The organism is Pseudomonas fluorescens (genome assembly GCF_902497745.1).
In the GTDB taxonomy this organism is placed as follows: Bacteria; Pseudomonadota; Gammaproteobacteria; order Pseudomonadales; family Pseudomonadaceae; genus Aquipseudomonas; species Aquipseudomonas fluorescens_BM.
On record NZ_CABVHJ010000015.1, the window covers coordinates 1 to 57398 of the forward strand.

The 57398-nt window shown below is 58.9% G+C and carries 53 protein-coding genes (1 of these 53 running past the window's edge); 29 read left to right on the forward strand and 24 right to left on the reverse strand.

Going from position 1 to position 57398, the window contains the following annotated elements:
• Positions 1-79 precede the first annotated feature (79 nt).
• The 10 genes from urtB (at position 80) to ureC (ending at position 9173) form a co-directional block, all read left to right on the forward strand.
• Positions 80-1582: an urea ABC transporter permease subunit UrtB gene (gene urtB, locus F8N44_RS21565; protein ID WP_150651725.1), complete on the forward strand. Its 1503-nt coding sequence runs from the start codon at positions 80-82 to the stop codon at positions 1580-1582.
• Positions 1582-2661, forward strand: a complete 1080-nt coding sequence (urtC, locus tag F8N44_RS21570) for an urea ABC transporter permease subunit UrtC (RefSeq protein WP_150651726.1) — start codon at positions 1582-1584, stop codon at positions 2659-2661. The genes urtB and urtC overlap by 1 nt, the downstream gene beginning before the upstream one ends.
• The gene (gene urtD / locus F8N44_RS21575; protein ID WP_007918913.1) at positions 2658-3527 is read left to right on the forward strand and encodes an urea ABC transporter ATP-binding protein UrtD; all 870 of its coding nucleotides are present in this window, start codon (positions 2658-2660) and stop codon (positions 3525-3527) included. Before urtC ends, urtD begins: the two co-directional genes overlap by 4 nt.
• A 140-nt stretch (positions 3528-3667) precedes the next feature.
• Positions 3668-4366, forward strand: coding sequence for an urea ABC transporter ATP-binding subunit UrtE (gene urtE, locus F8N44_RS21580; RefSeq protein ID WP_150651727.1), 699 nt, complete (start codon positions 3668-3670; stop codon positions 4364-4366).
• A 43-nt stretch (positions 4367-4409) separates the two neighbouring features.
• Positions 4410-5249, forward strand: coding sequence for an urease accessory protein UreD (locus tag F8N44_RS21585; protein ID WP_150651728.1), 840 nt, complete (start codon positions 4410-4412; stop codon positions 5247-5249).
• A gap of 331 nt (positions 5250-5580) precedes the next feature.
• Complete coding sequence (gene ureA / locus F8N44_RS21590; RefSeq protein ID WP_016984788.1) at positions 5581-5883, forward strand: urease subunit gamma; 303 nt, start codon at positions 5581-5583, stop codon at positions 5881-5883.
• Between the two features lie 9 nt (positions 5884-5892).
• Entirely contained in the window at positions 5893-6426 is a 534-nt protein-coding gene (locus F8N44_RS21595; RefSeq protein ID WP_150651729.1) for a GNAT family N-acetyltransferase, read from the forward strand.
• 5 nt (positions 6427-6431) lie between these two features.
• Positions 6432-6965, forward strand: coding sequence for a GNAT family N-acetyltransferase (locus F8N44_RS21600; RefSeq protein ID WP_150651730.1), 534 nt, complete (start codon positions 6432-6434; stop codon positions 6963-6965).
• The gene (locus tag F8N44_RS21605; protein WP_127925651.1) at positions 6965-7270 is read left to right on the forward strand and encodes an urease subunit beta; all 306 of its coding nucleotides are present in this window, start codon (positions 6965-6967) and stop codon (positions 7268-7270) included. The genes F8N44_RS21600 and F8N44_RS21605 overlap by 1 nt, the downstream gene beginning before the upstream one ends.
• 202 nt (positions 7271-7472) lie before the next feature.
• Positions 7473-9173, forward strand: coding sequence for an urease subunit alpha (gene ureC, locus F8N44_RS21610; RefSeq protein WP_150651731.1), 1701 nt, complete (start codon positions 7473-7475; stop codon positions 9171-9173).
• Positions 9174-9233: 60 nt separating this feature from the next.
• Here the strand turns inward: ureC and F8N44_RS21615 are convergent, their stop codons facing one another.
• The 3 genes from F8N44_RS21615 to F8N44_RS21625 all read right to left on the reverse strand — a co-directional run bounded on the left by F8N44_RS21615 (position 9234) and on the right by F8N44_RS21625 (position 12122).
• Positions 9234-10640 (reverse strand): hypothetical protein, encoded by a 1407-nt coding sequence (locus tag F8N44_RS21615; protein ID WP_150651732.1) that lies wholly within the window; start codon positions 10638-10640, stop codon positions 9234-9236.
• A gap of 203 nt (positions 10641-10843) precedes the next feature.
• Positions 10844-11149: a chaperone modulator CbpM gene (locus tag F8N44_RS21620; RefSeq protein ID WP_016984795.1), complete on the reverse strand. Its 306-nt coding sequence runs from the start codon at positions 11147-11149 to the stop codon at positions 10844-10846.
• A gap of 22 nt (positions 11150-11171) precedes the next feature.
• Positions 11172-12122 carry a DnaJ C-terminal domain-containing protein gene (locus F8N44_RS21625; protein WP_150651733.1) on the reverse strand — a complete coding sequence of 317 codons (951 nt, stop codon included), beginning with the start codon at positions 12120-12122 and terminating at the stop codon, positions 11172-11174.
• A 292-nt stretch (positions 12123-12414) separates the two neighbouring features.
• On the opposite strand from F8N44_RS21625, the gene F8N44_RS21630 reads away from it, so the two are divergent.
• Positions 12415-13689 carry an Hsp70 family protein gene (locus F8N44_RS21630; RefSeq protein WP_150651734.1) on the forward strand — a complete coding sequence of 425 codons (1275 nt, stop codon included), beginning with the start codon at positions 12415-12417 and terminating at the stop codon, positions 13687-13689.
• A gap of 136 nt (positions 13690-13825) precedes the next feature.
• Here F8N44_RS21630 and F8N44_RS21635 read toward each other — a convergent pair whose 3' ends face one another.
• From F8N44_RS21635 to F8N44_RS21645, 3 genes are all read right to left on the reverse strand, one after another.
• Positions 13826-14839: an AI-2E family transporter gene (locus F8N44_RS21635; protein ID WP_007915933.1), complete on the reverse strand. Its 1014-nt coding sequence runs from the start codon at positions 14837-14839 to the stop codon at positions 13826-13828.
• A 330-nt stretch (positions 14840-15169) separates the two neighbouring features.
• On the reverse strand, positions 15170-15475 hold the full coding sequence (locus F8N44_RS21640; protein WP_064388692.1) for a PsiF family protein: 306 nt from the start codon (positions 15473-15475) through the stop codon (positions 15170-15172).
• Between the two features lie 63 nt (positions 15476-15538).
• Positions 15539-16333, reverse strand: a complete 795-nt coding sequence (locus F8N44_RS21645; RefSeq protein WP_150651735.1) for an AraC family transcriptional regulator — start codon at positions 16331-16333, stop codon at positions 15539-15541.
• Positions 16334-16429: 96 nt separating this feature from the next.
• On the opposite strand from F8N44_RS21645, the gene F8N44_RS21650 reads away from it, so the two are divergent.
• Positions 16430-17317: a DMT family transporter gene (locus tag F8N44_RS21650; protein ID WP_150651736.1), complete on the forward strand. Its 888-nt coding sequence runs from the start codon at positions 16430-16432 to the stop codon at positions 17315-17317.
• Between the two features lie 114 nt (positions 17318-17431).
• On the opposite strand, the gene F8N44_RS21655 is transcribed toward F8N44_RS21650, so the two are convergent.
• From F8N44_RS21655 to F8N44_RS21665, 3 genes are all read right to left on the reverse strand, one after another.
• Positions 17432-18310, reverse strand: coding sequence for an esterase/lipase family protein (locus F8N44_RS21655; protein ID WP_150651737.1), 879 nt, complete (start codon positions 18308-18310; stop codon positions 17432-17434).
• A gap of 91 nt (positions 18311-18401) precedes the next feature.
• On the reverse strand, positions 18402-18707 hold the full coding sequence (locus F8N44_RS21660; RefSeq protein WP_150651738.1) for a DMT family transporter: 306 nt from the start codon (positions 18705-18707) through the stop codon (positions 18402-18404).
• Positions 18708-19346: an FMN-dependent NADH-azoreductase gene (locus F8N44_RS21665; RefSeq protein ID WP_150651739.1), complete on the reverse strand. Its 639-nt coding sequence runs from the start codon at positions 19344-19346 to the stop codon at positions 18708-18710.
• Between the two features lie 108 nt (positions 19347-19454).
• On the opposite strand from F8N44_RS21665, the gene F8N44_RS21670 reads away from it, so the two are divergent.
• Complete coding sequence (locus F8N44_RS21670) at positions 19455-20402, forward strand: LysR substrate-binding domain-containing protein (protein ID WP_191630932.1); 948 nt, start codon at positions 19455-19457, stop codon at positions 20400-20402.
• A 98-nt stretch (positions 20403-20500) separates the two neighbouring features.
• Positions 20501-21034 (forward strand): ferritin-like domain-containing protein, encoded by a 534-nt coding sequence (locus F8N44_RS21675; RefSeq protein ID WP_150651741.1) that lies wholly within the window; start codon positions 20501-20503, stop codon positions 21032-21034.
• 114 nt (positions 21035-21148) lie between these two features.
• Here the strand turns inward: F8N44_RS21675 and F8N44_RS21680 are convergent, their stop codons facing one another.
• Positions 21149-23224, reverse strand: a complete 2076-nt coding sequence (locus F8N44_RS21680; protein ID WP_150651742.1) for an AsmA family protein — start codon at positions 23222-23224, stop codon at positions 21149-21151.
• 385 nt (positions 23225-23609) lie between these two features.
• Here F8N44_RS21680 and F8N44_RS21685 point away from each other — a divergent pair, with 385 nt between their 5' ends.
• From F8N44_RS21685 to F8N44_RS21715, 7 genes are all read left to right on the forward strand, one after another.
• On the forward strand, positions 23610-24077 hold the full coding sequence (locus F8N44_RS21685; protein ID WP_150651743.1) for a hypothetical protein: 468 nt from the start codon (positions 23610-23612) through the stop codon (positions 24075-24077).
• Between the two features lie 154 nt (positions 24078-24231).
• A complete protein-coding gene (locus F8N44_RS21690; protein WP_150651744.1) occupies positions 24232-24864 on the forward strand; it encodes a TetR family transcriptional regulator in 633 nt (210 codons plus the stop codon).
• A 301-nt stretch (positions 24865-25165) separates the two neighbouring features.
• Positions 25166-25666, forward strand: coding sequence for an urease accessory protein UreE (gene ureE / locus F8N44_RS21695; protein WP_150651745.1), 501 nt, complete (start codon positions 25166-25168; stop codon positions 25664-25666).
• Positions 25663-26337 (forward strand): urease accessory protein UreF, encoded by a 675-nt coding sequence (locus tag F8N44_RS21700; protein WP_150651746.1) that lies wholly within the window; start codon positions 25663-25665, stop codon positions 26335-26337. Before ureE ends, F8N44_RS21700 begins: the two co-directional genes overlap by 4 nt.
• Before the next feature lie 11 nt (positions 26338-26348).
• Complete coding sequence (gene ureG, locus F8N44_RS21705) at positions 26349-26963, forward strand: urease accessory protein UreG (RefSeq protein WP_007915910.1); 615 nt, start codon at positions 26349-26351, stop codon at positions 26961-26963.
• Between the two features lie 27 nt (positions 26964-26990).
• Positions 26991-27563, forward strand: a complete 573-nt coding sequence (locus F8N44_RS21710) for a HupE/UreJ family protein (protein WP_150651747.1) — start codon at positions 26991-26993, stop codon at positions 27561-27563.
• A gap of 181 nt (positions 27564-27744) precedes the next feature.
• Positions 27745-28878, forward strand: a complete 1134-nt coding sequence (locus tag F8N44_RS21715) for an AGE family epimerase/isomerase (protein ID WP_150651748.1) — start codon at positions 27745-27747, stop codon at positions 28876-28878.
• 137 nt (positions 28879-29015) lie between these two features.
• Here F8N44_RS21715 and F8N44_RS21720 read toward each other — a convergent pair whose 3' ends face one another.
• Together F8N44_RS21720 and F8N44_RS21725 are read right to left on the reverse strand one after the other, a co-directional pair.
• Positions 29016-29921, reverse strand: coding sequence for a cation diffusion facilitator family transporter (locus F8N44_RS21720; protein WP_150651749.1), 906 nt, complete (start codon positions 29919-29921; stop codon positions 29016-29018).
• Between the two features lie 175 nt (positions 29922-30096).
• On the reverse strand, positions 30097-30861 hold the full coding sequence (locus F8N44_RS21725; RefSeq protein ID WP_007915905.1) for an SDR family oxidoreductase: 765 nt from the start codon (positions 30859-30861) through the stop codon (positions 30097-30099).
• 860 nt (positions 30862-31721) lie between these two features.
• Between F8N44_RS21725 and F8N44_RS21735 the strand changes: the two genes are divergently transcribed.
• Genes F8N44_RS21735 through F8N44_RS21745 form a run of 3 tightly spaced genes read left to right on the forward strand, consistent with a single transcriptional unit; the run spans position 31722 to position 34009 of the window.
• Positions 31722-32324: a hypothetical protein gene (locus F8N44_RS21735; protein ID WP_150651750.1), complete on the forward strand. Its 603-nt coding sequence runs from the start codon at positions 31722-31724 to the stop codon at positions 32322-32324.
• A gap of 1 nt (position 32325) precedes the next feature.
• Complete coding sequence (locus tag F8N44_RS21740) at positions 32326-33027, forward strand: dCTP deaminase domain-containing protein (RefSeq protein ID WP_150651751.1); 702 nt, start codon at positions 32326-32328, stop codon at positions 33025-33027.
• Between the two features lie 25 nt (positions 33028-33052).
• Entirely contained in the window at positions 33053-34009 is a 957-nt protein-coding gene (locus F8N44_RS21745) for a nucleotide kinase domain-containing protein (protein ID WP_150651752.1), read from the forward strand.
• Positions 34010-34410: 401 nt separating this feature from the next.
• On the opposite strand, the gene F8N44_RS21750 is transcribed toward F8N44_RS21745, so the two are convergent.
• The 7 genes from F8N44_RS21750 to F8N44_RS21790 all read right to left on the reverse strand — a co-directional run bounded on the left by F8N44_RS21750 (position 34411) and on the right by F8N44_RS21790 (position 42886).
• Entirely contained in the window at positions 34411-35127 is a 717-nt protein-coding gene (locus F8N44_RS21750) for an ABC transporter ATP-binding protein (RefSeq protein ID WP_077570681.1), read from the reverse strand.
• Entirely contained in the window at positions 35124-35996 is an 873-nt protein-coding gene (locus F8N44_RS21755) for an ABC transporter ATP-binding protein (RefSeq protein ID WP_016985385.1), read from the reverse strand. Before F8N44_RS21755 ends, F8N44_RS21750 begins: the two co-directional genes overlap by 4 nt.
• Positions 35993-37294, reverse strand: a complete 1302-nt coding sequence (livM, locus tag F8N44_RS21760) for a high-affinity branched-chain amino acid ABC transporter permease LivM (protein ID WP_099757854.1) — start codon at positions 37292-37294, stop codon at positions 35993-35995. Before livM ends, F8N44_RS21755 begins: the two co-directional genes overlap by 4 nt.
• 3 nt (positions 37295-37297) lie before the next feature.
• On the reverse strand, positions 37298-38212 hold the full coding sequence (locus tag F8N44_RS21765; RefSeq protein WP_150651753.1) for an ABC transporter permease subunit: 915 nt from the start codon (positions 38210-38212) through the stop codon (positions 37298-37300).
• 240 nt (positions 38213-38452) lie between these two features.
• Positions 38453-39586 carry an ABC transporter substrate-binding protein gene (locus tag F8N44_RS21775; protein ID WP_007915892.1) on the reverse strand — a complete coding sequence of 378 codons (1134 nt, stop codon included), beginning with the start codon at positions 39584-39586 and terminating at the stop codon, positions 38453-38455.
• 368 nt (positions 39587-39954) lie between these two features.
• Positions 39955-41238 (reverse strand): NAD(P)/FAD-dependent oxidoreductase, encoded by a 1284-nt coding sequence (locus tag F8N44_RS21780; protein WP_150651755.1) that lies wholly within the window; start codon positions 41236-41238, stop codon positions 39955-39957.
• Positions 41239-41395: 157 nt separating this feature from the next.
• Entirely contained in the window at positions 41396-42886 is a 1491-nt protein-coding gene (locus F8N44_RS21790) for an aldehyde dehydrogenase family protein (RefSeq protein ID WP_150651757.1), read from the reverse strand.
• Between the two features lie 163 nt (positions 42887-43049).
• On the opposite strand from F8N44_RS21790, the gene F8N44_RS21795 reads away from it, so the two are divergent.
• From F8N44_RS21795 to nadE, 3 genes are all read left to right on the forward strand, one after another.
• Positions 43050-43949 (forward strand): LysR family transcriptional regulator, encoded by a 900-nt coding sequence (locus tag F8N44_RS21795; protein ID WP_150651758.1) that lies wholly within the window; start codon positions 43050-43052, stop codon positions 43947-43949.
• A 215-nt stretch (positions 43950-44164) separates the two neighbouring features.
• Positions 44165-45388, forward strand: a complete 1224-nt coding sequence (gene pncB, locus F8N44_RS21805; RefSeq protein WP_150651760.1) for a nicotinate phosphoribosyltransferase — start codon at positions 44165-44167, stop codon at positions 45386-45388.
• Between the two features lie 4 nt (positions 45389-45392).
• Entirely contained in the window at positions 45393-46220 is an 828-nt protein-coding gene (nadE, locus tag F8N44_RS21810; RefSeq protein WP_122599297.1) for an ammonia-dependent NAD(+) synthetase, read from the forward strand.
• 198 nt (positions 46221-46418) lie between these two features.
• Here the strand turns inward: nadE and azu are convergent, their stop codons facing one another.
• The gene (azu, locus tag F8N44_RS21815; RefSeq protein ID WP_150651761.1) at positions 46419-46862 is read right to left on the reverse strand and encodes an azurin; all 444 of its coding nucleotides are present in this window, start codon (positions 46860-46862) and stop codon (positions 46419-46421) included.
• Between the two features lie 340 nt (positions 46863-47202).
• On the opposite strand from azu, the gene F8N44_RS21820 reads away from it, so the two are divergent.
• Positions 47203-47790, forward strand: a complete 588-nt coding sequence (locus tag F8N44_RS21820; RefSeq protein ID WP_150651762.1) for a TIGR00730 family Rossman fold protein — start codon at positions 47203-47205, stop codon at positions 47788-47790.
• Between the two features lie 68 nt (positions 47791-47858).
• Positions 47859-48056: a hypothetical protein gene (locus F8N44_RS21825; protein ID WP_016985374.1), complete on the forward strand. Its 198-nt coding sequence runs from the start codon at positions 47859-47861 to the stop codon at positions 48054-48056.
• 214 nt (positions 48057-48270) lie between these two features.
• Here F8N44_RS21825 and F8N44_RS21830 read toward each other — a convergent pair whose 3' ends face one another.
• The 4 genes from F8N44_RS21830 to F8N44_RS21845 all read right to left on the reverse strand — a co-directional run.
• Positions 48271-49161 carry a transglutaminase family protein gene (locus F8N44_RS21830; protein ID WP_150651763.1) on the reverse strand — a complete coding sequence of 297 codons (891 nt, stop codon included), beginning with the start codon at positions 49159-49161 and terminating at the stop codon, positions 48271-48273.
• A complete protein-coding gene (locus F8N44_RS21835; RefSeq protein ID WP_150651764.1) occupies positions 49161-51647 on the reverse strand; it encodes a circularly permuted type 2 ATP-grasp protein in 2487 nt (828 codons plus the stop codon). Before F8N44_RS21835 ends, F8N44_RS21830 begins: the two co-directional genes overlap by 1 nt.
• Before the next feature lie 88 nt (positions 51648-51735).
• Positions 51736-55011, reverse strand: coding sequence for a DUF2126 domain-containing protein (locus F8N44_RS21840; RefSeq protein WP_150651765.1), 3276 nt, complete (start codon positions 55009-55011; stop codon positions 51736-51738).
• Between the two features lie 424 nt (positions 55012-55435).
• On the reverse strand, positions 55436-57398 hold the 3' portion of the coding sequence (locus F8N44_RS21845) for a YgiQ family radical SAM protein (protein WP_150651766.1). It continues 350 nt past the right edge of the window; only the last 1963 of its 2313 coding nucleotides appear in the window; its start codon lies off the right edge, out of view; it ends in the stop codon at positions 55436-55438.

The window sequence follows — 57398 nt, forward strand, 5'->3', positions numbered from 1 at the left end:
TGGGAGAGGGTTAGGGTGAGGGGCGGATTCACAGCCGGACATCGCTCCTTCGGCCACCGCAAGAAAGGACACACCACTAATGCCCACTGCCATACACCGCTTTATCATAGCCATCGCACTCTTGTTGCCGATGCTGGCCCACGCCGGCGATGCCGAAGACTTCGTCGCGGCCAATCCCGTGCAGCAAGCCAAAATGCTGGAAACCTGGGCCGCGCAGCCCGACCCGGCCCGTATCGAATTGATCAACGCCCTGCAACAAGGCGAACTGACCGTCGACGGCCAAGCGAAAACCCTGCGCCTGAACAACCGCCTGCGGGGTCTGATCGACACCGCTCTGGCCAGCCACCAATTGCTCGCCGCCGACGCCAAAATCCGTCTGAGCGCCGCGCAGCAATTGCAGAAAAGCGCGAAACCCGCGCAGCTGAAATTCCTCGACCAGCAACTCGCGGGTGAAAAAGACGAAAGCGTCCATGCCGCCCTGAGTCTGGCGCTGGCCAACCTGCAACTGGTCGACACGGATCCGGCCGTGCGCCTCGCCGCAGTTCGCCTGCTCGGCGAAACCGGCGACCCACTGGCGCGCACGCGCCTCGAAGGTTTGCTCGAACCTGGCGTTGAAGCCGACGCCAATGTACGTACTGCAGCCGAAACCAGCCTCGCTCAGGTCAAACGCAAACTGCTGATCGGCGAAGTGCTCGGCCAGGCGTTCAGCGGCATGTCGCTCGGTTCGATTCTGCTGCTCGCCGCACTCGGTCTGGCGATCACGTTCGGCCTGCTCGGCGTGATCAACATGGCTCACGGCGAGATGCTGATGCTCGGTGCCTACTCGACGTACGTGGTGCAGTTGATGTTCCAGCGCTACGCCCCCCAAGCGATCGAGTTTTATCCCTTGATCGCGCTGCCGGTGGCGTTCTTCGTCACAGCGGCAATCGGCATGGCGCTGGAGCGCACGGTGATTCGCCACCTCTACGGCCGCCCGCTGGAAACCCTGCTCGCCACGTGGGGCATCAGCCTGATGCTGATTCAACTGGTGCGCCTGCTGTTCGGCGCGCAGAACGTTGAAGTCGCCAACCCGGCGTGGCTGTCCGGCGGTATTCAAGTGCTGCCGAATCTGGTGCTGCCATACAACCGCATCGTCATCATTGCGTTCGCGCTGTTCGTGGTCGTGCTGACCTGGCTGCTGCTGAACAAAACCCGCCTCGGCCTCAACGTCCGCGCCGTCACCCAAAACCGCAACATGGCTGCCTGCTGCGGTGTGCCGACCGGTCGCGTCGACATGCTCGCCTTCGGCCTCGGTTCCGGTATCGCCGGACTCGGCGGCGTGGCGCTGAGCCAGATCGGTAACGTCGGCCCGGACCTCGGCCAGAGCTACATCATCGACTCGTTCCTGGTGGTGGTGCTCGGCGGCGTCGGCCAGTTGGCCGGTAGCGTGCTCGCGGCCTTCGGCCTGGGCATCGCCAACAAGATTCTCGAACCGCAGATCGGTGCGGTGCTCGGCAAAATCCTGATCCTCGCGCTGATCATTCTGTTTATCCAGAAACGTCCGCAAGGCCTCTTCGCACTGAAAGGACGGGTGATCGACTGATGAACCAGCCTCTGCTTGTTACCGCTACACAAAAGGCCGGCCCGAAAGTCACGATCGCTGTTGGCGCGGTGATTCTCGCCCTGCTGATCGCCCTGCCGTTGCTGTCGTTGTTGCCGGCGGAAAATGCCCTGTCGGTCTCGGCGTACACGCTGACGCTGGTTGGTAAAATCCTCTGCTACGCCATCGTCGCCCTGGCGCTGGATCTGGTCTGGGGTTATGCCGGTTTGCTGTCGCTGGGTCACGGTCTGTTCTTCGCCCTCGGCGGTTATGCGATGGGCATGTACCTGATGCGTCAGGCTGCCGGTGATGGCTTGCCGGCGTTCATGACTTTCCTGTCGTGGAGCGAATTGCCGTGGTACTGGACCGGCACCAGCAGCTTCGTCTGGGCGATGTGTCTGGTGGTATTGGCGCCGGGCTTACTGGCGCTGGTGTTCGGTTTCTTCGCCTTCCGCTCGCGGATCAAAGGCGTGTATTTCTCGATCATGACCCAAGCCCTGAGCTTTGCCGGCATGCTCCTGTTTTTCCGCAACGAAACCGGGTTTGGCGGCAACAACGGCTTCACCAATTTCCGCACGATTCTCGGTTTCGGCATCACTGAACCGGGCACCCGCGCGGTGTTGTTTCTGGCCACGGTGTTGCTGTTGGTGGCGAGCCTGTTCATCGGCTGGCGCCTGGCGCAGAGCAAGTTCGGTCGCGTGCTGACGGCATTGCGTGATGCGGAAAACCGCTTGATGTTCTGCGGCTACGACCCACGCGGGTTCAAGTTGTTCGTGTGGGTGTTGAGTGCGGTGTTGTGTGGTCTGGCCGGTGCCTTGTACGTGCCGCAAGTGGGCATCATCAACCCCAGCGAAATGTCGCCGACCAACTCGATTGAAGCGGCGGTGTGGGTAGCCCTCGGCGGTCGCGGCACCTTGATCGGGCCGTTGCTCGGCGCCGGCGTGGTCAATGGCATGAAGAGCTGGTTCACCGTGGCCTTTCCCGAATACTGGCTGTTCTTCCTCGGCGCGCTGTTCATCGTCGTGACGCTGTACTTGCCCAAAGGCGTGATCGGTCTGCTGAAGAAACGAGGTGAACAATGAGAGTCACGGCGAGCGCGGAATTCATGTTGGAACCGGCCTTCTTTCCCGTCGAACCGAACAAGGACGCCGGCACCAGTCGCGACTCGATTGGTCTTGGGCAACGCGTCGGCCCGGGCCTCGATACCCGCCACGGCACGATCCTCACTCTGGAAGACATCAGCGTCAGCTTCGACGGCTTCCGCGCGCTGAACAATCTCAACCTGTACATCGGCGTCGGTGAATTGCGCTGCATCATCGGCCCCAACGGCGCGGGCAAAACCACACTGATGGACGTGATCACTGGCAAGACTCGCCCGAGTCACGGCAAAGCCTGGTTCGGCGAAACACTGGATCTGACACAGATGAGCGAAGTGCAGATCGCCCAGGCCGGCATCGGTCGCAAGTTTCAGAAGCCGACGGTGTTCGAAGCGCTGAGCGTGTTTGAAAACCTGGAGCTGGCACAGAAAACCGATAAGTCGGTGTGGGCCAGTTTGCGTGCGCGCCTCAGTGGCGAACAGAAAGACCGGATCAGCGAAGTGCTGGAGACGATTCGCCTGACCACCTCGGTGAATCGTCAGGCGGGCTTGCTCTCTCATGGACAGAAGCAGTTTCTTGAGATCGGCATGTTGCTGATGCAGGACCCGCAATTGTTGCTGCTCGATGAGCCGGTGGCGGGGATGACCGATGCCGAAACCGAGTTTACTGCTGAGTTGTTCAAGAGCCTCGCCGGCAAGCACTCGCTGATGGTGGTGGAGCATGACATGGGGTTTGTCGGCTCGATTGCCGACCACGTCACCGTATTGCATCAGGGCAGCGTTCTGGCGGAAGGCTCACTTGAGCAGGTGCAGGAAAACGAGCGCGTGATCGAGGTCTACCTCGGCCGCTAAGGTATGCGAATACAAAACCTGTGGGAGCGAGCCTGCTCGCGAAAGCGATGCATCAGGCGATGAAGATGTTGAATGTCAGTCCGCATTCGCGAGCAGGCTCGCTCCCACAGGGTTCTGTGTGTAACAGAAGGAATTTGAACATGCTGCAAGTCGACAAGCTGCACCAGTACTACGGCGGAAGCCACATCCTTCGGGGCCTGTCTTTTGACGTGAAAGTCGGCGAAGTCACCTGCCTGCTCGGCCGTAATGGCGTCGGCAAAACCACCCTGCTCAAATGCCTGATGGGCCTGCTGCCGGCCAAAGAAGGCGCGGTGAGCTGGGAAGGCAAACCGATCACCACCTTCAAGCCACACCAACGCGTACATGCCGGGATCGCTTACGTGCCACAGGGCCGAGAGATCTTCGGACGCCTGACCGTGGAAGAGAATCTGTTGATGGGTCTGTCGCGGTTTCCCGGCAGTGAAGCCAAAGAAGTCCCAGGTTTCATCTACGAATTGTTCCCGGTGCTGCTACAAATGAAGCAGCGTCGCGGCGGTGACCTCTCCGGCGGTCAGCAACAGCAGTTGGCGATTGGCCGCGCTTTGGCCAGCCGCCCGCGTTTATTGATCCTCGATGAGCCTACCGAAGGCATTCAACCTTCGGTGATCAAGGAGATCGCTGCAGTGATCAAGAAACTCGCGGAACGCGGTGACATGGCGATTTTGCTGGTCGAGCAGTTTTACGATTTCGCCGCAGAACTGGCCGATCAATACCTGGTGATGTCCCGGGGCGAGATCGTTCAGCAGGGTCGCGGCGAAAATATGGAGGCCGAAGGTGTACGCGGGCTGGTAACGATCTAGTACAACGAACTAATCTGTAGCTTCCTAACGATAATTACACACCATGAATTCGACTGTTGCACCTGCCCTGTTTACCCCGAGCTGGCACGCCGAGCTGGAACTCGCCTACGCCCGTTTCGGCGACTGCACGCGCCCGGTCATGCGCCGGCACCTCGGGCCGCTGCGGGTGCAAAAGCATCTGTACGCCGAAGGCCCCGAGGTCTGCCAGCACATCATCGTCCACCCGCCCGGCGGGATTGCCGGGGGTGATCGACTGGACATCAGCGCCCGCGTCGAGCAACACGCCTGGGCGCAGATCACCAGCCCCGGCGCGGCCAAGTGGTATCGCGCCGGTGGGCCGGCTTATCAGCAGCTCGACTTGAAAGTGGCGGCCGGGGCGACGCTGGAATGGCTGCCGCAGGAAACCATCGTCTACAGCGCCGCACAGGCTGAACTGACAACTTCGATTGATCTTGAGGGTGATGCGCAGTTGTTCTACTGGGATGTGGTGGCGCTGGGTCGCCCGGCCAGTGGCGAGCGTTTTGACCGTGGGCATTTTCAGGCGCACCTGGATATTCGCCGCGACGGTCGATTGCTCTGGCATGAGCGCCAGCGCATTGTCGGGAACGATGGTTTGCTTGATTCGCCGATCGGGCTGGATGGCAACCCGGTGTTTGCGACGTTGTTGGTCACCGGTGAGATTGAGGCTGAATTGCTTGAGCGCTGCCGCTCGTTGGGCCAAGAAGTGCGTGGGGATCTGACGCAGTTGCCGGGGCTTTTGGTGGCTCGTTGTCTGGCCAGTGAGGCGTTGCTCGCTCGCGCCTGGCTCATCGATTTATGGCGCCTGCTCAGACCCGCCCTGCTGGGTCGCGACGCGGTATCCCCCAGAATATGGAGCACCTGAAAAGCGACCCTCACCCCCCGCCCTCTCCCGGAGGGAGAGGGAGCCTGACCGAGTCGTTTGAAATGAATGTAACTGCCTGAACGAATACTGCTGACTGAACCGGCCACTGAAAACAACCGATTTCAGTCCCCTCTCCCTCGAAGGAGAGAGCCTGACCGAGTCGTTTGAAATGAATTCAACTGCCTGAACGAATACTGCTGACTGAACCGGCCACTGAAAACAACCGAGATCAGTCCCCTCTCCCTCGGGAGAGGGCTAGGGTGAGGGGCTGCTCCAACTGGCACCCCTCGCCCGCAAGAACCTCACAAAACTGCCCTGACGGAACCCCACAATGGACCTGACCCCACGCGAAAAAGACAAGCTGCTGATCTTCACCGCCGGCCTCGTTGCCGAGCGGCGACTGGCGCGCGGCGTGAAACTCAATTACCCGGAAGCCATGGCCTACATTTCTGCCGCGCTGCTCGAAGGTGCGCGTGACGGTCAGACCGTCGCTGAGCTGATGCACTTCGGCACCACCCTGCTCAGCCGCGAGCAAGTGATGGAAGGCATCGCGGAAATGATTCCGGAAATCCAGGTCGAAGCGACGTTCCCCGACGGCACCAAACTGGTCACCGTCCACCAACCGATCGTCTGAGGCTACGCCATGACTTACACCATTCGCGATGCCGTCCACGCCGACCTGCCAGCGATCCGTGACATCTACAACGACGCCGTACTCAACACCACGGCGATCTGGAATGAACAGGCCGTCGACCTCGGCAATCGTCAAGCGTGGTTCAGCGCGCGTCAGGCCCAGGCTTATCCGATTCTGGTGATCGTCGACGCCGACAACGGTGTGCTCGGCTACGCTTCGTTCGGTGACTGGCGGCCGTTCGACGGCTTCCGCCACACCGTCGAGCACTCGGTCTACGTGCGCAGCGATCAGCGCGGCAACGGCCTCGGCCCGCAACTGATGACCGCGCTGATCGAGCGGGCCAGGACCTGCGGCAAACATGTGATGGTCGCCGCCATTGAAAGCGGCAACGCCGCCTCGATTCGCCTGCACGAACGCGCCGGTTTCAGCATTACCGGGCAGATGCCGCAGGTCGGTACCAAGTTCGGTCGCTGGCTCGACCTGACCTTTATGCAACTGACCCTCAACCCCGGCGCGGAGCCGCCAGACGCCAACAAGGAGTGACACCGATGAACGCCGCCCAACTGCGCCGCGTCAACGCGGAAAGTTTTGCCCACTACCGTCAGGGTCTGATCGATCTGCTGCTCGATGCCGTGGGTTACGGCGCCAGCGTCGGCTTCATGGCCGATCTCGATGCCGCGCAGGCACACGCTTACTTCGATGACGTTCAGGACAATGTGAACAAAGGCAGCGTGCTGCTCTGGGTGGTGGTCCAGGACGAGCAAGTGCTGGCCAGTGTGCAATTGGGGTTGTGCCAGAAAGCCAACGGCCTCAATCGCGCCGAAGTGCAGAAGCTGCTGGTGCGTGAACACGCCCGTCGGCGCGGGCTCGGACAGCAATTGATGAGCGCGCTGGAGCGGGAAGCGCGCCATCAAAAGCGCGGCATGCTCTACCTCGACACCGAGGCGGGTTCGCCAGCTGAAGATTTCTACAAGTCGTTGGGCTACAACCGCGCCGGCGAGATTCCTGATTACGCCTGCGACCCGAACGGCACCTATCGCGCGACCGCCCTCTATTACAAGATTCTGCAAGGAGCCCAGTGATGATTCCTGGCGAGTACCAGATCCAGCCCGGCGATATCGAACTCAACGTCGGCCGCCGCACCCTCAGCCTGAAAGTCGCCAACAGCGGCGACCGGCCGATCCAGGTCGGTTCGCACTATCACTTTTTTGAAACCAACGACGCACTGACTTTCGATCGCGCAGCGAGCCGTGGCATGCGCCTGAATATTCCGGCGGGCACGGCGGTGCGTTTTGAGCCGGGGCAGAGTCGTGAGGTGGAGCTGGTGGATTACGCCGGGCATCGGCGGGTGTTCGGGTTTGCCGGACGGATCATGGGGGATCTCTGACATCTGCGTGCACCGCTGCCCCTCACCCCAGCCCTCTCCCGAGGGAGAGGGAGCCGATCACCGATAGCCGCCCCACCGTGAACAGTCCCCTCTGCGGAGCTGATCACCGATAGCCGGCCCACCGCGTAAAGTCCCCTCTCCCTCTGGGAGAGGGCTAGGGTGAGGGTCAATGGCTCACCACTATTTTCTTGAAGGACGCAGCATGAAGATTTCCCGTCAAGCCTACGCCGACATGTTCGGCCCCACTGTCGGCGACAAGGTGCGCCTGGCCGACACCGAGCTGTGGATCGAAGTCGAAAAAGACTTCACCACCTACGGCGAAGAAGTGAAATTCGGTGGCGGCAAGGTCATCCGCGACGGCCAAGGCCAAAGCCAACTACTCGCCGCCGAAGTCGTCGACACGCTGATCACCAACGCACTGATCATTGACCACTGGGGCATCGTCAAAGCCGACGTCGGTCTCAAGGACGGGCGCATCGCCGCGATCGGCAAGGCCGGCAACCCCGACGTGCAGCCCAACGTGACCATCGCCATCGGCGCCGGCACCGAAGTGATCGCCGGCGAAGGCATGATCCTCACCGCAGGCGGCATCGACACGCACATCCATTTCATTTGCCCGCAACAGATCGAAGAAGCGTTGATGAGCGGCGTCACCACCATGATCGGCGGCGGCACGGGACCGGCCACCGGCACCAACGCCACCACTTGCACTTCGGGCCCGTGGCATCTGGCGCGCATGCTTCAGGCCGCCGACGCCTTCCCGATGAACATCGGCCTCACCGGCAAGGGCAACGCCAGCCTGCCGGAGCCGCTGATCGAACAGGTCAAGGCCGGCGCCATCGGCCTCAAATTGCACGAGGACTGGGGCACCACGCCGGCGAGCATCGACAACTGCCTGAGCGTCGCCGACCAGTTCGACGTGCAGGTGGCGATCCACACTGACACCCTCAACGAATCCGGTTTCGTCGAAACCACCCTCGGCGCCTTCAAGGGTCGCACTATCCACACTTATCACACCGAAGGTGCTGGTGGCGGCCATGCGCCGGACATCATCAAGGCCTGCGGTTTCCCGAATGTGCTGCCGAGTTCAACCAACCCGACCCGGCCGTTCACCCGCAACACCATCGACGAACACCTCGACATGCTGATGGTCTGCCACCACCTCGACCCGAGCATCGCCGAAGACGTCGCGTTCGCCGAAAGCCGCATCCGCCGCGAAACGATTGCCGCCGAAGACATCCTCCACGACCTCGGCGCGTTCTCGATGATCAGCTCTGACAGCCAGGCCATGGGCCGTGTCGGTGAAGTCATCACGCGCACCTGGCAGACCGCCGACAAGATGAAAAAGCAGCGCGGTCCGCTGCAGCAGGACGGTGAAGGCAACGATAACTTCCGCGCCAAACGCTACATCGCCAAGTACACGATCAACCCGGCGATCACCCATGGCATCAGCCATGAAGTCGGCTCGATCGAAGTCGGCAAGTGGGCGGATCTGGTGCTGTGGCGCCCGGCATTTTTTGGCGTGAAACCGACGCTGATCCTCAAGGGTGGCGCGATTGCCGCCAGCCTGATGGGCGATGCCAACGCCTCGATCCCGACCCCGCAACCAGTGCACTACCGCCCGATGTTCGCCAGCTACGGTGGCTCCCTGCATGCCACCAGCCTGACCTTTATCAGTCAGGCGGCACAGGAAGCCGGGTTGCCTGAGGCATTGGGGTTGAAGAAGAAAATCGGCGTGGTCAAAGGCTGTCGTGATGTGCAGAAAACCGATCTGATTCACAACGACTACTTGCCGGACATCGATGTCGATCCGCAGACGTATCAGGTCAAGGCGGATGGTGTGTTGTTGTGGTGTGAGCCGGCGGAAACGTTGCCGATGGCGCAGCGCTATTTCCTGTTCTGACAAGCATCGCCGTCTGAATACGGACGTTGAAATCCGTATTCAGCAGCGATGCTTGTTCAATCAGGGAAATGCCCACGACATCTGCTGTTCGCTGTAGTTGTAATCCAGGCGCAGCTCAGTGCCTGCCGGGATGTCTTGCGAAGCGAACATAGCGTTGAGGATGAAGTCCTTGGTCACCAATTGCTGGCCGACCCACTGCTGCGCTTCGATGTCGAAGGGCACCGTTTCTACGTTATAGCCACCGCGCGCCTGGCGAACGGGCTTGCCTTGAGCGTCGTACTCAAAGTTGGAATTGATCCTGGAAATGATGTTGTCGCCCAGTATGGCCAACGGGTCGGGCAGCATTTGCCCCGGCCCATACTGCAAGCGCATTCCGGCCAGCATGCTGAACGTCTGTTCATGGGGTCCTACGAAGCGTGCCGGGGTAATGGCACCCCCGTAAACACCGATCACTTCGCCTTTAGCGAGGCGCCTGTTGGCCACCACCATTGACTGCCCGATCAACGCCTTTTCACCGGGGACTTTTACATCGGCTTCGGTGAACAGTCGCCATTGCAGCTTCTCTTCATAGAGCATCGCGACATCTTCATAACCTTCATATTTGATGTAGGGCTTGATCTGTTCGGAGGAAAACTGGTCGCCGTTTTCAAAGCGAACTTTAGTCTGCAACTTTCGAATGCGGATGGGTCTGCCGGCGATGTCGCGGAGCGGGTACTTGCCGTTGTTTGCGCGATTGTAGGTGCCCAATTGATTAACGAGGAACGAATAGCGCGTTTCACTGCGCATCACGTTCAGTTCTTGCGCCGTGTAGGGCTTGATCGGCATGGATTCGGAGGCCAGGTAAAACTGCTCCGATACACCGTCGTCGTTGCGCGGCAACTCCTCCAGAGCCAATTCGAATTCATCCTCACTTCTGTGCGGAGAGCGACGGCTCTTGCGCGGCATGACAGCTTGCGGCGTGGAAGCGGAGAAGTCCTGCAATGCAAACCAGTGACTGCTCGCGGGATCAAATGCAAGCGCCGGCCCTGACGGCTGCAGTTCGCTTGCCAGCCGCGCCCGGTGCAGACCGGTTTGCGGATCGATGGCAAGCAACACCGTGCCGCCACCCTGAATATCGGCGTATTGCCGGCCCTTGAAAGTGCGAAAACCCTCGGCATCGGCTTGCGGTAACGCGCTCGACGCGGGGATCAGGTATTGCTGCAGCCCAAGGGCATCGGAAGTACTGACCCCGGCGGAAACGGACGTCGATTCGTGCACATGCACTCTCGACGTCGCCGCTGCCGCCGAGGACTCAGGCGTGCCATCAGTCGTTTCAGGCGTAGTGCCGGGCGTTTTACGAAGAAAGGGGTCTGGGGCGAAATGCGGAGTACCGGTTCCTGAAGAATCCGCATCAGCGGATGTACGCGGACTCGCGGGCACATCGACCCGGCCCGTTGCCGGCGTTGGCGGTTTGGGTTTGACTGGCATTTTTACGTTTCCTTGTAAGTGTTACGCAGCGCCCGCCAGCATGGCTGACGCTGCGGTGATCGGCGTCCATTGCCGATCCTTACTCGAAACTATCAGAGAGATTCGCCGGTTAAAACCGGAGAAACACCTGCAAACAATAACCTTGCGCAAGCGGCTACGCTTCGCGAACAAGGTCAATGCGGCCATGCAAACCCAGCGGAAAACTACTCGACCACCAAACGCCCAAGGCGCTGGCGCAACATGCGGTTTTCAGCGCGCAATTCACGCACCTCTTCCAGCAGGTCCAGCGCCAGGGCAACGCCTTCCCACTCAAGCTCCAGATCGCGCCGCAGCTTGGCGGCGCGTTTGGCCAAAGCCAATTCGTAATCGGTGAAGCGCCATTCCCGGGGCTGCGCGCCCTGAGGTTCGAGGATGCCGTGTTCGACGATCTCGATCACGTAGACGTCCGACAAATCGGCCGCCTCACAGAATTCTGCCAGGTCCAGTTGAACGATCAGGGGGCTGCTCATGATGGCTACTCCGTCGTCGAATTCAGAAGTTCTCTCGCGGATTGAAGGCGGCTTTCTTCGCCAGTTCCTGCCACAGTGCCTTGACCTCGTCGTCGGCCGCTTTCGGCATTACCGCTTTGAGTTGCACAAACAGATAACCGCGCTCGCCGGCCTTGTTTTTCAGGCCATGACCTTTGGCGCGCATGCGCTGACCGTTCTGACTGCCGGCCGGCACCTTGAGATTGATTTTACCGGTCAGGGTCGGCACCGCCACTTCGGCCCCCAGCGCCAGCTCCCACGGAGCCAGTGGCAGGGTGATGATCAGGTTTTCGCCTTCGACATCGAATTTCGGGTGCGGCGCAAAACGAATGGTCAGGTACAGGTCGCCATTGGCCCCGCCACCGACGCCCGGTGCGCCCTGGCCTTTGAGGCGGATGCGCTCGCCGTCGGTCACGCCCGCCGGCATCTTCACGTTCAGGCTTTTGCTGGTGTTGCTGACGTGCTGGCCGTTGGCGTTGTATTGCGGCACCTGGAAGGTGACTTTCTTCGACTCGTTAGCGAGCGTCTCCTCGAGGAAGATCGGCAGTTCCATTTCCACGTCTTGCCCTCGGCGCCCTGCACTGCGTTGCTGCCGACCTTCGCCGCCACCGAAACCGGGGCCGCGATTGCCGAAGATCGAACTGAAGAAGTCCGAAAAGTCGCCGGTGTCGCCACCGCCGCCACCAAAACCGCCACGGCTCTGCCAGCCCGGTGGCCCCTGGAACGGCTGACCATGCTGACCATAACGGCGCAGCTCGTCGTATTCGGCGCGTTTGTCGGCGCTTTTCAGCGCTTCATAGGCTTCCGAGGCATCTTTGAACTTGGCCTCGGCGTCTTTTTCCTTGCTGACATCGGGGTGGTATTTGCGCGCCAGCTTGCGATAGGCAGCCTTGATTGCCTTGTCGTCTGCTGTCGGCTCCACGCCGAGTATCTTGTAATAGTCTTTGAAGTCCATCGAAGGAATCACCATCCGTTATCGATTTCGCGCCGATGCCAGCATGCGCCGATTCGCGCGTGCCGGGTTGACCGATCTCAAGGTTGTGACCGGGTGGCGCAGCAGAAGTTTATCGGCAGTGGACGACGGTTCTTGCGACCGCCGGTGTTTCTGCCGGCCCATGCCAGCAAGTTTGGGGCAAAGTCCGCGCTTTCAACCCAGTCTAGTCGCGAAATAGCAGATGACCGGCCTTCGAATCTGGCGCGCACTGACATACACTGCGCGGCCGTTTTTTTGACCGGAACCGAAAGACATGAAAGACGCCTCTCCAGCCCGTGCCTGCGGCATCGACTTCGGCACGTCCAACTCCACCGTCGGCTGGCTGCGCCCCGGCATGGAAACGATGATCGCGCTGGAAGACGACAAGATCACCCTGCCGTCGGTGGTCTTCTTCAACCTTGAGGAACGCCGCCCGGTTTACGGTCGTCTGGCCCTGCACGAGTACCTGGAAGGCTACGAAGGCCGCCTGATGCGCTCGCTGAAAAGCCTGCTCGGTTCCAAGCTGATCAAGCACGACACCAGCGTGCTCGGCACGGCGATGCCGTTCAAGGACTTGCTCGGCCTGTTCATCGGCCAGTTGAAGAGCCGCGCCGAAACCACCGCCGGTCGGGAATTCGAACAAGTAGTGCTCGGGCGTCCGGTGTTCTTCGTCGATGACGATCCGCTGGCGGACCAGGAAGCCGAAGACACCTTGGTCGATGTGGCCAAGAAGATCGGTTTCAAGGAAGTCTCCTTCCAGTACGAACCGATTGCGGCAGCCTTCGACTACGAGTCGACCATCGAGAAAGAAGAGCTGGTGCTGATCGTCGACATCGGCGGTGGTACCTCCGACTTCTCGCTGGTGCGCCTGTCGCCCGAGCGTCGTGGTCTGGATAACCGTCACGATGACATTCTCGCCACTGGTGGCGTGCACATCGGCGGGACCGATTTCGACAAGCAACTGAGCTTGCAAGGTCTGATGCCGCTGTTCGGCTACGGCAGCCGCATGAAGAGCGGCGCCTACATGCCGACCAGCCACCACATGAACCTGGCGACCTGGCACACCATCAACTCGGTGTACTCGCAGAAATCCAGCCTGGCGCTGGGCAGCATGCGCTACGACATCGAAGACACCGGCGGCATTGATCGCCTGTTCAAGTTGATCGAACAGCGCGCCGGGCACTGGCTGGCGATGGAAGTCGAAGAAACCAAGATCCAGCTGACCCACACCGACAGCCGTCATGTGCCGCTGGATCGGATCGAGGCCGGTTTGAGTGTGGAACTGACCCGTGCGCTGTTTGAATCGGCGATTGATGCGTTGCTGGAGCGAGTGCGCGGCAGCGTAACGCAGCTGTTGAACGATGCCGGTGTGGCGGTGGAACAGGTCGATACCGTGTTCTTCACCGGCGGTTCGAGCGGGATTCCGGCGCTGCGCAACAGCGTGTCGGCGATGTTGCCGAATGCGCGGCATGTCGAAGGGAATATCTTTGGCAGCATTGGTAGCGGTTTGGCGATTGATGCGATGAAACGCTACGGCGCCATGAACTGAACCTGAAATCGGCGTCGCACCTTTCGCGAGCAAGCTCGCTCCCACACTGGATTGCATTTCAACTGAAGGAATGCGCTCAAAATGTGGGAGCGAGCCTGCTCGCGAAGAGGCCAGCTCAAACACTACACACTCTGAATCAAACCATCCCGCCCAGCTTCAACTCACTCTTCAGGTACGCATAATAAATCGGCCCCGCCACCACCCCCGGCAGGCCGAACGCGGCCTCGAACACCAGCATTGCCAGCAGCAACTCCCACGATTTGGCACTGATTTGCCCGCCGACAATGCGCGCGTTGAGGAAGTACTCGAGCTTGTGGATAAAAATCAGATAACCCAGCGCGGCAATCGCCACCCAGATCGACAGCGACAGGCCGACGATAGTAATCAGCGTGTTCGACATCAGATTGCCGATCACCGGCAGCAGGCCGAGCAGGAACGTCAGCACGATCAGGGTTTTGGTCAGCGGCAGTTTGATGCCGAACATCGGCAGGATCACCGCGAGAAAAATTCCGGTGAAGAACGTGTTGAGCAGGGAAATCTTGATCTGCGCGAAGACGATGTTGCGAAACGCCTGCACCAGCAGGTGCAAACGGTCGAACAGCGCGGCGGCCAGCGGTTTGCGTTTGGTCACGTCGGGGATGCGCTGCAAGGCGATGATCGCGCCGAGGACCATGCCGATCAGCAGCGTCACGAACATGTGCGCCGCGTCCTTGCCGACCAGTTGCAAGTCAGACAGGTGCTTGCTCATCCACTCGCCGATTGCCACGCGAAACTCGGCAGCACTGGCCGGCAGATAGGCGTCGATGAACGGCGGTAATTGCCCGCGCGCGCGGTCGACCACGCCCATGAATTTGTCGAGGGAAGCGCCGGGGTTTTCCGCTTCATGCAGCAGAAAACTGATCGCGCCAGCGAAGATCAGCGCCAGCACGCTGACGACTAACGTGCCCAGCAACGCCACCGCCAGCCAACGCGCGCGGCGGCCTTCGATCAGCCGTTGCAGTTGCGGGGTGAGCATGTTGACCAGTTCGAAAACCAGCAGCCCGGCCAGCAGGCTCGGCAACAAGCGCAGCGGCAGCACCAGCAGCAAACCGCCGAAAATGATGATGCAACTGACCCAGAACACTACATGACGCTCAGAAAACGTTGGCATACAGCCTCAAAACGAACGGCGTAAAAGGATTGGCAGTCTGCCAGCGTTCCCGGGGGAGCACTAGGTATATGCGGTGTTTCGGGTTTTGCTGCACGGCTTGAGATCCAGCCCTCACCCTAGCCCATTCCCGGAGGGAGAGGGAACCGATTGGGGGATGCGCTGGATAGCCAGTGACCTGACACAGCCACATGGAATCCATAATCGACTGTTTTTTTTCAGGTCGACGAATGTCTTAAAACAACGCGGTCAGTCCCCTCTCCCTCCGGGAGAGGGTTAGGGTGAGGGCAAACCTCAAGCGAACGCCTAAACCAGTCACCCCACAGAACCAGGTTATTTTTTCTTCAGGCAATCACTCATGAACGCCTTGCGCGCATCGCCGGTCAGCGCCTTGGTTTTCGCATCGGCGTTGCAGGTGGTCATTTTCTGCTGCTGCGGGGTCAGAGCCTTGGCATCGTTTGCCGCCGGCGCTGCCTTGAGGCAGGTGCTCATGAAGGTTTTGCGCTCATCGCCTTTCAGACTCTTGGCGGTCGCATCGGCATTGCAGGTGGTCATTTTGTTCTGTTGCGCCGTGGCGGCGAAACCTTGGGAACACAGGAGCAAACCAATCATCAACAACGGCACACGCAACATCTTCATGGAGTTTTCTCCTTGTCGCCGCACCGATGGGAGCGGCCTCTGCTGGAGTGTAGCCAAATCTTGTTACACCTTCCTGCCTTCCAGATGGCTACGCCGATACTGCTCCGGCGTACACCCAGCCTGCCGCGCAAACATGGCGATGAAGGCCGAGCCGCTGCTGTAACCGAGGTCGAAGGCAATTTCCTGCACGCTGCGTGAAGTTTCCAGCGCCTCGATCGCGGCGAGATAACGCAGTCGCTGGCGCCACTCGCCAAAACTCATCCCCAGCTCCCGAACGAATTGCCGCGCCAGCGTGCGCTCACTGACGTGCACCAGCAGCGCCCAATGCGCCAGCGGCTGATTGTTGCCCGGCTCGGCCTGCAAGGTTTCGAGGATCGCCAGCAACCCCGGGCTGCTCGCGTAGGGCAGATAACACTCATGCACTGGCGCCTGTTGCAGTTGATCGACCAACACCTGCGCCAGACGCTGGTCGGCATCGAGCTCGGGAATCTTTACGTCACGGGCGGCGAAGTCTTTGAGAATCGCCTTGAGAATATCGCTGATTGCCAGAGTACAGGCGCGTGTCGGCAGTTCGGCGCAGACCTTGGGGTCGAGGCACACTGCACGATAGTTGACCGGTTGATGACTGTAGAAACTGTGCTCGATCTGCGGCGGCACCCACACCGCGTATTGCGGCGGCGACATGAAGCGACTGCCATCGACGTCCATGTGCAACACACCGTGTGCGGCATACTCCAGCGTGCCCCAAGGATGACGGTGCGGCGCGGCGTATTCATGAGCGTTGAAATCGGCGTAGCGGAAATACACCGCCGACGGCAGTTCGCTGAAATCCAGCAGATCGATGTGTTTACTGTTCATGCTGTCCGGTTTCAGAGGCAGGTTGTCTGGTTCGAAGTATAGGCTTGCATCCAGACAACGGATAATTGCCGTTCATCAACGTACTGGTTTCAACTCATGCAATACGCGTTTCCGCTGCTGGCGATTTTTATCTGGGCTGGCAATACCGTGATCAACAAACTGGCGGTCGGGGCGATTTTCCCCGCCGAGATCGGTTTCTACCGCTGGCTGCTCGCCGGTTTGCTGTTCACCCCGTTCATGCTCAAAGCGGTGATCGCGCACTGGCCGCAGATCCGTCCGAACCTGGGCAGGATTTTCATCCTCGGCGTACTCGGCATGGCGGTTTATCAAAGCCTCGCCTACTTCGCCGCGACCCTGACTACCGCGACCAACATGGGCATCATCCTGTCGCTGATGCCGTTGATGTCGCTGGCCATGGCGATCATCAGCCTTGGGCAGCGTCTGACCGCCGGCGCGCTGGTCGGTGCCGTGTTGTCGTTTGCCGGTGTGCTGGTGGTGGTGTCGTCGGGCAGCCTCGGCGCGTTGCTGCAACACGGCGTGAACATGGGTGATGCGATGATGCTGATCGCGACCCTGGCCTATGCGATCTACAGCACGCTGCTGAAAAAATGGCAGCTGCGCCTGCCGCCGCTGGTGTTGCTGTATTTGCAGGTGCTGGTGGCGATTGTCGTGCTGTTTCCGCTGTATGCGGCTTCGCCGAAGACCGGTTTGACTCTGCAGAACATTCCGCTGGTGCTGTATGCGTGTCTGTTGGCTTCGATGCTCGCGCCGCTGGCGTGGATGCAGGCTGTGCAGCGCCTGGGGCCGAGCCGCACGACGTTGTTCTTCAACTTGCTGCCGTTGATTACCGCGCTGATTGCAGCGGTGGTGTTGAAGGAACAGTTGGCGATGTATCACCTGCTGGGTGGATTGCTGACCTTGGGTGGGGTGATTCTGTCCGAGCGTTGGACCACCGTGTTGGGTCGCAAATTAAGCGTCGCCTGATCCGGCCTCTTCGCGAGCAAGCTCGCTCCCACAGGTGTCCGCATTCCTTCTGTTGGAATGCATTCGAATGTGGGAGCGAGCCTGCTCGCGAAGAACGATGACGCGGTCTCAGGGCTAAACCCCGGCAGCCTCAAGCCGCGCCGCATGCTCGACAAACAGCCGCACCGGATCCGCACCTTTGCCGACCAGCCCCAGCGACTGATTGACGATGTCGAAGTGATCCATCGGATAGTCATCACCAATCACCGTGCCCAGATGCGAGCTATACCGCCCGACCATCCCGTCGCACTGCCCCGGCTCCCGGACAAAGGTTTTCGCAAACAAACGGCAGCTGCGATTGGTCCCATCGAACAGATTGCCGCCACGATCGGTCTTGCCCGGCTGCAAAGTCCCCGACCATGAGTAATAACGTACGCCGTTGACCTCTTCGGGCCCGTGCCCGCCCCACGTCTCGGGCAAGCCCTGTGGATAACGCTGATTGAACAGCGCCACGCCCTCAGTGGTCAGCGATTGATGCGAGGCGTGGATATCCACCGGTAATTTCGGCCCGCGATAACCGGTCTCCAAAACAGCCATCAACCACCCGATAAACCGTAGCAACGCCTCAAGCAGCCGCCCCTTGGCGCTGTCGGCCGGATAATTTTTTTCCAGATAATCGGCCAGCTCCGAGCCATGATTCGGTCCGGCCACCGACGTGACGGACGCCACCAGATCCGGCCGTTTCGCCGCCGCATAGCGTGCCGTCAGCGAGCCCTGACTGTGGCCGAACAGGTTGACCTTTTGCGCCCCGGTCTCGCGCAATATCTCATCGATGCGCGCGAGCAACTGCTCGCCGCGCACCTCAGTCGAGTTGAGCGGCGATACCTGCACGGCAATCACCGTCGCACCACCACGGCGCAATGCCTTGATGATGCCGTACCAGTATGGATAGAGAACCAGCCGGATAAACCCGAGCATGCCCGGCACCAGCACCAGTGGATAACGCGTCGACATGGGCAAACATCCTTGTGGTCGGTGAGTGGATGCAAGGCGTGCAAAACGCCCGCCAAGCATCCTCCCTGATGATGACAACTCAACCACCAGCCTACTTCAGGCCCACCACCCCCGCCACAATTAGCCCGACCGAAACCAGTTTGACCAGCGTCAAGCTTTCGCCGAGCAGGGCGAAACCGAGGAACACCGTGCCCAGTGAGCCAATCGCCGTCCAGATCGGGTACGCAATGCTTACCGGCAACTCACGCATTGCCAGCGTGAGAAAGTAGATGCCGCCGACCGCCGCAATCACCGTGATCAACGACGGCCAGAGCCGGGTGAAGCCTTCGGCGTACTTCATGCCCATGGCGAAGGTCACTTCAAATCCGGCGGCGATCAGCAAGAACAGCCAACCCACCTAGAACACCCGGGCGAGGTCGAGCAAACGCTGCTCGGCCTCGGCCACCGACACCGCGAAGGTGCGCTCTGCGGATTCTTCGCCCTCGGCGGCGACCACGGTGACGTCGTTGATGCCGATGAACCCCAGCGCCGTGCGCAACCATGGATCGGCGTGGTTCAACGCTTCCAGCTCGCCACCCGGGCCAAAGCCGAAACCGCCGCGACTGGTGACGATCAGCGCCTTTTTGCCCTGCAACAGCGGGGTGTATTGAGCGACGCCATTGTCCAGCGTGTGATCGAAGGTCAGGCCCAGGCGCACGATCTGATCGACCCAGGCCTTGAGGCCGCTGGGCACACTGAAGTTGTACATCGGCGTGGAAATCAGCAGCAGCTCGTGGTCGAACAACTCGCTGACCAGTTGATCGCTCAGGGCCAGATCGGCCTGCATCGACAATGGACGTGCTTCAGGCTGTGGATAAAACGCGGCGGCGACAAAGGCTTCGTTGACCGCCGGAATCAGTGCCCGCCCGACCTCGCGGCGAGTCACTTGCGCCTGCGGATGACGCACCTGCCAGGCACTGAGAAAATGTTCCGCCAAGCGCCGCGAGTGAGAACGGTCACCACGGGGGCTGGCATGGATCGCAAGAATTTTGCTCATCTGAAACTCCTTGAGACTAGACTTGAGCTGCTGTGTCACTGCAGATTGCAGGCGGCACACCGTGGCCTCAAATGAGCAAAAGTCAGTCGGGATGAATTGATTTCATCCATGGAGTTTTCAATGTTTGCCTCGCTGCCCCTGACCGCCCTGCGCGCCTTCGAATCCGCTTCACGCTTGCTCAGTTTCAAGGCTGCCGCCGAAGAACTGTCAGTCACGCCCACGGCGATTTCGCACCAGATTCGTTCGCTGGAGGACTGGCTCGGCGTCGCGTTGTTCGAGCGCCTGCCGCGCCAGGTACGTCTGACCGAGGGCGGCGAGCGCTTGTTTCGCAGTCTGCATGGCGCGCTGCTGGAAGTGGCGCAAAGCGTCGACACCCTGCGCCCGCAGCGCAACGCCAGCACGCTGACGCTATCGACCACCGCCGCATTCGCAGCACTGTGGCTGGTGCCGCGCCTCGGGCGTTTTTATGCGCAGCATCCAAACATCAACGTGCGCCTCGATACCCATTGCGAAGTCATCGATCTGCATCAGGACGCCAGCGTCGATCTGGTTTTGCGCTACAGCCTCGACGACTACCCGAACCTCTATGGCCTGTGCCTGTTCGATGAATCATTTGGTGTTTACGGTTCGCCCGAGCAAGTGGCGCTGGCCGCGCGGCGCACGCCGACGCTGATCAGCGTGCGCTGGCACAACTCCAAGCTGTATGCCCATGGCTGGGAAGCGTGGAGCGCCAAGGCCGAGGAAAACTGGCTGAACCAGCAACCGGCCATCCGCGAATACGATGAAGAGCATTACGCCCTGCGAGCCGCGATCGCCGGGCAAGGGCTGGTGCTGGCGAGCAATATTCTGGTGTCGGAGAGTGTCGCCAGCGGTTTGCTGGTGCCATACAAGGGTGAGGTTCAAGTCGATGGCGCCGGCTACAGCGCTTTGTGTGTGCCGGGGCGCGAACGGCATCCACCGGTGCGGGCGTTTTTTGCCTGGTTGCGGGGGGAGGCAGTTTTGTCCGGGCTGGTGCCAGGATCGCAGCCTTCGGCAGCTCCTGCAGGGGTTGCGTAAACCGATAAAACTTTTTGCAACGCTCATGACTCACAGCTTAGGTAGCGACCGCGTCCGCAGAACGTGGCGCCCATCGGATTAGCCTCCAGGAGATCGAAATGAGCGACGACCTGCATCTGTCAGATGTTCAAACCTTGCGCGACCGTGCGCGCCAACACGTCGAAAACGGCGCCGTCACCGAGGGCTACAGCGCCGACCGTGATGAGGTGCTGCGCTTGCTCAATGAATCGCTGGCCACTGAATTGGTCTGCGTGTTGCGTTACAAACGCCACTACTTCATGGCCAATGGCGTGAAAGCCCATGTGGCCGCGGAGGAATTTCTCGAACACGCCACCCAGGAAGCCCAGCACGCCGACCGCCTGGCCGAGCGCATTGTGCAATTGGGTGGCGAACCTGAGTTCAACCCCGACCTGCTGTCGAAGATGTCCCACGCGCAATACGTGGCCGGCAACACCCTCAAAGAGATGGTCTACGAAGACCTCGTTGCCGAGCGCATCGCCATCGACAGCTACCGGGAAATCATCCAGTACATCGGCGAGAAAGACCCGACTACGCGGCGTATCTTCGAAGATATTCTGGCGCAGGAAGAAGAGCATGCCGATGACATGGCTGACATCCTGAACGACCTCTAAAACATTAAAGCGGGCCGCAACAGAAGCAAAAAGATCGCAGCCTTCGGCAGCTCCTACATGGAAATGCATTCCAAGGTAGGAGCTGCCGAAGGCTGCGATCTTTTGATCTGGCTCTTATTTAGTGGGTTTTACGGTGACAGGCGCCTTGCCCGCCTTCATCTGCTCCAGCAACGGCGCACACTGGTTCGGCTCACCACCACTCGGCGCCACCAGCGCCAACAGCCCCGCCGCCGGCGCCGCGATCACACCCAACGCAACCATCCCCGCCCCACGCAACATCAGCGGCACAGCCTTCACACCCGCGTCCGGCTTGATGAACTTGCCACGCACATACAGCGGCGAGCGCAAGGAAATCAAACGCCAGCCCTTGGATTCCGGCGTCACGGTCAGGTCAAGCTGCTCAGTGGCCATGTTCGCCGTGCCGTCGATGTAGATGATCGCGTTCTCGGTATCGAAGACAAACAGCTGTGTGGTGGCCAGACCGCTCTTGATGTCGAAGTCCGCCGCCGCGCAGTTGATCTTCACTTCCTTGTCGCCAAAGATCTTGCCGACCACGTAGTTACCGACGTTGAGCCCGGCCAGTTCCATCAGCTCACGGCTGATCGCACCGTCGTTGATCAGCATCTTCAATTTGCCATTAGCACCGCCCAGCAGCTTGGCCACCGAGTTGCCGCGCCCAGTGATATCGGCGTCGCCATTGAGCTCACCGAAACTGGTCTTCATCGGTTCAAAGGTCGGGAACAGCTCTTTGAGTTTGAAGCGGCGTGCGGTCAGTTTCGCCCGGCCTTCCAGCGGTTCGGTGCGGCCGTTGAGGCGAATTTGTGCATCGAGATTGCCGCCAGCGACGCCGAAGCGCAGCGGCTCCAGGCTTAGTTCGCCGTCGTTGAGTTTCAGGTGGGTATAGAGGTCGTTGAACGGCAGTTTCTCGCTGTGGACGATGCGTTTGCCGGTGAACTCGACGTCGGCGTCCATCGCGCGCCAGCGATCAGTCTTGAACTCTTCGACCGGCAGCACTTTATCCGCTGGCTGTTTGCTTTCGCCGCCGCGGGCCTTTTGCTTGTCATTGGAGTCGGCGCCGATCAGCGGTGCGAGGTCAGCGAACAACAGTTGATTGGAGAGCAACGCGCCGCTGAGTTTCGGCCGTGGCTGGCTGGCCACGTAGGTCAGGTCGCCATGAATATCACTGCTGCCGATCTTGCCGTTGAACTGCTCGTAGGTGAATTTCGCGCCCGCCTCGTCATGCAATTTGGCGATCAAGTGACCGTCAGTGGAATACGGCGGGGTGTCCGGCAGAGTCACGCCAGTCAGCGGATAAAGATTGCCGAGGCTGGCGCCGGCCAGTTTCAGGCGCAGATCGAGGGCGCCGAGGTTGAGCGGATCGGTCAGCGTACCGGCCAGCTCGATGCTGGTATCGCCGATCTTCGCCTGGGCCTGCAACGGGAAGGGTTTGCTTGCGTCCTGCAGGGCAAGCAGCCCGCCGATCTTGCCTTGGCCGGTGAGGTTCTGGCCGTGGTATTGACCTTTGACCTTCAAGGCAAACGCATAATCCTGCGGGGCGCCGCCCTTGTCCTGCGCGGTTTTCGCCGCTTTGGCACCGACGATATCGCTGTACGGAATGGGCTTGCCCAGCGGATCGATCAGCACATCAAGCTTGGTCTTCAGGGTCTGATCGTCGAGGGTGACGTGGCCCTTGTCGAAACCGATGGCGCCAATATCAACCACCCAATTCGACGGCTCCGCATTCGGATCTTTTGGATCGAACTTGAACGTCCAGTTGGCGCGGCCGTCGGCCAGACGCTGCAACTCGGCGTTGGGTTCGGTCAGATCGATGCGCGGAATCACCACCCGTTGCGCCAACAACGCCAGCGGCGAGATGCGCAGTTCGACGCGCTTGAGCGTGACCATCTGCGGTTGCTTCGACCAGTCCGGGTTGCCCAGGCTCAAATCCTCAGCAACCACGTGCGGCCACGGCACCCACGCCCGCCAGCCGCCCTCGTCCGGCTCACGCTGCCAGATCACCGCGAGGTTGCCGTTGATGGCAAACGGTCGGTGCAGTTCTTCCGAGACTTTGGCGTTGAGCGGCGGTTTGATCCGGTTCCAGTCGAAGAACACGATGATCAATACCAGCACGGCCAGTAGCAGCACGAGGATGGCGAAGGTCCAGCTGAAGATTTTTCCAGTGCGCGTCATGCACAAAGCTCCTGATCACGACCGCACGCAAAGACTGCGGCGTACGGCTGAAACGGCGGGCCAAAGCGGCCCTCATGAAATCTACGACTGGCAAACCAGCCGCAGGTTTAATCGAAAGGTCGATTAAGGCGCGAAAAGTCGCGCGAAATCTGACCGATCAGTCGAACAGTGTTACCGCGACCCGCACTTTTGCGAGGCGCGAGTGAGTCGGAAATACCCACCCCGGTGCAAAACCGTCGCCCGCAAAGCCGCGATCTAGAGCCTCCCGGCAGAACAATCAATTCTGTTGATTATTACCATTGCGTTTATGAACTTTTATATCGACTTATCGAGAGTAGCATTGCCCTCGTACTCACTTTATCGCCCTCCCAAGGAGCAACCCATCATGAAACGCCAATTACTGCTCAGCCTTACCCTGTCGATGCTAGCCAGCACTGCTTTCGCCCTGCCCGCTGCCGACCAAGCTACTCCGCAAGTGAAATCCAGCCACTCGGTGTTCAGCCAGACCGTAGCCGCTGATGGTTCCGACCGTACACCACAAGGCCAGACCCTCGCTGAAGGCGGCCGTGATCGCCTGGAAGAGAAAGGCCTGGTTCAGGACGGCTACGACAAGACTCCACAAGGTCAGGCTCTGGCTTCCGACGGTAGCGAGCGCACTCCACAAGGCCAGACCCTGGCATCTGACGGCACCGAACGCACTCCACAAGGCCAGACTCTGGCATCTGACGGTACCGAGCGCACCCCACAAGGCCAGACTCTGGCTGACGACGGCTTCGACAAGACTCCACTGGGTCAAGCACTCGCCGAAGGTGGTGGTGACCGTGTGATCGAACGCAACAGCAAATTGAGCTAAGCCCATGGCGGCCTCGAAAAAAAGCCCAATCCCCGGATTGGGCTTTTGACTTTTCTGGCCCGATTAATCTTTCGCTGCATGCCCTCCCGTTCGACGCCGACAAAGCCGATTTGCTAGAGTGCGGCGCTTGTCCTGCCAAAGAACACACCCTGCGATGCTGCCCCGCGCCGAACAGAAACAACAGACCCGCAACGCCTTGATGGACGCTGCCCGCCACCTCATGGAAAGCGGCCGAGGATTCGGCAGCCTGAGCCTGCGCGAAGTGACGAAAACTGCCGGGATTGTGCCCACCGGTTTCTACCGGCATTTTGCCGATATGGACGAGCTGGGCCTGGTGCTGGTCAGCGAAGTCGGCCAGACCTTCCGTGAAACCATTCGCCTGGTACGGCACAACGAATTCGTCATGGGCGGCATTATTGATGCCTCGGTGCGGATCTTTCTTGACGTGGTCAGCGCCAATCGCTCGCAATTCCTGTTTCTCGCCCGTGAGCAGTACGGCGGTTCGCTGCCGGTGCGCCAGGCGATCGGCCGGCTGCGCGAGAACATCAGCTCCGACCTCGCTGCCGACCTGACGATGATGCCCAAGCTTCAGCATCTGGACGCCGATGGCCTGAGCGTAATGGCCGACCTGATCGTCAAATCGGTGTTTGCCACCCTTCCCGACATCATCGACCCGCCCGCTGAAGCGCTGCCGGAGCATCTGACGCCACAGGCGAAGATCACCCAGCAACTGCGCTTCATCTTTATCGGGCTCAAGCATTGGCAAGGTCTGGGCAGTACCGAGTAACTCCCCTCTATCACTGACACACCATATCCCCCCTGTGGGAGCGAGCCTGCTCGCGAAAGCGTTGTATCAGCCAACATCTATATTGCTGACCCACCGCTTTCGCGAGCAGGCTCGCTCCCACAAGGGTCATGCGTCACGGCCTCCATTTGGTGCATTAAAAAATCTTCACGCACCAAAACACTTCACAATCCCGCAACATCTTGAAACATCCGCTACGCTCCGACAGGGATTTCCTACATCTCGTCCGATTGGCAAGCCCCTTGCTCTAGACCAATCATTGTCCATAGCTGGAAGTTTTCCGATGCTGGTGATTCACCGCAGAATCGACCCTCAACCCGTCTGGGCCGCCGAGTTGCACCTGACCTTCGAAGCGCGGAGCAAAAGCCGTTTGCGCTGTTTCAGTGCCGAGGGCGAAGACGTCGGGTTGTTTTTGGAGCGCGGTCAGCCGCCACTGTTTGATGGCGAGTGCCTGCAAGCCGAAGACGGGCGCATTGTCCGCATCTGCGCCCGCCCCGAGCAATTGCTGCACGTCACCTGCGCCAATGCCTTCGAACTGACCCGCGCTGCTTATCACTTGGGTAATCGCCACGTCGCCCTGCAAGTTGGCGATGGCTGGCTGCGTTTGCTTGACGACTACGTGCTCAAAGCCATGCTCGAACAGCTTGGCGCACAGGTTGAAGCCATTGAGGCGCCGTTCCAGCCGGAACACGGTGCCTATGGCGGCGGCCATCACCATTCACGCCACGGCGACGAAGACTTCAACTACGCGCCGAAACTCCATCAGTTCGGCGTACGCCTGTGAATCCGGCCTGGGCGCTGTTGCGCCTGGCCAGTCCGCAATTGCCGATTGGCGGCTACAGCTATTCGCAAGGCCTGGAAATGGCTGTGGATAACGGCCGCGTGAACAATCCTGACAGCGCCCGGCGCTGGATCAGCGATCAGTTGCTGCTCAACATCGCCCGCTTCGAGGCGCCGCTGCTGCTCGCGCATTGCCAAGCGGCGGCGGATGAACAATGGGCGGAGTTGCTAAGCCTGTGCGAAAGCCATCGCGCCAGCCGCGAGACGCGCGAGTTGCATCTGGAGAGCCGGCAGATGGGCTATTCGTTGCAGCAACTGCTCAATGGCTTGCCGGAACTCGACGCATCCGCCCGCAGCTTTCTCGATCAATGCCCCGAACCGCATCTGGCCCTGTGCTGGGCGCTGGCCGCGCGCGCCTGGGGCATCACCCCACAGGACGCCCTCGCCGCGTGGCTGTGGAGCTGGCTGGAAAACCAGCTCGCCGTACTGATGAAAACCCTGCCGCTGGGTCAGCAAGCCGCGCAACGCCTGACCAGCGAACTGCTGCCGCTGCTGCAACAAGCGCAGCAGGATGCGAGCCGAATCAACCCCGAACACATGGGCAGCGCCGCGTTCGGCCTGTCCCTGGCGTGCATGGCCCACGAGCGCCAGTACAGCCGCCTCTTTCGCTCCTAGGAGAAACATTAATGAACACACAACCTCTGCGCGTCGGCATCGGCGGCCCGGTCGGTTCCGGCAAAACCGCGTTGACCCTGGCCCTGTGCCTGGCCCTGCGCGAGCGCTACAACCTCGCCGTGGTCACCAACGACATCTACACCCGCGAAGACGCCGATTTTCTCGTGCGCAACGAAGCCTTGGCGCCGGAGCGGATCATCGGCGTGGAAACCGGCGGCTGCCCGCACACGGCGATCCGCGAAGACGCCTCGATCAACCTTGAAGCGGTGGATCAACTGAACCGGCGTTTTCCGGGGCTGGATCTGATTCTGGTGGAGTCCGGCGGCGACAACCTCTCGGCGACTTTCAGCCCGGAGCTGTCCGACCTGACCATCTACGTGATCGACGTCTCGGCCGGCGACAAGCTGCCGCGCAAGGGCGGACCGGGGATCTGCAAATCCGATCTGCTGGTGATCAACAAGATCGACCTGGCGCCGCTGGTGGGTGCCTCGCTGGAGATGATGGACAGCGATACCAAACGCATGCGCAACGGCAAGCCGTTCGTTTTCAGCAACCAGAAAACCGGTCAAGGCCTGGAACAAATCATCGCCTTCATCGAACGCCAGGGCCTGCTGACCGCAGCCTGATTCACTGATCAACAAGGAAGCTTACTCATGACACTCAAACGCATTCTTGGCGCCGTGGCGCTATTGCTGACTCCAGCATTGGCCTTCGCTCACCCGGGGCATGGCGACAGCGGTCTGGTCGCCGGCATCAGCCACCCAATTGGCGGTCTCGACCATTTGCTGGCGATGGTGGCTGTTGGCTTGTGGGCGGCGCAGCAGCAAGGCGCGGCGCGTTGGGCGCTGCCGTGCACGTTTGTCGGCACCATGTTGATTGGCGGCATGCTTGGGTTTGAAGGGCTGGAATTGCCGGCGCTGGAAAGCGGGATTGCCGCGTCGGTGCTGGCGTTGGGTCTGGCGGTGGCATTGGCGGTGCGTCCGCCGTTGGTCATGGCGGTGGCGGCGACGGCGCTGTTTGCGCTGTTCCATGGCGTGGCGCATGGCTTGGAACTGCCGGACATGAGCAGTCCTTGGGCGTATGCGGCGGGTTTTGTGGCCGCGACAGCTGCGCTGCATGCCGCTGGTTATGCCGTAGTGCGTTTCCTGCCTCAGGCGGCGGCACCATTGGTGCGCCTTGCTGGTGCTGCCTCGGCGGTGACCGGTGCCTGGTTGCTGGCCGGCTGATTTCTATCGCCTGAACTGCCACTTTCGCGAGCAGGCTCGCTCCCACAGGTTTTGTGTACGCTGCAAATCCACTGTGGGAGCGAGCCTGCTCGCGAAGGCGGACTGACAGACACCACATCGCTCAGGCCGGTCTCTCTGCTACCATGTCGCGCAATCGCCCCAGCCGTGACGACGTCCGCCCATGCCCCACGCTTCCCGCTCCACCTCCCTGCCTGAATTGACCGCCCTGTTCGATGATGTGCAACAGCACTTCGTCAACGTGATCGTGCCCCTCTGGCAAGGCCCGGGCTGGAACGCCGACATGGCGCTGCCCTACGAGGCGCTTGACGCCGCACATCAGCCGCTGCCACCGCAACGCTATCGGGCGATGGCCTGCGCACGGCAGCTGTACCTGTTTTCCAGTCTGATCGGGGTTGTGGATAACGCTGACGTACGCGCGGCAGCGCTGTTCCGCTCCTTGCAACGGCACTTTCATGATGCCGAGCACGGCGGCTGGTTCTACAGCATCGATGCGCAGGGCAAGCCGCTGGATCAGCGCAAGGATCTCTACACCCACGCCTTTATCCTGTTTGCCTGCGCGCATTACTGGGCAAAGTCCGGCGATCCACTGGTCGAGTCGACTCTGAATGCGGCGCTGGAAATCATCGGCCGACGCTTTGCGACCGGCGATGGATTGTACGAAGCCTGCCTGGAGCGCGACTGGATCACCCTGCAAACCGGTCCGCTGCAAAACCCGTTGATGCACCTGGCCGAAGCATTCCTCGCGACCCTTGCCGTGCGCGAAGATGCCCAGACGCAGAAAGCGTTGCTGGAGTTATGCACAGCCATGCACAAGCAGTTTGTCGATCCGCAATATGGCGTGTTGATGGAGAAGCCGCTCGGCGCTGTGGATAACTGGTATGAGCCGGGGCATCAGTTCGAATGGTATTTCCTGCTGGAATCGTCGCCGTTGCTGCGCGATTCGAAATTGCACGCGGCGCTTGACCGAGCCTTTGCCTTCACCGAGCAATACGGTGTGGTGCAGCCATCCGGCGCGGTGCGGGCGATGCTTGATCTGGAAACGGATGGACGCCCGCGAGACTCGACCCAGCGGATCTGGGCGCAGGCGGAATATCTGCGCGCACTGACGTTGCGTCAGGGCAGTGAAGCGGTGGTGCTGCGCCAGTTGCAGGCGTTGCAGCAGCGGTTTCTGCATGCCGGTGGCTGGCATGAGTGTCGGGATGAGCAAGGGGAAGTCAGTCGCAAGGACATGCCTTCGACTACGCCGTATCACTTGGCGACTTGCTACCACGGTCTGGCTGAATATCTTCGCTGACTTATAGATCGCTTTCGCGAGCAAGCTCGCTCCCACAGTTGATTTGTGCAGTTCACAAATGGTGTGTTCAGCGCAATTCCAATGTGGGAGCGAGCTTGCTCCGGGCGGCGATCCGACGATCAGCCGTTACACGGTCTTCAGGCGATCCACTTCTTGTCCCCGGTAAAGCTGATGGTCAACCAGCGCGCCGCATCCGGCTTGCCCAGCTTCGCCGAAATCTCTTCGCGTAACGCATCCAGCTGTCCGACATTGCTCAGCGCATAATCTGCCGGCAACACCACATGAATCTCGATAAACCGTGCCCGCCCATGCTTCTGCACGTACGACACGTAATCGTCGAAACCATGCTCGGTTTTCGCCGCGTCCATCACCTGGCGCACTTGATCATCCAGTGTGTCCGGCGCGATCCCCAGCACATCGCGCAAGGCCGGGCCAAGGATCTTGAACGCCGGTGGCAACATGGTCAGGGCCAGCACGATCAGGATCAACGGGTCGACATACACCGCCCACTGGCCATAGCCCTGAGACTTGAGGAGCAGCGCCGCGAGGAAACTGATCAACAAGCCCACGGACAGCATCGCGTCCACCAGCCAGCTGATGTTGTCGAACTGGATCAGGCTGGATTTGAGCTTGCGGTTACGCTGCCGGACGTAGAAGAAGTAGGCGAACTCGACAACGGTAAACACCGCCGCATAAATGATCACCAGGCCCAACTCGATGTCGCGACCACCGTTGACGATGCCGAACACGCCGTTGAGGAACGCGTAGATCGCGATCAACATCAGGAAGCTGCCTTCGATCAGCAGCACCATCGGCTCCAGATGCCAGAAACCGAACTGGAAACGGTGATTGCTTTCCTTGGCGATCAGCTTGGCAGTGATCAGCATCAGAACTTTGATGAACGTTGCGATCAGCGAAAAAAAACCATCAAACAGGATGGATTGCGAACCTGAAACAAAACCGGTGACGATCCCGGCAATCGCCACGGCGAACATCAGGATGGTCGATTGTTTGAGCAGTGCCTGCTCACCTCGGTTACTCACTTTGACTCCTCGAAAAACCTTGAAAACCGCGGGGTGCGGTTGGGTTGTTGCGAGGGGAGTTTACCTTATCGGTATTTATTGCCTGTGACGGCCCCTTCGCGAGCAAGCTCGCTCCCACATGAGACCGCAATCAAATGTGGGAGCGAGCTTGCTCGCGATTGGCTTCAACGCGGTCTTAAGCCTTGTTCCGCTCAATGGCAAAACCGGCCCAGGTCTGGCTCACCGGCATCAACTCGAGGCTGTTGATGTTGATGTGCGCCGGCGCATTCATCACCCAGAAAATCGTCTCGGCGATGTCCTGCGGCTGGATCGGCTCGGCACCGGCGTAAGTCGCGTTGTAACGTTCCTGATCGCCAGCAAAACGCACCAGCGAAAACTCGCTCTCACACAGCCCAGGCTCAATGTTGCTGACCCGCACGCCGGTGCCCTGCAAGTCGCAACGCAGGTTCAGCGAGAACTGTTTAACGAACGCCTTGGTCGCGCCATACACATGGCTGCCCGGATACGGATAGTTGCCGGCGATGGAGCCAAGGTTGACGATGCCGGCGCCACGGCCATGGGCGATCAGACGCGGCAACAGCAAGCGGGTGGCATACATCAGGCCTTTGACGTTGGTGTCGACCATGGTGTCCCAATCGTCCAGATCGCACTTCGGCGCCGGGTCCACGCCCAGCGCTAAACCTGCGTTGTTGATCAGGCCACGCAGTTTGGCGAACGATGGCGGCAAGTTGGCAATCGCCTCCTCCATCGCCTTGCGATCACGCACATCGAGGACCAGACCGTGCACTTCGGTCTGCTTCGACAATTCGGCGCACAGCGCATTCAGGCGTTCTTCACGACGGCCGGTCAGCACCAGTTTCCAGCCAGCCTCGGCAAAACGGCGGGCGCAGGCTTCACCAAATCCGGACGTCGCGCCGGTGATAAACAGGGTGTTGGACATCGTGTTCTCCTTGCTTCGGCCGCCGGGGCAGCCCTTGGAATAGAAAATCAACAGGCAGCATGCCCGCCCGCGCATTCACGGGCAACACCCACAAGCTGTACAAAAAACGACCAACCGCACCAACGCTATAGCCACCGTGGCCTGTAGCCATGTGCACGCATGTTATCCACAGTCCCTTCCACAGTTTCCGGGGGCAAGTGCAAACGCGCAAAGCCGCGCCACACAAGGGTTTGCGGGCGAAATAGAAAGTTTTTTGCTTGACCCTGAAGTGGCGGATGTGCGGGACATGGCATTTTGCACGACTGGTCAGTCAGCACAGTGATTGCGCGAGGCCAGCAATTACGGCCCTCAGCGCAGTCTTTCCAGAGTTTAATCACAGACTTATCCACAGGCTTGTTGACCGGTAATCGCTGCTACCGGCGCCTCTATAAAAAGGTTGACAACGAAGACTTCAACCCCCGCAAAAACGCCTGATCAAAAAATAACCACACGCTTGCAAGCCACGGTTTAAAAGGCACGCAGCCAGATACACCCACGTTATTCACAGCCAGCTCCACAGCAAACGGGGACAAGTCAAAACTGTGGAAAAACAGCCATTTGCAGCGTCTATATGTCGCGCTTTGGCAGCTTGGGGAATTTGTTTTCCACAGACCGAGAAGGAGCGCGCGTCTCAAACCTAGCATGCCCACATCTCAGAATATTTGGCTACGTTCAGGCGAAATGCTGCCTCAATTATCCAGCTTATCGATAGCTCTACTACGTCAGTTTGGGTATAATTTTTTTATTTTATTTTGTCTACTACTACAATTGTAATGTGTGCTTAGGCATTGCAAATTAAAGCTAAACGATAGGAAATGACCATGTCACTTCTCAGCCAGCTAGAAGAACTTCAGTGGAAGCAGTTACAACATGACGAAAAGTACCATAAAGAAATTTGGGTACTTAACGTACAGCAGCGCATTACCCACATGGTTTTGCACCTTTCAAAATACAGTGCCAAACTAACTCTGTCGGCACTTGAACACAATATTGAAGAACTAAAAAAAGCAACCATTGACTCACTAATAATTGTCACATCATCAACTAATATATTTAACAAGCTGCTAAGCGATTTCGCCGTCGACCAATCAGAAAAAGATTTATCAGACATCAATGCACTTGCCTCGAAACTTTTAAAAGAAGAAAGCTTTGATGGATACGAGCCAAATATATCTATGGCTATAAAGGTCAATAGCTTAACAGGAAGAATGTGTAAGGCTGTTGAGTCGCTTGACCACCTTGAGGCGTATCCTTTTAAAGAAACGCTTCTCGACTCGTTGGCATCCATTTTCAGAATATTGCTTGCATTGGCTTGCCATTTGAGAATTGGAAAGATTGAGGAACCGATTGAAAACAGACTCTACTCAGTCGAAAAAAATAATATATTTTTCAGTAGGTTAGGCAACTACAAATCAGGATATTAAGATGTTTTGGAGCGGTGACAAACTTAAGAAAAAACTTGTCGACCTAGTAGAAAACGCTGAAGGTAACACTTCAGGAGTTGATGTCGACTGCGCGGCAATATCACTGACGGTAGGCAATGAAGTTTACATCACACCGAGCAACGAAAAAGACCCAAATGTTAAGCAAATTTTAGATGACAAAAAACCTCAGTTCGTAATTCCAAAAGGGCAGTTTGCACTTTTACTCACAGCGGAAACATTGTACGTCCCAACCACGGCACTAGCATTCATCTCCTTCAAAGCAAAGTATAAATTTAAGGGGCTTATTAACGTATCAGGATTCCATGTGGATCCTGGCTGGAAAGGGCAGCTTACTTTTTCCGTATACAACGCCGGACCTACTGACATCGTATTGGAACGCGGAAAGCCTTTCGCACTTATTTGGTACGCAGATCTCGACTCTACTGCAACAGCTGAAAACGCAAAGAAATACGAAACACCTGTAAAAAAGCTAAATAGCGATAAAATCTCTGATATGACCGGAGAAGTTTTTTCGCCTTTCAAGTTAAAACAAGAAATAGATGACTTGAAAAAAGAATTACTAACACTAGAAAGCAAGATAATAGCAAGGTATTCAACAGTGATCTTTGCAGTTTTCACTGCCATCCTTGGCTTCGCAATAAAAGATCATGTCATAAAGTTCTTTGATAACTTAGTCAACTGATACTTTATATTTCGAGTCGCGAACTTTGAACATTTTAAATCTCAAAGCAAACTATGCCTACGATGATTACTGGAATTTCGCTTACGCCCGACAAGAAGCGTTTTTTTCTCGGTTCTCTCCGAAAGGCTCTCACGACCCCATCATCTCGACGTATAAATTCACCAATTGTTACAGAGCTCTCGACCGGACATCGCAATACCTTATAAAAAACATAATAAATACTAAAAACGATAGTGCTGAAGATACCTTTCTCCGGGTAATCATCTTCAAACTATTCAACAAAATTGAAACTTGGGAACACTTGGAAAAAGAACTAGGAAGAATCTCAATCGAAAGCTTCTCAATAAAAAATTATTGCGACATCCTTACTAGACTAAAGACTGAAGACATTAAGATTTACTCTGCTGCTTACATCATGCCCTCCGGTAAAGCAGAATACGGCCACTCGATCAAACACATGAACAATTTAGAAATGATACAGTTCATGATAAGCCGAGAAATCCACAAGTCTATTTGGAGCAAAACTAATTTATTTGATATTTACGAAAGCCTTCTTGAACTTCCCTCGATAGGAAAATTCCTAGCCTATCAGTACGCAGTCGATCTCACATACAGCGAGTACAGTAGCGCTGATGAGAGTCAATTTGTAGTCGCCGGCCCCGGTGCAGAACGTGGTATAAGAAAGATATTTCCGAACGCAAACAAAAACGAATACGAACTCATAATAAAACACATGACAGAAATACAAGAACAAGAATTCAATCGACTAGAGCTACCATTCAGATATTTACCAAATAGAAAACTCCAGCTCATAGACTGTCAAAATTTATTCTGTGAACTAGATAAATATTTAAGAGTGAAACGTCCGGAACTGGGAAAGCCTGGCGCAAGAATTAAACAGAAATACACAAAAAACACCACAACTATAGATTACGTATTTCCTTCAAAATGGAACATACCTAAATTTAGAGAAACAATCTAAGCATGAACATCTACTTCGAAAGAAAATTTACAAAAAAAGAAAAGCGGAGAATTGCATGGTCTGCATTTTTTGTCCTCATATCAACAATAATTACTTTTTGTACACTTCCACAAAAAAACAAAGCTAGCGACTGCTTTCTCATTCCAGAATCTCAACATACGCCAGAGTTAAGCTACACCTTAAAAAAAGAGTGCGTAGAATATATAATTAACTCTATAACTTTATTTGACCAATTCATGCATATCGTAAAACTGGCAACAATATTCATTCCGATATTTATTACCGCATGGCTGACAATTCATTTCATTAGCTGGATCAATGAAACTCCGTAGTCAATAACCTCTACCCTAAAAAATCAAACCAAAGAAGTGTGGCCGCTCTTTTCCGAACGGCCACAATATTCAGTGCCCGCCCAGATAGGCGTTACGCACCTCCTCGTTCACCAGCAACTCTTTACCCGTACCCGTCAGGCGTATCTCGCCGTTGACCATCACATACGCGCGGTCCGACAGCTTCAGCGCATGGTTGGCGTTCTGCTCGACGAGGAAAATGGTCATGCCGGTTTTCGCCAGTTCACGCAGGGTCGCGAAGATCTGCTTCACCACAATCGGCGCCAGTCCCAAGCTCGGCTCATCAAGCAGCAACAGCTTCGGCCGACTCATCAACGCGCGAGCAATCGCAAGCATCTGCTGCTCACCGCCGGACATGGTCATCGCCCGCTGGGTGCGCCGCTCCTCTAGCCGAGGGAACAACGTGAACATGCGTTGCATGTCCTCTTTGGCGTACTTGTCGCCAATCGGGATGGTGCCCATCAGCAGGTTTTCCTCGACGGTCATGTCAGGGAACACTCGCCGCCCTTCCGGCGACTGCGCAATGCCGTTGGAAGCGATGTAGTGCGAGGACTTGTGGGTAATGTCGACGCCTTGATAAAGAATCTGCCCGCCCGCCGCCCGTGGCTGGCCAAAGATCGACATCAGCAACGTCGATTTGCCCGCACCGTTGGAGCCGATCAGGCTGACGGTTTCCCCTTCGTTGATCTGCAGCGAAACACCTTTGAGCGCCTGGATCGGGCCGTAGAACACGTCGAGGTCTTTGAGTTCGAGGATCGGTTGCGTCATACCAGCTCCTCTTCGTCGGCGCCCAGGTAGGCGGCAATCACTTTCGGGTCGTTGCGAATGGCTTCAGGCCCGCCTTCGGCGATGACGATGCCGTGGTCCAGCACCACGATGTGATCGGAAATACTCATAACCATGCCCATGTCGTGTTCGATCAGCACCACGGTCAGATCGTGCTCGTCGCGCAGCAGCCGGATCATCGCGCTCAGCGCTTCGGTTTCCTGAGGGTTGAGGCCGGCGGCCGGTTCGTCGAGGCAGATGATCTGCGGCCGCGTGCACATGGCCCGGGCGATCTCCAGACGGCGCTGTTGGCCGTAGGAAAGTTCACCGGCGAGACGGTTGGCACAGTCCACCAGATCGACCACTTCCAGCCAGTAGAACGCGCAGTCCAGCGCATCGCTTTCGGCCTTGCGATAGCCCTTGGTGTTGAGGATGCCGGCGAGCATGTTGCGGTTGACCCACATGTGCTGAGCCACCAGCAGGTTTTCCAGCACCGACATTTCCTTGAACAGGCGAATGTTCTGGAAGGTCCGCGCCAGGCCAGCACGGTTCACCAGGTGCGTACCGCCGAACATCTTGTAGTACATGCGGCTGAGGAAAGATTTCGGCGAGACGAAATCGGTCGGTTTGAACGATTCGCCCAGCAACTGGATGACGTTGGTCTGCTGCCCACGCACGTTGAGTTCGATCTTGCCGCCGGAGGCCTTGTAGAACCCCGTCAGACAGTTGAACACCGTGGTCTTGCCGGCGCCGTTGGGGCCGATCAAGGCGAAGATCGAGTTGCGTTTGACCTTCAGGCTGACATCGCTCAACGCCTTGATGCCACCGAAATGCATCATCAGTTTTTCAACAGAGAGTACGACTTCACTCATGGCGCAGTCCTCTCATAGTGAATGGCACCTTTGCGTGGAGTGACCCCGGTACGGCTGATGCGGATCAGCCCGCGTGGTCGCCAGATCATCATCAACACCATCAGGATGCCGAACAGCAGCACGCGATATTCGGCGAAGCCGCGCAGCAGTTCCGGGGCGACGGTGAGAACGAATGCAGCGATCACCACGCCAATGGTCGAGCCCATGCCGCCGAGCACGACGATGGCGAGGATCAGTGCCGATTCGAAGAAGGTGAACGAGGTCGGGTTGACGAAGCCCTGGTAGGTGGCGAAAAACACCCCGGCCAGACCTGCGGTCGATGCACCGATGGTGAACGCCGAGAGTTTGACCAGCACATGGTTGAGGCCCATCGAGCGGCAGGCGATTTCATCTTCCCGCAAGGCTTCCCAGGCGCGGCCGACCGGCATTTTCACCAGACGATGCTTGATGTACAGCACGGCCAGCACCACGAGGAACAACACCGCGTAGATGAAGTAGTACTTCACGTCCGGGTTGTAGGCGATGCCGAAGAACTCGTGAAACGGCACCCCGCCATCCTTCGCCCGTTTGCCGAATTCCAGACCGAAGAACGTCGGCAATGGCGCCGGCATACCGTTCGGGCCGCCGGTCAGCGACAACCAGTTGTTGAGGATCAGGCGAATGATTTCACCGAAGCCCAGCGTCACGATCGCCAGATAGTCGCCATGCAGACGCAACACCGGGAAACCGAGGATGCAGCCGGCCAGCCCGGCAGTGATCGCCGCCAGCGGCAGTACAGTCCAGAAACCCAGACCGAGGTATTGATAACCCAGCGCCAGACCGTAGGCGCCGATGGCGTAGAACGCCACGTAACCCAGATCGAGCAGACCAGCCAGACCGACCACGATGTTCAGCCCCAGCCCCAGCAACACGTAGATCAGTCCGAGGATGACCACGCCCAGCAGATAGGAGTTGGAGACAAACGGCACGATGACGGCCAGCACAATCAGCAGCGGGATGATCCAGCGCAGCGAGGATTTGTGATCGGCAGGCAGCACATGCACACCGGAACCGGTGCTCTCGAATCCGTCGAGAATTTTCAGGCCCTTGGGCGTTTGCAGGAACAGGCTGAGGGCAAAGCGGCCAATCATGACAATGCCAATGATCCAGGCCACTCGGGTCGGTTCGAGGTTGAAGCTGTAACCCTCGAGCACAACGCCGACAATCGGGCCGAAAACGATCAGGGCAATCAGGCCGGCCAGAATCGCCTCAACCAGGCTTTTTTTGATATCGATGGATTTTTGAGTGGTTGAAGACATCGCTTACACCTTCGACACAAGAGGACGGCCCAACAGGCCCTGCGGCCGGAAGACCAGAACAAGTACGAGCAGCGAGAAGCTGAACACGTCTTTGTAGTCGGAGTTGACCAGACCGGAGAACAGCGACTCGGAAATGCCGAGGATGATCCCGCCGAGCATGGCCCCGGGCAGTGAGCCGATCCCGCCGAGTACTGCTGCGGTAAACGCCTTGATGCCGATAATGAAGCCGGCATAGAAGTCGAAAGTGCCGTAGTTCATGGTGATCAACACGCCGGCCAGCGCCGCCATGGCTGCACCGATGATGAACACATAGGAAATGACCCGGTCGGTATTGATGCCAAGGATCGAAGCCATCTTGCGGTCTTGCTGGGTCGCACGGCACATGCGTCCGAGCTTGGTGTACTTGATGATGTAGGTCAGCAGACCCATGCCGACGAATGCGGCCACCAGAATGAAGACTTTGGTGTAGGTCAGTTGCACGAAGCCAGTACCGACTTCAACACGCCACGCACCGCTCAGCAGGGTTGGCACGCCCTGTTGCTTGGCGCCTTGGGCAATCTGTGCGTAGTTCTGCAGGATCAGGGAGATACCGATGGCGCTGATCAACGGAGCCAGTCGTGTGGAGTTGCGCAGGGGTTTGTAGGCGACTCGCTCGATGACCCAGCCATACACCGCGGTGATCACGATGGTGAAAATCAGGGTGCCGAGCATCAGCAGCGGGAAGGATTCAATACCGAAGTACGCCAGCAGAGCCAGACTGATTGCCGCCAGGTAAGCAGAAATCATGTAAACCTCGCCGTGGGCGAAGTTGATCATGCCGATGATGCCGTAGACCATTGTGTAGCCGATGGCGATCAGGCCATAGACCGACCCGAGGGTCAGGCCGTTGACCAGTTGCTGCAGGAAAATACCATCCATAACGCAATCTCACGCAGTGAGAACCTGCACACCTGTGATGTGCGGTTCTTCTAGGAAAAATACAGATTTACGTCGGAGCAATGTCAGCCACGATCAGCCCGACCCGCACCGCTCCTGTGGGAGCGAGCCTGCTCGCGAAAGCGGTCGATCATTCAACACATGTGTTGGCAGTCATTCCGTCTTCGCGAGCAGGCTCGCTCCCACATTGGATTGGTGCGGATCAGCTGATCGCGTCAGCCCTTACTTCTGTTTTTCCAGCTGGTGATATTTGCCGTCCTTGTCCCACTGGTAAACCACGTAGTCGGAGACTTTCAGGTCGCCCTTGGAATCCCAGGTTTTTTCGCCCATGACGGTTTTCACCGGATTTTTCTTCAGCCAGGCCGCAGCCTCTTCACCCTTGTTGGACTTCGCGCCATTGAACGCGGCAGCCAGGGTCTGCACCGAAGCGTAGGCGTACAGGGTGTAGCCCTCAGGCTCGGTACCGGCCTTGCGGAAAGCGTCTACCACGGTCTTGCTGTCTGGCAGCAGGCGTGGGTCGGCGCCAAAGGTCATCAGCACGCCATCGACGAATTGCGGGCCACCAGCGGTGGTCACCAGTTCGTCAGTCACGATGCCGTCATCGGACATGAACTTGACGTCTTTCAGGCCTTGTTCACGCAGTTGGCGAACCAGCGGGCCGGCCTCCGGGTGCAGACCGCCGAAGTAGACGACGTCGGCGCCGGCGCCACGGATCTTGGTGACGATGGTGCTGAAGTCTTTTTCACCACGGGTCAGGCCTTCGTACAACACGGGCGTCACGCCGCGCTTGACCAGTTGTGCCTTGGTGGCATCCGCCAGGCCTTGGCCGTAGGTGTCCTTGTCGTGCAGCACAACGACTTTCTTGCCCTTTAGCACATCAACGATGTAGTCACCGGCAACAATGCCCTGTTGGTCGTCACGCCCGCACATACGGAACATGGCGCTGAGGCCGCGCTCGGTGACTTGCGGGTTGGTCGAACCCGGGGTGATCGCGATGATCCCGGCTTCGTCGTAGATTTCCGACGCTGGAATGGTCGAAGAGGAGCAGAAGTGGCCGACTACACCGGCGACTTTCTGGTTGGTGAGGTCCTTGGCGACCGTCACGGCCTGCTTCGGCTCGCAGGCGTCATCGCCCTTGACCAGTACGATTTTTTCCCCGTTGACGCCGCCCGCCGCGTTGACTGCGTCAGCTGCTGCCTGTGCACCCTTCATGTACTGCTCGCCAAATGCCGCGTTGGCGCCAGTCATTGGACCCGCTACACCGATTTTCACATCAGCTTGAGCAAACGCAGAAACACCCAACGCAGTAGCCACTGCGAGGGCCAGAAAGCCTTTCTTGTAAAACGTCTGGGACATGAGGTGGTGCTCCAAGGTTTTTTTTAGTTGGCACTGCGACTTCACTTCACTGAATGCTCTGAGCAAGGGCCGTGCCATCGGTTTTTTATTCTTCAAAAAGTCGCTGCTTTCTTGTTATTTCGACTGTTTCGTTCCCATTTTCATTGGGCGTGCAACCGTCTAAACCGCGGAAGGTGAAACCTTTTATTTTTTCAGGCGCAACCCGCACGCGCCATCATTGCAACCGCGGCGCCAAACGACGTGCAACCAGCCTGTAACAGCCCGCGTCACCGAACTGCACACTGCTGGTGCGGGACTGCTACAACCCGCACCATTACAGGCTAGTCGCTGCATCGAAAAGCGCCGCTTCCGGCAACATATTTCAACACTCAAATCACAATGCGCAGGCACTGGCCCGCGTGATACAGCGAGAACCCGGCCTCGTACAGGCAACTGCGCAAGCCGACGCCGGCCAGGGGCTGCATCGGTGCGAAGGGAATCGGCAGGGCTTGAGGATTGCCGTTACACAGGTAGTCGGCGAAGGCTTTGCCGACTACGGTCCCGGTGGTAACGCCGCGACCGTTGTAGCCAGTGACGGCAACCAGTCCCGGCGCCGGTTCGAACAGACGCATGAGGTGATCGGGCGTGAAAGCGATGCGCCCGGTCCAGGTGCATTCCCACTCGACGGGTTGCAGATTGGGGAAGTAATGCTGCTGCACGCGGTCGGCCCAGGCCTTGAGAAACCAGGTCGGTTTCTGATTGCCATTGCCGAGGCTGCCGAGCAATAACCGCCCTTCTTTGTCGCGACGGATGCTGCTCAGCACCTGCCGCGTATCCCATGACCCCTGCCCGCCCGGGAGAATTTCCTGCGCGGCGTCCTCGGTCAGCGGCACCGAAGCGACCTGATAGTAGTAACCGGGAAAGAAGTTGCGCTTGAGTTCGGTCCAGTCACCTTCGGTGTAGGCGTTGGAGGCGATGACCACTTGCTCGGCCAGCACCGAACCGTGCTCGGTCTGCACCGACCAGTTCGAGCCCTGCCGCTCGAGGCGAGTGACCGGCGAATGATCGAACATTTGCCCGCCGAGACCTTTCACCGCGTTGGCCAACCCGGTGACATAAGCCATCGGATTGAGCGTACCGGCGCGGCGATCGAGCAAAGCCGCGGCGATTTTTTGCGTGCCGGTGGCTTGCTCGCACGCCTTGCCGGTGAGCAGTTCGACCGGGGCACCTCGGCGTTTCCATTGCTGTTCACGACTGCGCAGATCCGCCTCGCCCTTGGCGTTGTGCGCCATGTGCAGCGTGCCTTCGCGGCGTAACTGGCAATCGATGTTGTATTTATCCACAAGGCTGAACACCAGTGCTGGTGCGGCCCCGAGCATGCGATTGAGCTGACTGCCCACCGCTTCGCCGAAACCGGCTTCGATCTCGTCCGGCGGGATCCACATGCCGGCGTTGACCAGACCGACGTTACGCCCGGAACCGCCGTGACCGGCGCGATGGGCCTCCAGCACGCAGACGCTTTTGCCTTTTTCCAACAGATGCAGCGCCGCCGACAACCCGGTGAACCCGGCGCCGATCACGCAGACATCGACGTTGACTTCGCCTTTGAGCGCGGTGTTATCCGGCCTTTGCGGCGTGAGCTTTTCCCACAGACATTCTTCGCGTAACGGCATTGCCAGACTCCAACAGAAACCTGCCAAACACAGTGCTGATCCTGTGGGAGCGAGCCTGCTCGCGAAAGGGGCGTATCAGCCAACATCAATGTCGACTGACCCACCGTATTCGCGAGCAGGCTCGCTCCCACAGGGAATCTCCATTTGACGGGAGCACTCAGTCGAACGTGATGCCCTGCGCCAGCGGCAACTCCAGCGAATAATTCACGGTGTTGGTCTGACGGCGCATGTATGCGCGCCATGCATCCGAGCCGGACTCACGCCCGCCACCGGTTTCTTTCTCGCCACCAAACGCACCGCCGATCTCGGCACCGCTCGGGCCGATGTTGACGTTGGCGATGCCACAGTCGCTGCCAACCGCCGACATGAACTGCTCGGCTTCGCGCACGTCCGTGGTGAAGATGCACGATGACAGACCTTGCGGCACGGCGTTGTTCAGGCGCAGCGCTTCCTGGAAATCGCTGTAACCGACCACGTACAGAATCGGTGCGAAGGTTTCGCTGCAGACCACATCACTTTGCTCCGGCATTTCAACGATGGCCGGCGAGACGTAATAGGCGTTAGGGAACTGATCTTCGAGCTGGCGCTTGCCACCAAACACCCGACCGCCCTCGCTCAACGCCTGCTCCAGCGCGTCCTGCATGTTTTCGAAGCTGTGCTTGTCGATCAGCGGACCGACCAGATTGCCTTCCAGCGGGTTACCAATGCGCACTTTCGAGTAGGCAGCCTTGAGACGCGTGACGATTTCTTCTTTCACCGACTCATGCGCGATCAGTCGGCGCAAGGTGGTGCAGCGCTGCCCGGCAGTGCCGACGGCGCTGAACAGAATTGCACGTACCGCCATGTCGAGATCGGCACTTGGGCCGAGGATCATCGCGTTGTTACCGCCCAGTTCCAGAATGCTGCGAGCGAAACGAGCGGCGACTTTCGGCGCCACTTCGCGGCCCATGCGTGTGCTGCCGGTGGCGCTGATCAGCGCAACACGCGGGTCATCGACCAGCACTTCACCGGCATCGCGACCACCGATGATCACCTGGCACAGGTTCGCCGGGGCATCGTTGAAATTCTTCACTACACGGTCGAACAGCGCCTGACACGCCAACGCGGTCAGCGGAGTTTTCTCCGACGGTTTCCACACCACCGGGTTGCCGCAGACCAGCGCCAGCGTGGTGTTCCACGCCCACACTGCGACCGGAAAATTGAACGCGCTGATGACGCCGACCACGCCCAGTGGATGCCAGGTTTCACGCATGTGGTGGCCCGGACGCTCGGAGGCAATGGTCAAACCGTACAGCTGGCGGGACAGGCCGACGGCGAAATCGCAGATGTCGATCATCTCCTGCACTTCACCGAGACCTTCCTGAGTGATTTTGCCCGCCTCCCAGGAAACCAGTTCGCCGAGGTCGGCTTTGTATTCACGCAACACTTCACCAAACTGACGCACCAGTTCGCCGCGACGCGGCGCCGGCACCTTGCGCCATTGCTCGAACGCATGATCTGCGCGACTGATGTGCTGCTCGACTTCGGCCGGGCCTTCCCAGTTGACGGCGGCAATGCGGCTGCCGTCGATCGGCGAATGCACCGGCACTTTGCCGTTCTGATACAAGGCCGGGTTCACACCTAGACGATCAAGCAATGCGGCAACCATGAGTCACTCCTCAAGCAAAAAACTGAATGTGTGCGGCCGCTGTTTGCACGACCGAGCAGGCCTTTAGTTGTAGCGTCACAATGGCAAGGCAACAAACGACCTTTACGCGAGATATCATTCCGTTTATTCATGCTGCGCTAGAAAGACAAGAAAAGGATCGGCCATGCTGAACAAACGCCACTTGCCCTCGATCACCGCGTTGCAGTGCTTCGAGGCCGTGACCCGGCACTTGAGTTTCACCCGCGCCGCCGAAGAACTGAACCTGACCCAGAGCGCGGTGAGCAAACAGGTCGCGCAGCTTGAAGTGCTGTTGCAGCATTTGTTGTTCCGTCGCGTACGTCGGCGTTTGCAGATGACCCCGGCCGGGGATTTGTACTTGGTTGAAGTACGAAAAATCCTCACCCAAGTGGAGATGTCGACGCATTACCTGCGTTCCTACGGCGGCGAAACCGAAGTCTTACGCGTATCGACGCCCTCGACCTTCGGCGCGCGCTGGCTGGTGCCGCGCCTGAAAGGCTGGCGGCTACGCCATCCTTCGATCCATCTGGATTTGTGCAACGAGCAGGAAGCCGATGATCTGCTGCAAGGGCGCAGTGATCTGGCGTTCTACTTCGGTCAGGGTTCACGGCCAGGGACTGAATGCCTGAAGCTGTTCGGCGAAGAGCTTGTTCCAGTTTGTGCACCGGGCAGCTTGCCGGACACACCGTTCACTGATCCGACGCAACTCACCGATCTGGTGCTGCTGCAAAATGCCTCGCGCCCACAAGCGTGGCACGACTGGTTCGACAGTCAGGGCTACCAGACCGAACACAGCTACCACGGGCCGCGTTTCGAAACCTTTTATATGTGCATCCGCGCCGCGCAAGTCGGCTGTGGCGTGGCGTTGTTGCCGCGATTTCTGGTGGAAGAGGAATTGGCCGACGGCAAATTGGTCATTCCCTTTGAGCATGCCATGCCCAGCACTGATGCCTATTACCTGGCGTATCCAGAGCATGCGGCGGAAGTGCCGAAGGTGCGCGACTTTGTGAAATGGATGCTGGAGCAGATCGATAGCCCCGCATGAGCTGCCTTGACCCCCTGTGGGAGCGAGCTTGCTCGCGAAGAGGCCGACACATTCAATATTAATGTCAGCTGCAATGACGCCTTCGCGAGCAAGCTCGCTCCCACAATGGATCTGATGCGTTGTCAAAAAATGCTGGCAATCCCCACCGCTGATATGCGCCACTAGCGCCATTGTTTAAGACCGCGCACAGGCGCGGCGCACCTGGAGACCCCGTTATGAGCGAGAGTGTGTTTGCCGATCGCATCGTGCAGAACCTGCTCGACACCGACTTCTACAAACTGACGATGATGCAGGCGGTGCTGCACAACTACCCCAACGTCGAAGTCGAATGGGAGTTCCGTTGCCGTAACAGCGAGGATCTGCGCCCGTATCTGGCCGAGATCCGTTTTCAGATCGAGCGTCTGGCCGAGCTGAGCCTGAGCGCCGATCAACTGAGTTTTCTTGAGCGGATCAGCTTCCTCAAACCGGACTTCCTGCGTTTCCTCGGGCTGTTCCGCTTCAACTTGCGCTATGTGCACACCGGTATCGAAAACGGCGAGTTGTTCATCCGCCTGCGTGGACCATGGCTGCACGTAATCCTCTACGAAGTGCCGTTGCTGGCGATCGTCAGCGAAGTACGCAACCGCTATCGCTACCGCGAAACCGCACTTGAACAGGCGCGCGAGCAGCTCTACCGCAAATTTGACTGGCTGACCGCCAATGCCTCGGCCGACGAGCTGTCGCAACTGCAGGTCGCCGATTTCGGCACCCGCCGCCGCTTTTCGTACGGCGTGCAGGCAGAAGTGGTGAACGTGCTCAAACACGACTTCCCCGGACGTTTTGTCGGCACCAGCAACGTGCACCTGTCCCGTGAGCTGGACATGAAACCGCTGGGGACCATGGCCCATGAATGGATCATGGCCCATCAACAACTCGGTCCACGGCTGATCGACAGCCAGATCGCCGCGCTGGATTGCTGGGTCCGCGAGTACCGTGGTCTGCTGGGCATCGCGCTCACCGACTGCATCACCACCGATGCATTCCTCGGCGACTTCGATCTGTTCTTCGCCAAGCTGTTTGACGGCCTGCGCCACGATTCCGGCGACCCTGTGGTGTGGGGCGAAAAATGCATCGCCCACTATCACAGGCTTGGCATCGACCCGATGAGCAAGACCCTGGTGTTCTCCGACAGCCTGACCCTGCCCAAGTCGCTGGAGATCTTCCGCGCGCTGCACGGTCGGATCAACGTCAGCTTCGGCATCGGTACCAACCTCACCTGTGACATTCCGGGTGTCGAACCGATGAGCATCGTGCTTAAAATGACCGCCTGCAACGGCCAACCGGTGGCGAAGATCTCCGACGAGCCAGGCAAGTCCCACTGCAAAGACCCGAATTTCGTCGCCTACTTGCGACACGTGTTCCAGGTTCCTGCCGATTCCCGTCTATCTAGCAAGGAGTGAATTCATGCAAGCCGTACAGCGTGAGATTGCTGAACAGCTCAAGGTGCAACCGCCGTTCGCCGACTACCAGGCTCTGCAGGCCGAAGTCGCCCGGCGCATTGCCTTTATTCAGGATTGTCTGGTCAACTCCGGGCTCAAGACGCTGGTGCTGGGCATCAGCGGCGGCGTCGATTCGCTGACCGCCGGCCTGTTGGCCCAGCGTGCGATGCGTGAGCTGCGCGACCAGACCGGCGACAACAGCTACAAATTCATCGCCGTGCGCCTGCCGTACGAAACCCAGTTCGACGAGCACGACGCCCAGGCCTCGGTGGATTTCATCGCTCCGGACGAACGTCACACGGTCAACATCGGCCCAGCGGTGAAATCGCTGGCCAGTGAAGTGGCGGCGTTTGAAGGCAAGCACGCGGTGTCGGTGGACTTTGTGCTCGGCAATACCAAGGCACGCATGCGCATGGTCGCGCAGTACACCATCGCCGGCGCGGCGCATGGTCTGGTGATCGGCACCGATCATGCGGCGGAAGCGGTGATGGGTTTCTTCACCAAGTTCGGTGACGGCGCCTGCGATCTGGCACCGCTCAGCGGTCTGGTGAAGAATCAGGTGCGGGCGATTGCGCGCAGCTTTGGTGCGCCGGAGTCGCTGGTCGAGAAAGTGCCAACGGCGGACCTTGAGGATTTATCGCCGGGCAAACCGGACGAAGCCTCGCACGGCGTGACCTACGCCGAGATCGATGCGTTTCTGCACGGCGAGCCGGTGCGTCAGGAAGCGTTCGACATTATCGTCGCGACCTACAACAAGACCCATCACAAACGCGTGATGCCGTTTGCGCCGTAAGCGCGGATGGAATGAAAAAGCCCGCTGAGGAGTGATCCTCAGCGGGCTTTTCTTTGGCCCAGACATCGGTTGATGCTGATGGCCCCTTCGCGAGCAAGCTCGCTCCCACATGTTTCGCTGTCGGACACAGTATTTGTGAACAACTGAAACCTGTGGGAGCGAGCTTGCTCGCGAAGAACGATGACGCGATTGGCCTGCTTACTTAACGGAAATCGTGCCTTTCATCATCGAGATGTGCCCAGGGAACGAGCAGAAGAAGCCGTAGCCACCGTCAGCAATCTTCGCTACGTCAAAGGTCAGCGAGTCGGTTTCCTTGGCGCCGATGATCTTGGTGTGAGCGATGATGCGCGCGTCACCTTCCGGCAGGTAGTTCTTGTCGATACCGGCGGCCAGGCCAGCGGTAGCGATTGGCTGCATGTCAGCTTCTTTGCTGATCACCAGGTTATGGCCCATGACGTTCTTCGGCAGATTGCCGGAGTGGGTCAGTTCGACGGTGAAAGTCTTGCAGCTCTTGTCGATCACGATTTCCTTGGTGTTGAAGGACATCTGATCGGTGGAGTCAACGGTGGTTTTGCACTCGGCAGCCATCAATTGGCTGCTGGCCAGCGCCAGCAGGGATACCGCAACAACTTTGGAAAACATGGTGAATCTCCAAGGCAGGGTTAACAAAAACACGAATGGTGGAAAGACTGCCTGAAATCTTCGCAAGTTCCTATGACTTGAGTCAAAAATTGTATACAACTTTCAGGCTATGACACTCATCGAGACAATCTAACGGCCAGAATTCCGGGCCCGGCCTATGATCGGCGCATCTACTGAGACGGAGTGCCTGTGATGTTCTTTAACGGTCTGTTGTGCAGTTTGCTCGCCGCCTACGCCTGTGGCGCCAGCGGTACCTTTGAATCACCGGAACGCGAAGTTTAGCCCTTGGATCAAGGCGTGCCAGCCATTACCCTGTGACGGATTGACCCAGGAGGAAGGCATGTCTCTGAAATCCGTTTGTGTATTTTGCGGTGCCAATGCGGGCACTGATCCGGCTTACACCGAAGCCGCCATTGCCCTTGGCCGGGCCTTGGCTGAACGCAAGTTGACCCTGGTCTACGGCGGTGGTGCTGTGGGTCTGATGGGCATTGTCGCCGACGCGGCGCTGGCCGCTGGGGGTGAAGTGATCGGCATCATTCCGCAGAGCCTGATGGACAAGGAAATCGGCCACAAAAGCCTGACACGCCTGGAAGTGGTCGACGGCATGCACGCGCGCAAGGCGCGTATGGCTGAACTGAGCGATGCGTTCATCGCCTTGCCCGGCGGCCTCGGTACGCTGGAAGAGCTGTTCGAAGTCTGGACCTGGGGCCAGCTCGGCTACCACGGCAAGCCGTTGGGTTTGCTGGAAGTGAACGGTTTTTACAGCAAACTCACCGCATTTCTCGATCATATCGTCGGCGAAGGCTTCGTTCGCGCGCCACACCGTGACATGCTGCAAGTGAGCGAATCGCCGCAAACACTGCTCGATGCCCTGGATAACTGGAAGCCAACCGTCGCGCCAAAATGGGTTGACCAAAAACCCGGCTAACCACGAGGCACCGATACAGGGCAGAATATGCGCCGCTCAACCTCACCTTCGACCCAAGAGGATCGCCCATGGCCAAACCCAATTACTCCTTCGCCAAACGTCAACGAGACCTGGCAAAGGAACAGAAGAAAGAGGAAAAGCTTCAGCGCAAGAAACAAACCGCTGAAGAAGCGGCACTGAACCCTGAGGGTGAAGTGGCAACGGAAGATGATGTTGATGCAACCGAAGCGACTGAAACACCGAAAGATCAGGCGCCCGACGCCTGAACCCCACCGGGTTTGATCACCGAATCAGACCCTGCGGATTTGTGACGGGGCTGGCGGTTTCACTGCCGGCCCTCACAGCCTTCCCCCTTCCCAAGCACACCCAAATTCCCATGTGGGAGCGAGCCTGCTCGCGAAGGCGGTGCATTTAGCCACATATGAACTGACTGACCTGACGCTTTCGCGAGCAGGCTCGCTCCCACAGTTTTGATCGGCGTTAATCCAGGGGCATTACCGTGACGCGCACTTCCGGGTCGTGATTGCCGCCGCCGAGAATCACTCCACGTAGCGGCGACACATCGGAAAAATCCCGCCCCCACGCCAGCGTGATGTGTTCCAGCGCCGGCTGCACATTGTTGGTCGGATCAAAATCCACCCAGCCCAACACCGGACAAAAAACTGAAACCCAGGCATGCGACGCATCAGCACCGATCAAGCGTGGTTGTCCCGGTGGTGGCTGCGTCAGCAGATAACCACTGATGTAGCGCGCCGCCAGCCCTCGCGAACGCACGCATGCCAGCATCAAGTGCGCAAAGTCCTGACACACCCCGCGTCGCCGCTCCAGCACTTCCACCAATGGCGTTGCCACTTGGGTCGCTTCGGCATCGAAGGTGAATTCGCTGAAGATCTTCTGCATCAAGTCCTGCACACCCAACAGCAACGGGCGGCCCGCCGGAAAACAGCTTTGCGAGAACTCGACAAAGCTGCGCTTCAAATGCACGTAGGGTGACTGGAACCGGTAACGGCAGGCTTCGAGCAACTCAGCGGACAACGGCTGACTGCTGTAGCTCAGCGCATCGCGGGTCAGCTCCCAGGCGGGTGACTGATTGAAATCCAGCACAGGCCGCGCCAGCACTTCCACCGTGAGTTGTGCATTGACCTGCAACTCGTCATGTGGGCGTTCGAAGGCCAGTCGGGTCAACGGATTACCAAACACATCCAGCTCATCGCGCCGTGCTGTCGGGTCCGGACTGATCAGCAATTGCTGTTCGGTACAACGCTGCCAATCGCATTTTCTCGGCCACAAGTGCGCCAGTTGCTGCGCCAGAGATACAGGGCTGTCGTAGTGGTAACAGGTGTCGTGGAAGATCTGGTATCGAGCATTCATCAGACAGACACCGTGCGTTGGCTGACGTCATCGACATGGGCGAAATGGCGCAAGGCCAGTCGATCCGAAACCTGGCCGCTGGCATCGGCAATTTCCTGCAGCAGATCGGCGAGGCCATTGAGCGCGGCGCGGACGCTGGTCTCACCGAACAATGGATTCTCCAGACAGCCCAGATCGAACCGTGCCAGACGCTCGACCAGTTGTGGCAGCCCCGCTTCCCGTGGCACACCGAAATCATCGTTCAAACGCTTCAACGTGCGGGTCACCAGTTTCAATTGAAACAACACCGCGTGCGGATTTTGCTCATCAAGCAGCAACAGGTCGAGCACTGGAATCAGCTGCGCCACCGCCAGATAGCGTGAGCGATAGGTGATGCTGCTGTTGCCCAGTTCCAGCAACCACTCCAGGCCTGCCTGATCGAAAGCACCGGCGCCACGCAAAAACGCCGCAAGGCTGCTGCTGAGAAATTGCAGACGTTCGATACGCCGGCCGATCATCAGAAAGCGCCAGCCTTCGTCGCGGGTCATGTCGTCGAGGGCAAATCCGGACAACGCCGCCAGCGCCGTCACCAACCGATTGAGAAAATCCAGCAGCTCGCCGAAGTCGGGGTCGTCGGTGTCCAGTTCCATCGCCTCGCGCTGCAACTCCACTAACGCTTGCCAGTTCTCCCGAGAGAGCTTGCCGCGCACTTGCGAGGCCGCCCACTGCAAGCGCTGCAGATTGGAACGCAGGCTGAACGACCAGTCCTCGCCGAGCAGTGCTGCCAACAGACGCTCCGGCAATTCACCCTCGTCCGGCAACAGCGTCAGCCGTTCACCGAGGTCGACCGCCGCCTGTAGCGCTTGCGGGTCATCGCCATCGACATACCGCGCGAGCATGATCCGCAGCAGCCGCGCACTGTCATCACAGCGTTCGCAGTAACGGCCGAACCAGAACAGGTTTTCCACCACCCGTGAGGGCAGGTACGGGTCGCGTCGTACCAGATCATGGACACCGACGTTGCGTTGAGCCTTCCACTGTTCGCCGCTGGGTGGGCGATCGCCCAACACCCAAGTATCTTTGCTCGCCCCGCCGCGCTGCATCGACACCACTTCGGCATCGGCATCGGCGGCCACCCGGGTCAGACCACCGGGCAGCACGCGATAACCATCTCCACTGGCCACCGCATACATGCGCATGCCGATCGCACGCGGTTGCAGTTGACCGTTTTCGGCCTGCCAGATGGGCGCATGCGACAGCTGCGCCAATTCTTGCGCGACGTAGGCGTAAGGGCGCGCCTGCATGCGTTCGGCAAGTGCCTGACGCTGCTTTTCACTCAGATCACGGCCAAACACAGGTGCGAAGCTTTGTGAGGGGAAGGCCGGTTTGATCAGCAGTTCGGGCAGTTTCTCCAGGGCTTGCGCCAATACCGGCGCCTCACCGCACCACCACGTCGCGATCGACGGCAGAAGCAGTTCTTCGCCGAACAGGTATTGATTGATCTTAGGCAGAAACCCGAGCAGTCCCGGTGACTCCAGCACGCCACTGCCCAGCGCGTTGGCGACCAGTACACGGCCCTGACGCACCGCTTCTAGCAGCCCGGGCACGCCCAGTGCCGAGTCAGTACGCAATTCAAGCGGATCGCAGAAATCATCGTCGAGACGACGCATGATCGCGTGTACCCGACGCAGGCCACTGAGGGTCTTCAGATAGACCGTGGCATCGCGCACCGTCAGGTCACCGCCCTCGACCAACGGGTAACCGAGCTGGCGAGCCAGATACAGATGTTCGAAATAGCTTTCGTTGAAACGACCCGGCGTGAGCAGCACCACCAGCGGTGCGTCATCGTCGCACGGCGCCTGTCGCGCCAAGGTTTCCTGCAACGTACGGAAGAAGCCGGCCAGATGCTGCACCTTCAGATCCCGGTACAACTCAGGAAAGGCACGGGACACGATGGTGCGGTTTTCCAGGGCATACCCGGCGCCCGATGGCGCTTGTGTGCGATCCGCCGTGACCCACCAGCGCCCATCCGGCGTGCGCGACAGATCCACGGCATACAGATGCAAGTACGCGTCTTCCGGCGGTGCAATGCCCTGACAAGGCCAAAGGAAATTGTTGTGTCCAAACACCAGTCCAGCCGGCAACAGGCCTTCACTGATCAACCGCTGCGGCCCGTACAAATCCGCCAGCACAGCGTTGAGCAGTCGGGCGCGCTGAGCGATGCCTGCCGACAATTGCTGCCATTCATCTGCCGCAATCACATGCGGCAGCAGATCCAGCTCCCATGGCCGATCCGCTCCTTTCGGGTCGGCATAGACGTTATAGGTAACACCGTTCTCCTGAATCTGCCGCGCCAGCAACGCTTGCCGCTGCACCAGTTGTGCCGGCGTGCTGCGCTGCAACTGATCGAACAGCCGCCGCCAGTGCGGGCGCACCGCGCCACTGCCGTCGAGCAGTTCGTGATAAGTGCCCGCCGTCAGCGGGTAGCGGTCTAGCAGGTCAGGCATGGAAAGCTCGGCAGACAGCAAGGAACGGTCAGACTAACGCAGGCACATGACGCGCGGATATACGAAAAATCCGCGTGTCGCGTAGGCCTTAGAAACGTCGCAAATCGATTGTCATCGGTAGCTCGTCACTGATTTCCACGTTGGGGATAGGAAGCTTCCCCGGCGTGTGTCCGACGCGGAAGAATCGCGCCATCCGCCGGCTCTCCGCTTCGTTGGCATTGACCGGCAACGTCTCGTAATTGCGCCCGCCGGGATGCGCCACGTGGTATTGGCAGCCGCCCAGCGAACGACCCATCCAGGTGTCGAGCAAGTCGAAAACCAAGGGTGCATGTACGGGAATCGTCGGTTGCAAGCAGTTAGCCGGTTGCCACGCGCGATAACGCACACCGGCAACGAACTCGCCAACCCGCCCGGTTGGATGCAACGGCACGGCGATGCCATTACAGGTCAGCAAATAACGCTGCGGCGGCAGGCCTTTGAGTCTGACCTGCAAGCGCTCCAGCGAGGAATCGACGTAGCGCACCGTACCGCCCGCCGCGCCCTCCTCACCCAACACATGCCACGGCTCCAGTGCCTGCCGCAGCTCCAGTTCGATGCCGTTGACCGCATAATCGCCAACCTTGGGAAAACGAAACTCCATATGCGCCGCAAACCATTCCGCGCGCAGCGGATAACCAGCACTGTTGAGTTCGACGATGACGTCAGCAAAATCCTGCTCGATAAAGTGCGGCAGCAGAAAACGGTCGTGCAACTCGGTGCCCCAGCGCGCCAGTTTCGGCGGCGCATAAGGCTCACGCCAGAACCGTGCGACCAGCGCCCGCAATAGCAACTGCTGGGCCAGACTCATGCGCGCGTGCGGCGGCATTTCAAAGGCGCGCAGCTCCAGCAAGCCAAGACGCCCGGTGGCGCCGTCCGGCGAATAGAGTTTGTCGATGCAGAACTCGGCGCGGTGCGTGTTACCGGTGACGTCGATCAGCAAGTTGCGCAGCAGTCGGTCGACCAGCCATGGCGCGCACTCCTCGCCCGGTTCGGGCATCTGCGCGAAAGCGATTTCCAGTTCGTACAATGCATCATTGCGCGCCTCGTCGACGCGCGGCGCCTGAGACGTCGGGCCGATGAACAAGCCGGAAAACAGATACGACAACGACGGATGGTTGTGCCAGTAACTGATCAGGCTGCGTAGCAGATCGGGGCGGCGCAGAAACGGTGAGTCCGCCGGCGTCGCACCACCGAGAACGAAATGGTTACCGCCGCCGGTGCCGGTGTGTCGGCCATCGATCATGAACTTCTCGGTGGTCAGGCGGGTTTGCCGTGCCTCTTCATAAAGAAACTCGGTGCGCTCGACCAACTCGTCCCACGTCGCCGACGGCTGCACATTCACCTCGATCACACCGGGATCCGGAGTGATGCGGAAGTTGCTCAGACGTGGATCGCTCGGCGGCTCGTAGCCTTCGAGCAACACCGGGCAATGCAGTTCTTCGGCGGTGGCTTCAATGGCCGCCACCAGCTCCAAATAATCCTCGACGCGCTCCAGCGGCGGCATGAACAGGTACAAACGCCCTTCACGCGCTTCGGCGCAGAACGCGGTGCGGGTCAGCCAGTCGGCGGACTCGTCGATTTTCGGCGCGCGTTCGTCAGTCGAAGCCGGTTCGCCGTGACGGTTGAGCTGCGCGGTTTCCGGCAGCTCAGGGAAGTCCTGATTCGGGTCCTGTGGATGAATAAACGGATATTCGGCGGCCTTCACCCACGGTTGCGAGCCCAGTGGCAAGCGATAACCCAGCGGCGAGTCCCCGGGCACCAGCCGGCAGTGCTCGTCACGTAGATACCAGCGCCCGCTCTGCCATTGATCGCCCTTGGCCGTGCGCGCCAGCGGCAGCACTTGGCCAATGACTTTGTTGAGGCCCTGACTGAAGACCTTGCGCAGGCGTGCGCGCTCAAGCGGCTCTTCAAGACGTGAATCTTTGGCGCTGACATTGCTTGGCAACGTGCCCTCGCGCCAGAGGTAGTAGAAATTGTCTTCGTAGGCCGGGAACACAAAGCGCGTAGGCAATTTAAAGCGCTCGGCGACACTGGCCAGAAAGCGCCCGGCCAGTTCGCCATTCGCGCCGTAATCCTGCTGCTCATCGGCGATCAATGCGTCGTTGTGCCAGATCGGCACGCCGTCGCGGCGCCAATAGCAATTGAGCGACCAACGCGGCAGTTGCTCACCGGGATACCACTTGCCCTGACCGAAATGCACCAGGCCTTTCGGCGCGTAGTGCTTGCGCATGCGCTGGAACAGTTCGGCAGAGAGCCGGCGCTTGTCCGCGCCCAACGCGGCGGTGTTCCACTCGGCGCCATCCGGGTCATCGATGGAAACGAAGGTCGGTTCGCCGCCCATGGTCAGGCGTACGTCATCCGCCAGCAGGTCGGCATCGATCTGTCGGCCCAGCGCCTGAATCGCCAGCCATTGCTCATCGGTGTAAGGCTTGGTGACGCGCGGCGCCTCCCAGATCCGTTCCACCGACATTTCATGGCTGAACTCACACTCACACGGTTCGACCAAGCCACTGATCGGCGCCGCTGAAGACGGATCGGGACTACAGGCCAGCGGGATATGCCCTTCACCGGCAAACAGCCCTGACGTCGCATCCAGACCGATCCAGCCAGCACCCGGCAAATACACTTCGCACCAGGCGTGCAGGTCGGTGAAATCGACTTCGGTGCCGGAGGGACCATCGAGGCTTTTCACATCGGCGGTCAGTTGAATCAGGTAGCCGGAGACAAATCGTGCAGCCAGGCCGAGGTTACGCAGCAGTTGCACCAGCAACCACGCTGAGTCCCGGCAGGAACCGGAGGCATGTTCGAGGGTGTGTTCCGGCGTCTGTACGCCCGGTTCCATGCGGATCAGGTAGCCGATGTCTTCGCTCAAACGCTGGTTGAGCGCCACGAGAAAATCCACCGCCGGCAGCGGCGTACGGTCGATAGCGTCCAGGTAGGCTTTGAATTTCGGTGTCAGCGGCAGGGTTTCGAGATACGGCGCCAGCTCCTTGCGCTCATCGGCCGCGTAGGCGAAGGGAATTTTCTCGGCGTAGGGTTCGAGGAAGAAGTCGAACGGATTGAACACCGCCATTTCGGCGAGTAGATCGACCTCAATGCGCAATTCATTGGTTTTCTCGGGGAACACCAATCGGGCGAGGTAGTTACCCTGCGGATCCTGCTGCCAGTTGATGAAATGCTGCTCGGGCGAGACTTTCAGCGCATACGACAGAATCCGCGTGCGGCTGTGGGCGGCCGGGCGCAGGCGAACGATCTGCGGGCCGAGTTCGACAGCGCGGTCGTAGCGGTAATGCGTGACGTGATGCAATGCGACATGAATCGACACGGCGTGCCTCCTGCGAGCCTAAGCGTATTCGAAAGCGCGCAAGACTTATGCCATGCACAGGCTTGGGCGCTTTCCCGGAATGCTTAGGGCAGTACAGCACCAAAATCGGGCGATGCGGGGAAATGGTTTGGGCTGATTGCACGTAAATGTTGCGAAGACCCCCTCACCCTAGCCCTCCCGAAACGTCGGACCGCCCATAGGGAGAGGGGACTGACCGAGGTGGCTGTTGGAAATACGCCGACGTGAAAGCCTTGAGTCGAACCCGAATGTTGAAAAGCATGCAGATCTGCTCCCTTCCCCCTCGCCCCCCATGGGGGAGAGGGCTGGGGTGAGGGGGATGGATCTCCCGGGCACCCCAATATCCAGCCCCAGAAATGCAAAACGCCAACCCGAAGGTTGGCGATCTGTTCAGCTCAAGCGATGTTTAGCGCGGTACCACCGGCTTGCGGGTCGGTTTCGGCCCCTTGCCTTTCGCGGCGTCCTTGCGCTCCTTGGCTGCCTGCTGGTTACGGGCAAACGCCGCAGCCTTGGCCTGTTCACGCTTGTCCCAAGGATTACCGCCATCACTGGCACGCGGCGGCAGACCGGTGTGCTGAGTGAGGATCTTGGTGGTCTTCTCTTTGCCGTCCTTCGCCACTTTATGGCTGCCGGCCGGCGTCGAGTTCTTGCGACGGGCGCTCTGGTAGCTGTCGGTAGCCGGTTGATGGGTCGGGATCAACTGATCCTTGCCCGAACCGATCAGATCACCACGGCCCATGCGGATCAGCGCTTCACGCAGCATCGGCCAGCCTTTCGGGTCGTGATAACGCAAGAACGCCTTGTGCAGACGACGCTGCTCTTCGCTCTTGACGATGGTCACGCCGTCGCTCTTGTAGGTGACCTTGCGCAGCGGGTTCTTGCCCGAGTGGTACATCGCGGTGGCGGTGGCCATTGGCGACGGGTAGAACGCTTGCACCTGGTCTGCGCGAAAGCCATTGCCCTTGAGCCACAGCGCGAGGTTCATCATGTCTTCGTCGGTGGTGCCCGGGTGGGCGGCGATGAAGTACGGAATCAGGTACTGCTCTTTACCCGCTTCCTTGGTGTACTTCTCGAACATGCGCTTGAACTTGTCATAGCTGCCGATGCCCGGTTTCATCATCTGGTTGAGCGGACCTTCCTCGGTGTGTTCCGGGGCGATCTTCAGGTAACCACCAACGTGGTGGGTCACCAGCTCTTTGACGTACTCCGGCGATTCGACCGCGAGGTCATAACGCAGGCCGGAGGCGATCAGAATCTTCTTCACACCCGGCAACGCACGGGCGCTGCGGTACAGCTGAATCAGCGACGAGTGGTCGGTGTTCAGATTCGGGCAGATGCCCGGGAACACGCAGGACGGCTTGCGGCACGCGGATTCGATTTCCGGTGTTTTGCAGGCGATGCGGTACATGTTCGCGGTCGGGCCGCCGAGGTCGGAAATGACGCCGGTGAAGCCCGGCACCTTGTCGCGGATCTCTTCGATTTCGCGAATGATCGACTCTTCGGAACGGTTCTGGATGATCCGCCCTTCGTGCTCGGTGATCGAGCAGAAGGTGCAGCCACCGAAGCAGCCACGCATGATGTTCACCGAGAAACGGATCATGTCGTAGGCCGGGATTTTCTCCTTGCCGTACGCCGGGTGCGGAACACGTGCGTACGGCATGCCGAACACGTAGTCCATTTCTTCAGTGGTCATCGGAATCGGCGGCGGGTTGAACCAGACATCGACTTCGCCATGCTTCTGCACCAGCGCGCGGGCGTTGCCCGGGTTGGTTTCGAGGTGCAGCACGCGGTTGGCGTGAGCATACAGAACGGCGTCGCCACGGACCTTTTCAACCGACGGCAGACGAATCACGGTCTTGTCGCGGGTCATGCGCGGGCTGGCCAGGATCTGTACGACCTTGGCTTCCTGCGGATCTTCGACCGGGCCTTTTTCCTGCTCGATGGCGCAGGCCTGGGTGTCCTGGGTGTTCACGTACGGGTTGATGATCTTGTCGACCTTGCCCGGACGATCGATACGCGTCGAATCGACTTCATACCAGTCTTTCGGCGTGTCACGACGGATGAACGCGGTACCGCGCACGTCGGTGATGTCTTCGATCTTGTGACCGTAAGACAGACGCTGAGCGACTTCGACGATCGCGCGTTCGGCGTTGCCGTACAGCAGAATGTCGGCGCTGGCGTCGATCAGGATCGAGTTACGCACGCGATCCTGCCAGTAATCGTAGTGGGCGATGCGACGCAGCGAGGCTTCGATACCGCCGAGTACGATCGGCACATGCTTGTAGGCTTCTTTGCAGCGCTGGCTGTAGACCAGGCTCGCGCGATCCGGACGCTTGCCGGCCATGCCGCCAGGCGTGTAGGCGTCGTCG

Coding starts and splice junctions, on each gene's coding strand:
- urtB (WP_150651725.1), top strand. CDS start 80: ATGCCCACTGCCATACACCGCTTTATCATAGCCATCGCACTCTTGTTG.
- urtC (WP_150651726.1), top strand. CDS start 1,582: ATGAACCAGCCTCTGCTTGTTACCGCTACACAAAAGGCCGGCCCGAAA.
- urtD (WP_007918913.1), top strand. CDS start 2,658: ATGAGAGTCACGGCGAGCGCGGAATTCATGTTGGAACCGGCCTTCTTT.
- urtE (WP_150651727.1), top strand. CDS start 3,668: ATGCTGCAAGTCGACAAGCTGCACCAGTACTACGGCGGAAGCCACATC.
- F8N44_RS21585 (WP_150651728.1), top strand. CDS start 4,410: ATGAATTCGACTGTTGCACCTGCCCTGTTTACCCCGAGCTGGCACGCC.
- ureA (WP_016984788.1), top strand. CDS start 5,581: ATGGACCTGACCCCACGCGAAAAAGACAAGCTGCTGATCTTCACCGCC.
- F8N44_RS21595 (WP_150651729.1), top strand. CDS start 5,893: ATGACTTACACCATTCGCGATGCCGTCCACGCCGACCTGCCAGCGATC.
- F8N44_RS21600 (WP_150651730.1), top strand. CDS start 6,432: ATGAACGCCGCCCAACTGCGCCGCGTCAACGCGGAAAGTTTTGCCCAC.
- F8N44_RS21605 (WP_127925651.1), top strand. CDS start 6,965: ATGATTCCTGGCGAGTACCAGATCCAGCCCGGCGATATCGAACTCAAC.
- ureC (WP_150651731.1), top strand. CDS start 7,473: ATGAAGATTTCCCGTCAAGCCTACGCCGACATGTTCGGCCCCACTGTC.
- F8N44_RS21615 (WP_150651732.1), bottom strand. CDS start 10,640: ATGCCAGTCAAACCCAAACCGCCAACGCCGGCAACGGGCCGGGTCGAT.
- F8N44_RS21620 (WP_016984795.1), bottom strand. CDS start 11,149: ATGAGCAGCCCCCTGATCGTTCAACTGGACCTGGCAGAATTCTGTGAG.
- F8N44_RS21625 (WP_150651733.1), bottom strand. CDS start 12,122: ATGGACTTCAAAGACTATTACAAGATACTCGGCGTGGAGCCGACAGCA.
- F8N44_RS21630 (WP_150651734.1), top strand. CDS start 12,415: ATGAAAGACGCCTCTCCAGCCCGTGCCTGCGGCATCGACTTCGGCACG.
- F8N44_RS21635 (WP_007915933.1), bottom strand. CDS start 14,839: ATGCCAACGTTTTCTGAGCGTCATGTAGTGTTCTGGGTCAGTTGCATC.
- F8N44_RS21640 (WP_064388692.1), bottom strand. CDS start 15,475: ATGAAGATGTTGCGTGTGCCGTTGTTGATGATTGGTTTGCTCCTGTGT.
- F8N44_RS21645 (WP_150651735.1), bottom strand. CDS start 16,333: ATGAACAGTAAACACATCGATCTGCTGGATTTCAGCGAACTGCCGTCG.
- F8N44_RS21650 (WP_150651736.1), top strand. CDS start 16,430: ATGCAATACGCGTTTCCGCTGCTGGCGATTTTTATCTGGGCTGGCAAT.
- F8N44_RS21655 (WP_150651737.1), bottom strand. CDS start 18,310: ATGTCGACGCGTTATCCACTGGTGCTGGTGCCGGGCATGCTCGGGTTT.
- F8N44_RS21665 (WP_150651739.1), bottom strand. CDS start 19,346: ATGAGCAAAATTCTTGCGATCCATGCCAGCCCCCGTGGTGACCGTTCT.
- F8N44_RS21670 (WP_191630932.1), top strand. CDS start 19,455: ATGGAGTTTTCAATGTTTGCCTCGCTGCCCCTGACCGCCCTGCGCGCC.
- F8N44_RS21675 (WP_150651741.1), top strand. CDS start 20,501: ATGAGCGACGACCTGCATCTGTCAGATGTTCAAACCTTGCGCGACCGT.
- F8N44_RS21680 (WP_150651742.1), bottom strand. CDS start 23,224: ATGACGCGCACTGGAAAAATCTTCAGCTGGACCTTCGCCATCCTCGTG.
- F8N44_RS21685 (WP_150651743.1), top strand. CDS start 23,610: ATGAAACGCCAATTACTGCTCAGCCTTACCCTGTCGATGCTAGCCAGC.
- F8N44_RS21690 (WP_150651744.1), top strand. CDS start 24,232: ATGCTGCCCCGCGCCGAACAGAAACAACAGACCCGCAACGCCTTGATG.
- ureE (WP_150651745.1), top strand. CDS start 25,166: ATGCTGGTGATTCACCGCAGAATCGACCCTCAACCCGTCTGGGCCGCC.
- ureG (WP_007915910.1), top strand. CDS start 26,349: ATGAACACACAACCTCTGCGCGTCGGCATCGGCGGCCCGGTCGGTTCC.
- F8N44_RS21710 (WP_150651747.1), top strand. CDS start 26,991: ATGACACTCAAACGCATTCTTGGCGCCGTGGCGCTATTGCTGACTCCA.
- F8N44_RS21715 (WP_150651748.1), top strand. CDS start 27,745: ATGCCCCACGCTTCCCGCTCCACCTCCCTGCCTGAATTGACCGCCCTG.
- F8N44_RS21725 (WP_007915905.1), bottom strand. CDS start 30,861: ATGTCCAACACCCTGTTTATCACCGGCGCGACGTCCGGATTTGGTGAA.
- F8N44_RS21735 (WP_150651750.1), top strand. CDS start 31,722: ATGTCACTTCTCAGCCAGCTAGAAGAACTTCAGTGGAAGCAGTTACAA.
- F8N44_RS21740 (WP_150651751.1), top strand. CDS start 32,326: ATGTTTTGGAGCGGTGACAAACTTAAGAAAAAACTTGTCGACCTAGTA.
- F8N44_RS21750 (WP_077570681.1), bottom strand. CDS start 35,127: ATGACGCAACCGATCCTCGAACTCAAAGACCTCGACGTGTTCTACGGC.
- F8N44_RS21755 (WP_016985385.1), bottom strand. CDS start 35,996: ATGAGTGAAGTCGTACTCTCTGTTGAAAAACTGATGATGCATTTCGGT.
- livM (WP_099757854.1), bottom strand. CDS start 37,294: ATGTCTTCAACCACTCAAAAATCCATCGATATCAAAAAAAGCCTGGTT.
- F8N44_RS21765 (WP_150651753.1), bottom strand. CDS start 38,212: ATGGATGGTATTTTCCTGCAGCAACTGGTCAACGGCCTGACCCTCGGG.
- F8N44_RS21775 (WP_007915892.1), bottom strand. CDS start 39,586: ATGTCCCAGACGTTTTACAAGAAAGGCTTTCTGGCCCTCGCAGTGGCT.
- F8N44_RS21780 (WP_150651755.1), bottom strand. CDS start 41,238: ATGCCGTTACGCGAAGAATGTCTGTGGGAAAAGCTCACGCCGCAAAGG.
- F8N44_RS21790 (WP_150651757.1), bottom strand. CDS start 42,886: ATGGTTGCCGCATTGCTTGATCGTCTAGGTGTGAACCCGGCCTTGTAT.
- F8N44_RS21795 (WP_150651758.1), top strand. CDS start 43,050: ATGCTGAACAAACGCCACTTGCCCTCGATCACCGCGTTGCAGTGCTTC.
- pncB (WP_150651760.1), top strand. CDS start 44,165: ATGAGCGAGAGTGTGTTTGCCGATCGCATCGTGCAGAACCTGCTCGAC.
- nadE (WP_122599297.1), top strand. CDS start 45,393: ATGCAAGCCGTACAGCGTGAGATTGCTGAACAGCTCAAGGTGCAACCG.
- azu (WP_150651761.1), bottom strand. CDS start 46,862: ATGTTTTCCAAAGTTGTTGCGGTATCCCTGCTGGCGCTGGCCAGCAGC.
- F8N44_RS21820 (WP_150651762.1), top strand. CDS start 47,203: ATGTCTCTGAAATCCGTTTGTGTATTTTGCGGTGCCAATGCGGGCACT.
- F8N44_RS21825 (WP_016985374.1), top strand. CDS start 47,859: ATGGCCAAACCCAATTACTCCTTCGCCAAACGTCAACGAGACCTGGCA.
- F8N44_RS21830 (WP_150651763.1), bottom strand. CDS start 49,161: ATGAATGCTCGATACCAGATCTTCCACGACACCTGTTACCACTACGAC.
- F8N44_RS21835 (WP_150651764.1), bottom strand. CDS start 51,647: ATGCCTGACCTGCTAGACCGCTACCCGCTGACGGCGGGCACTTATCAC.